Genomic DNA, 55,559 nt, shown 5'->3' on the forward strand with positions numbered 1-55,559 from the left:
TCCGCCCCTTCCATGTCCGCTCCCGCTTCCGCCGCACCGCGTCGCTGGTTCGTCGCCGGCGACTTCAACGGCTTCTTCGGCCTGGTCGTCGACAACCTCTCCATCCTCGGCTTCATCGCCATGGCCCTGGTCGGGATCTTCCAGTTCCCCGCCGACGTGGTGTTCGGCCGCATGTTCCCCGGCACGGCCTTCGGCGTGCTGATCGGCAACCTGCTGTACACCCTGATGGCACGCCGGCTCGCCGCGCGTACCGGCCGTGACGACGTCACCGCCATGCCGCTCGGCCTGGATGCCCCGACCAGCATCGGCATGGCCCTGCTGGTGCTTGGCCCGGCCTTCATCGCTTTCAAGCAGCAGGGCATGGACCCGCACGCGGCGGGCATCGCCACCTGGCAGCTGGGCATGGCCGCGCTGGTCATCATGGGCGTGCTCAAGTTCGTGCTGTCGTTCTTCGGTGAAGCGGTCACCCGCGCCCTGCCGCGTGCCGCGCTGCTGGGTTCCATCGCCGGCATCGCGCTGGTGCTGATGGGCCTGCTGCCGCTGCTGGAAACGCTGCGCTCGCCGCTGGTCGGCTTCACCACGCTGGGCCTGCTGCTGTACGTGCTGATCGCCAAGGGCAAACTGCCGGTGCGTGGCCCGGGCGTGCTGCTGGCCTTCGTGTTCGGCACCGTGCTGTATTACGGCCTCGGCCTGGCCGGGCTGGGCGCGCCGGGCTTCCATGTGCCGGCGTGGGTGCCGCCGCAGGTGGTGCTGCCGCTGCCGACGCTGGGCTTTCTCGACGGCCTGCCCACCGCGATGACCTACCTGCCGCTGCTGCTGCCGTTCGGCCTGCTGATGGTGGTCGGTGGCATCAACGTATCCGAAAGCGCGCGTGCGGCCGGCGATGACTACCGCACCCGCGACATCCTGCTGGTGGAAGCGGTGGCCACGCTGGTGGCCGGTGTCTGCGGCGGCGTGGCGCAGACCACGCCTTACATCGGCCAGCCGGCGTACAAGCACATGGGCGCGCGCAGCGGTTACACGCTGCTGACGGGCCTGTTCGTCGGCATCGGCGGCATGCTCGGCATCATCTCCGGGCTGGTGCAGTGGTTGCCGCTGGCGGTGCTGGCACCGATCATCGTGTACGTGGCCATCGACATCACCACGCAGGCGTTCCAGGCCACGCCGCGCCACCATGCCGGCGCGATGGTGCTCGGTTTCCTGCCGTCGGTGGCCTACCTGCTGGCGATCAAGGCACCCGGCTGGATCGCACCGGATCAGCTGGCGCAGCTGCTGACCAAGCTCGACGGCCACGGCCTGCCGGAGCTGGCGGTGATCTTCACTCTCGGCAACGGCTTCATCATCACCTCGATGCTGTGGATTTCGGCGGTGGCGGCGATGGTCGATGGCCGCCTGCGCCGTGCCTGCGGGTTCCTGCTGGTGGCTGCGCTGCTGACACTGTTCGGGCTGATCCACTCGGTGGATCCGAGCGGCGGCATCTACCTGCCGTGGGACCTGGAAGGATTGGCGCGCATCATCAGTTTGCAGTTTGCCGGCGCCTACGTGGCCCTGGCGGTGCTGCTGGGCCTGCTGTCGCTGCAGAAGCAGCCGGTGCAACCGCTGGCTGATCGCACCGATCATTGACCGGTGACGCCGGGCATGGCCCGGCGCTACCGCTCCTTCCACTTCTGGTGCTCTGTAGAGCCCAGCCTGCGCTCGGCTGCTCTGAGCCGAGCATGGCTCGGCCCTACAGGGGCGTGTTGCAGGCGGCGAATGATCACAGCGCGCTCTGCCGGCCAGGGCCGGCACTACCGTTCGGCGTCCAGCTCCGGGTAGTGGCGGAAGATGCCATTCGTGTTGAACGCCAGACGTCGTTCCGAGGCCAGATAGGCGGCGATGTTCGGCCGCTTCGCCACCCGCGCCTGCAGCGCGCGCAGCAGGGGCAGGGTCGGCGCCAGTGCCTGCATGCGGCGTGGAAACATGTAGTCCAGCCCACTCAGTAGCTGGAACAGCGACAGATCCACGTAGGAATGCTCGCGCAGTGCATGGCGGCCACCGTTGGCGGCCAGCACCCGTTCGAAGTAGCCCAGGAACTTCGGCAGGCGCTCGCTGCGCAGCGACGCGGCACGTGCCTTGGCCTCGGTCTTCTGCGCTTCGTAGTACTTCGATGCGGCAATCGGATGGTGGGTGTCGTGCACCTCGGCCACCAGGTCGGCGATGGTCAGCTGCAGTTGCAGCGCCTGCATCCGCCGCGAGGCCGCCTGTGGCACCAGGTCCAGCGTCGGGCCGAGGAAATCCAGGATCGCCGCGACCTGCGCGATGACCTGGCGGCCGGCCTTCAGGAACGGCGGTGCAAAGGGCTGTGGCCCGTCACTGCTGCCATCCAGGAATGGCTGCATCACCGCATCGCCGTGCACCCGCGCCATGTCGATGTAGTCGGCGCCGGCATCTTCCAGCGCCAGTCGCACGAACTCGCCCCGGCCCTGGATGCCGGTCCAGTAGTACAGCGCGTACTGCATGGCAGTGTCTCCGCAGGACAAGGCCCCCAGCCTCGCGCGCGGCATGCAAAGCAGGCGTGAGCGCGGTTCTGGTGCAGGGCGAACCCGAACGGCAGCGGAACCGGTGGGGAACCGGCTGGAACCGGTGGGGTCACACCTTCTCCATGCGTGTGAAACGAGGTGCTGCATCATGCAGAGTGCAAAGGCGGTATGGCCCTGGGTGCTGGGTGTGGTGGTGATCGGCGGCGCGGGCGGTTGGTTGTTCCGGGATCAGCTGAAGCACTTGGCAGATGGTGTTTCGGTGCCGGTGCAGTCAACTGCCGTCAGTACCAGCGCAGCGCCACAACCGCAGGCGGCCGCGGAACCCGCGCCAGCACCACCGTCGATCAGGCATCCGCTGGATACCGAGGCCGCCGCTGATCCGGCACTGCCGAAGCTGGCTGACAGCGATACGGCTGCCTGGGGTGCATTGAGCCAGCTGTTCCAGGGCGAAGGGCCGCTGACCCTGCTGCTGCGCGATCACCTGATCCAGCGCCTGGTCACCCAGGTCGACAACCTGGACAGGCCCAGCGTGCCGCCCACTGCGCTGGCCGCACGGCCGCTGCCGGGCAACCTCCAGGTCGAGCCCGGCGAAGGCGGTGATCGCACCGCCGCCAGCAACGCGGCGCGCTATGCGCCCTATGTGCAGGCCTTCACCGCGCTGGATCCGGCAGCAACGGCAACGGCCTACAAGCGCTTCTATCCGTTGATCCAGCAGGCCTACGTCGACCTGGGCCGGCCCGACGGATATTTCAATGATCGCCTGGTCGCGGTGATCGACCATCTGCTTGATACCCCGGAACTGGCCCAGGCGCCTCTGGTGCAGCGCGATGAGCGCGGCCGTTACCGCTTCGTCGATCCCACCCTGCAGTCACGCTCGATCGGGCAGAAGGCCCTGCTACGCATGGATCCTGCACAGGCGCGGGCGATCAAGCAGCAGCTGCGGGCGATCCGCAGCGCGATCACCCGCTGAGCCCGTCCACCGTGCCGAACTGATCGGGATCAACGCGCCGACCACACCCGTTCCGGCATGCTGGCCGCAGGCTGACTGGCCCCGGGGTGCAGTCGCAGCCACCCTTGAAACGGGGTGGGGCAACCGCATCTTCCCAGCATCGCCGGCGCGGGCCGGCCCTGATGACCGATGAGGATTCGCAATGCGGATGGACAAGCTCACCTCGCGTTTCCAGCAGGCGCTGGCAGACGCACAGTCGCTGGCCGTGGGCCGCGACAACAGCATCATCGAACCGGTTCACCTGTTCAGCGCGCTGCTGGACCAGCAGGGCGGCAGCACGCGCCCGCTGCTGGCCCAGGCCGGGGTGAACGTGCCGGTGCTGCGCGAGCGCCTGACCGAGGCGCTGGATGCACTGCCGAAGGTGTCCGGCCAGGCCGGCAACGTCTCGATGGGCAATGACCTGGGGCGCCTGCTGAACCAGACCGACAAGCTGGCCCAGCAGCACGGCGATGCCTTCATTGCCAGCGAGTGGTTCGTGCTCGCGGCGCTGGAAGACGGCGGCACGCTGGGCATGGCGCTGCGCGCCGCCGGTGCCGACAAGACCCGCCTGCAGGCTGCGATCGACAAGCTGCGTGGCGGCGAGAACGTGCAGTCGGAGAATGCCGAGGAACAGCGGCAAGCGCTGGAGAAGTACACCATCGACCTGACCGCGCGTGCCGAGAGCGGCAAGCTCGATCCGGTGATCGGCCGTGACGAGGAAATCCGCCGCACGATCCAGGTGCTGCAGCGCCGGACCAAGAACAACCCGGTGCTGATCGGCGAACCCGGCGTGGGCAAGACCGCAATCGTGGAAGGGCTCGCCCAGCGCATCATCAATGACGAAGTGCCCGAAGGCCTGCGCGGCAAGCGCGTGCTGTCGCTGGACATGGGCGCGCTGATCGCCGGCGCCAAGTTCCGCGGTGAATTCGAGGAGCGCCTGAAGGGCGTGCTCAACGACCTGGCCAAGAACGAAGGACAGATCATCCTGTTCATCGACGAGCTGCACACCATGGTCGGCGCCGGCAAGGCTGATGGCGCGATGGATGCCGGCAACATGCTGAAGCCAGCGCTGGCGCGCGGCGAGCTGCACTGCATCGGCGCCACCACGCTGGACGAATACCGCAAGTACATCGAGAAGGACGCTGCGCTGGAGCGCCGCTTCCAGAAGGTGTTCGTCGGCGAACCCACGGTGGAGGACACCATCGCGATCCTGCGCGGGCTGAAGGAAAAGTACGCCGTGCACCACGGTGTGGAAATCACCGACCCGGCCATCGTGGCTGCAGCCACGCTGTCCAACCGCTACATCACCGACCGCCAGCTGCCGGACAAGGCCATCGACCTGATGGACGAAGCCGCTTCGCGCCTGCGCATGGAGATCGACTCCAAGCCGGAGGAGCTGGATCGCCTGGAACGCCGGGTGATCCAGCTGAAGATCCAGCGCGAGATGCTGAAAAAGGAGAAGGACGAAGCCTCGCGGCAGCGCCTGGCCGATCTGGAGAAGGACATCGATGCGCTGGAGCGCGAGTTCTCCGATCTCAATGAAATCTGGAAGTCGGAGAAGGCCGCGCTGCAGGGCGCAACCAAGATCAAGGAACAGGTCGAGCAGGCCAAGCTGGAGCTGGAAGGCGCGCAGCGCCGCCAGGATTTCGCCAAGATGAGCGAGATCCAGTACGGCCTGTTGCCACAACTGGAAAAGCAGCTGGCTGCGGCCCAGGAAGCCGAGCACAAGGACTTCAAGCTGGTGCAGGACCGCGTGACCGACGAGGAGATTGCCGAAGTCGTATCGCGCTGGACCGGCATCCCGGTCAACAAGATGCTCGAAGGCGAGCGCGACAAGCTGTTGCGCATGGAAGAGGTGCTGCACAACCGCGTGGTCGGCCAGGAAGAAGCGATCAAGGTCGTCTCCGATGCGGTACGCCGCTCGCGTGCCGGCCTGTCCGATCCGAATCGTCCGGCCGGCTCGTTCCTGTTCCTCGGCCCGACCGGCGTCGGCAAGACCGAGCTGTGCAAGTCGCTGGCCGAGTTCCTGTTCGACAGTGCCGACGCGATGATCCGCATCGACATGAGCGAGTTCATGGAAAAGCACAGCGTCGCCCGCCTGATCGGTGCGCCCCCGGGCTACGTCGGCTACGAGGAAGGCGGTTACCTGACCGAGGCCGTGCGTCGTCGCCCGTATTCGCTGATCCTGCTCGATGAGGTGGAGAAGGCGCATCCGGATGTGTTCAACATCCTGCTGCAGGTGCTGGACGATGGCCGCCTGACCGATGGACAGGGCCGTACCGTGGACTTCCGCAACACCGTCATCGTGATGACCTCGAACCTGGGCTCGCACCAGATCCAGGACATGAGCGCCGACGACAGTCCGGAGGCCTACACGCAGATGAAGGCGGCGGTGATGGGCGTGGTACAGGCGCACTTCCGGCCGGAGTTCATCAACCGCCTGGACGACATCGTGGTGTTCCACCCGCTGGACAAGCAGCAGATCAAGCAGATCGCGCGCATCCAGATGCGAGGGCTGGAGAAGCGGCTGGCCGAGCGTGGGTTGAAGCTGGCGGTCTCCGATGCGGCGTTCGACCTGCTCGGCAACGTCGGCTTCGATCCGGTGTATGGCGCGCGCCCGTTGAAGCGTGCAATCCAGTCGCAGCTGGAGAATCCGCTGGCACAGCAGATCCTGTCGGGTGCTTTCGTCAACGGCGACACCATCGAAGTCGGAAACGACGGCGGCCGCCTGGTGTTCGCCAAGGCCTGAACCGGTGGCGCGCCTGCCATGGCTGGCGCGCCACCAAAGCCTCAGCAAGGCACAATAATCCCGTTTTACTTTCGCAAGGACGAGGAGAACCGCATGGACGTTACCCGCAGGGTTTCACTCTGCGTGGCGCTGGCGCTCGCTGCAGTTGCTGGACACGCCGCAGCCGTCGAACAGGTCCAGCTGCCGCCGATGAAGGGTTACCAGCAGGCCCACCAGAGCACCGACGCACAAGGCAACCGCATCACCGAGTACGTGCCGCAGGGCCAGACCGTGCAGGACTGGACCGACCTGGTCACCGTCAACGATGCGCCGAACAGTGGCCATGTGAGTCCGCGCGAGTTCCTCGGCATCATCGAGGCGGGGTGGCGCATGGCCTGTCCGGCTGCGCAGAGCCACTGGATCCGCGAAGGCGAGGAGGGCGGACGGCCATTCGCGCTGCTGATGCTCAGTTGCCCGCTGAACCCCGGCACCGGCAAACCGGAGTTCACCTGGATCAAGGGCATGCAGGGCAGGCAGGGCTTCCACACCGTGCAGAAGTCGTTCCGCGCCGAACCGGAGAAGGACGACGTCGTGCAGTGGATCGGCTGGCTGCGCGAGGTTGGCTTGTGCGGCAGCGGCGACGCCCCGGCCTGCCGCTGATCGCAGCAGAAGAGGGCGCCCAGCGGCGCCCTTCATGCATCAGAAGCGGTGCGTATAGCCGCTCATCAAGCCGAACTGGTTCGCCTTCTGCACGATCGGGCTGTCGGCGGCATCACCGAGCAGGCGCGTGCCTTCGGCCGAGATGTACCAGTTGCCGTTGCGGCCCACGCGGTGGCTCCACTTCAGGCCGACACCGGCACTGACCAGGCCGGCCTTTGGCTTGTGCTCGGCAAAGCCGGTACGCGCAGCCTGTTCCGGGCTGACGCCGTACCAGGTCTGCATGTAACCGCGGTTGCCGTAGTCGGTGGACACGCTGCCGCTGACCACGCCGCCGGCCAGGTCGAACAGCGGCATGCTCAGGTTCAAGTGCACCTGCTGGGTGGCCAGGCCGTTCTCGGCCTTGTCCTCGTCTTTGCGGGTGAACTGCCAGGAGCCGCTCAGCACGGCTTCGCCCAGCGTATAACCAGCCGAGACGCCGACCAGGGGACGGGTATCGATATCACCCATGCCGCGCAGGAAGTCGGAACCGCCGAGCAGCGAGTCCTTTTCCTTGCGGATGCCGCTGGCGCCGACATACGCGCGCACGCGGGTGTGCTCGCCGATGGAGGTGCCCCAGCCAATGCCACTGGTGCCCAGAAACCATCCACCCGGCGAGGTGACATCAAAGGACAACGACGGCGTCGCACGATACTCCTCGCTGCCGCTGTAGCGCGGCGCCACGCCACCGCCGGCAGCGAGCTCGAAGGTCCAGTGGTCATCCCTGGCGTGGGCGATCGGTGCGGCGAACAGCGGCAACAGGGCCAGGTGGAGCAGGGCGGGGGAACGGCGAAGCTGGGACATGGAAACTCTCGACAATGGGAGGAAAGCAGCGCGCGCATCCGGCGAGTGCTGCAGGGTCGCTAGCGTGGCGATACGCCGGCGACCGATCCGTCCGCAGTTGTGCGGGAGTTGTAATCAACTGTAATTGCGCCCGTGGGCGTTCAGCTGGCAGCCAGCGGCCAGTGCATTTCCAGGCGTGCGCCGCCCAGCGTGGCGCGGCTGATGCGCAGCTCGCCGCCGTGGCGGGCGGCGATGCGGCTGACAATGGCCAGGCCCAGGCCGAAGCCCCCGGTGTCGCGGCTGCGGCTGTCGTCCAGGCGGGTGAATGGACGCATCACCTTCTCCCGATCGGCTTCGGCGATGCCGGGGCCATCGTCATCCACGCGCAGGCAGGCGCGGCCGCCGACACCGACCAGCGAGACTTCCACCTGCGAGCGCGCATGGCGCAGCGCATTGCCGACCAGATTGCTGAGTGCCAGCTGCAGCAGGCGTGGTTCGGCATCCACCCGTGGCAACGCACTGGGCTGCACGCGCAGTACCACCCCGGCACGTTCGGCATCACGGCGCGCATCGGCCAGGCAGGCCTGCAGCCAGTCATTGGCTTCGATACGCTGCATCGGTTCGCCTTCGCTGGGGTGCTCCAGGCGCTCATACGCCAGCAGTTCGCTGACCAGCCGGTTGAGTTCGGCCAGATCGCCGTGCAGCCCCTGTGCCAGCCGTGCACGGCGTTCGTGATCGTCGCTGTCCTGCATCAGGTCCAGGCCGAAGGCCACGCGCGCGATCGGCGTGCGCAGCTCATGCGAGATCGCATGGGTCAGGTCGCGCTGGCGCTGCACCAGTTCGGCCACGCGTGCCGCCATGCGGTTGGAGTGGTCGACGATGACCCGGATCTGCGAGCGTGGCGAGACCTGCGCACGTGCCTGCAGATCGCCAGCGCCGATGCGGTCGGCGTGCAGGCGCAGCGCTTCCAGGTCGCGCCAGAGCAGGCGCACCCACGCGTACAGGCTGGCGCCCACCAGCAGCAGGATGCTGAGGTAGGCGGCGATGGTCATGTACGTCGTCATCTGCACCGCGCCAGGCAGGCGCAGGTGCAGCCAGCGGCCATCGCTGCCCTCGATGGGCAGCAGGACCTGCTGGTATTGATCGCGCACGATGAAACCATCGGCCTTCACGGCCACCTGTTCCTGCGCGTCGAGTGCTGGAGGTTTGTCGAGCAGGGTCAGGGCGATGCCGTAGTGTGGCTGCCACTGCTGCAGGCGCTCACGCTGCTGGTCGGCATCCAGGCCGGCCAGGCCACTGCGCAGGGCGTACACCTGCCCGCGCACCTGCTGGACGAAGACGCGATCCTGCACGGGCGTGTAGATGCCGTCCAGGATGTGGTTGAGGAAGAACACCGACACCAGGAAGCAGGCACCCGTGATAAACCACAACCACAGGAACAGCCGCTTCATGCCGTCCAGGCCGACGGATTGAACTGGTAGCCGCGGCCCCACACGGTCTTGATCCGCCGCGGCTCGCGCGCATCATCGCCGAGCTTGCGGCGCAGCTTGCCGATGCTGACATCGACACTGCGGTCCAGGCCGTCAAAGCCGATGCCGCGCACCGCCTGCAGGATATGGTCGCGCGACAGGATCTGCCCCGGCTGGCTGGCCAGCAGCCACAGGATCTCGAATTCCGTGGTGCCCAGCTCGACCGGCTGACCGTGCAGGTGCACTTCGCGCTGCATGCGGTCGATCAGCAGTTCGCCATGCATCAGACGGCTGGGTGTGCCGGTGTTGCTGCTGCCATGGCGGCGGCGCAGCAGGGCGCGCAGGCGGGCCAGCAGCAGGCGCGGCTCGATCGGTTTGTGCACATAGTCATCGGCGCCCGATTCCAGGCCCAGCACCTGCTCGATGTCGTCTTCGCAGGCGGTCAGCATCAGGATCGGCACGTCGGAGAAACTGCGGATCTGCCGGCACACGTCGATGCCGCAGAGGCCGGGCAGCATCAGGTCCAGTACCACCAGCTCGGGCGCATGCTGGCGGCAGGCGGCGCCGGCCAGGTCGCCGCGGGCCACATGCTGCACGGCGAAACCATGTTCGTGGAGATAGTCGCTGACCAGTTCGGCCAGGCGACGGTCGTCCTCCACCAGCAGGACCTGCGTCGGAGTACCGTTGGCGGTTGGTGTCCAGGGGGATGGCTGCATGCGCGTGGGGCCTCCGTGCCCGGGCAGGAGCGCCCGGCGGCGAAGCCTATCAACGCCCCGTGACCGCTGCCTGAATCGCGGCCAACCTGATAACCCCCGGTATGGGCGTCATCGCCAGCAGCTTTCAGCGGCGGGCGACGGCTGGCCTATGGTGGCGGTTTCCCCGGATGGAGCCTGGCCCGATGAGCGACCCGCAGTGGCAACTGGAAACCCTGGCCGTGCACGGCGGCTACCGTCCCGACCCGACCACCCGCGCGGTGGCGGTGCCGATCTACCAGACGGTGGCGTATGCCTTCGATGACACCCAGCATGGCGCCGACCTGTTCGACCTGAAGGTGCCCGGCAACATCTATACCCGCATCATGAACCCCACCACCGACGTACTGGAGCAGCGCCTGGCTGCGCTGGAAGGCGGCATCGGTGCGCTGGCGCTGGCCTCGGGGCAGGCCGCGATCACCTATGCCATCCAGACCATTGCAGAGGCCGGGGACAACATCGTCGCCTCCAGCGCGCTGTATGGCGGCAGCCTCAACCTGCTGGCGCACACGCTGCCGCAGTACGGCATCCAGGCGCGCTTTGCTGATCCGGCTGATCCTTCTGCGTTCGCCGCGCTGATCGACGAGCGCACCAAGGCGGTGTTCGTCGAATCCATCGGCAACCCGCGTGGCAACGTCACCGACATCGCCGCCATCGCCGAGGTCGCGCATGCCCCTGGCGTGCCCCTGATCGTCGACAACACCGTGGCCACGCCGTTCCTGCTGCGCCCATTCGAGCACGGCGCCGACATCGTGGTGCATTCGCTGACCAAGTACCTGGGCGGCCACGGCACCAGCCTCGGCGGTGCCATCATCGACTCCGGCCGCTTCGACTGGGCGGCGCAGCCGAAGCGTTTCGCCCGCCTCAACCAACCCGACCCCAGTTACCACGGCGTGGTCTATACCGAAGCACTGGGGCCGGCGGCCTACATCGGGCGCGCGCGGGTGGTCCCGCTGCGCAATACCGGTGCCGCGTTGTCGCCGTTCAATGCGTTCCTGATCCTGCAGGGCATCGAGACCCTGGCCCTGCGCATGGAACGCATCAACGCCAATGCACTGGCCGTCGCGCAGTTCCTGAAGGCGCACGACAAGGTCGCCTGGGTGCGTTACGCCGGACTGGCCGACGACCCCGAGCACGCCGCCGCGCAGCGCTATCTGGGTGGGCACGGCTCGGGCGTGCTGACCTTCGGCCTGCCGGGCGGGCGCGAGGCAGGCGCACGTTTCCTTGACGCGCTGAAATTGTTCACCCGCCTGGTCAACCTGGGCGATGCGAAGTCACTGGCCACCCATCCGGCCTCGACCACCCACCGCCAGTTGGATGCGGCGGAACTGGCCAAGGCCGGCGTCAGCGAAGACACCGTGCGGCTGTCGATCGGCATCGAGCACATCGGCGACCTGCGCGCCGACCTGGAGCAGGCCCTGGCCGCCGCCTGATAGCCGCGCGCTTGGTGCATATCGCCACAGGCGATCACCACCGGTGGCGCGATGCGCTACGGTGGAACTGCCTCTCCAAGGCGTGGCAACGTGGCGATCCAGATCCCCGGTCGATGCGGGTCGACCGGGGATCTTTTTTGTTTCCGGGGTCAGATCCGTTTTCCTGTGGAAAACGGATCTGACCCATGCGCCGACGTGTCGACCCAGGGCGGCACCTACCAGAGCAGAACGCCGTTCCGACAGATCGCAGGAATCTGTCGAAGGCGGGGTGGGTCCGGTTGCAGGGGCGTGAGCGCCATGGATGGCGCGACCGAGCCTCCATGGACGGATTCACGGCGTCCCCTGCAACCGGACCCACCCCGCCATCCCACGGATAGTCAGCTTTTGCCTTTGCCTTTGCTGTTGCCTTGGCAGGTGCAGGGCTGCAAGCCCTGCCGCACCCACACCCCTCACACCACCGGGATACTGTGCTGCCCCAGATTCCGGTACGGCGGTGTGGACATGATCATCTCCGCCAGCGAGTAAGCCAGCTCACGTTCGGCCATCACCGTGCCATCGGCACCGTGTTCCAGCAGATGCTTCACTTCCGCATCGCTGTGCGCGCGCGCCAGCAGGGTCAGGTCCGGGTTGATCGCACGCAGCTTGGCCAGTGCCTCGCCGGCTTCCAGCGGCTGTGGGATCGCCAGCACTGCGATCTTGGCCAGCTCCGGATGGGCCTCGGCCAGCACCCGGTCGGCGGCGGCGCTTCCACGGATCGCTGCCAGGCCCTTGGCGTGCGCCTGCTCGACGTGCTCTTTGTTGTCATCGATCACCAGCACCGGCACGCCACGGTCGCTCAGCACCTGCGCCAGTTCGCTGCCGACCCGGCCATAGCCGATCACGATGGCGTGGTCATGCAGGTCCCGTGACGGGCCGATGGCTTCAGGCGGCTCGGGTGCCTGCGGGGACTGCTCCTGCTTGGCCTGCCAACGGTCGAGCAGGCCGAACACCAGTGGGTTGAGCATGATCGACACCAGCGCACCGGCCAGCACCAGCGACTGGCCTTCCTTCGGCAGGATCTGCAGCGCCACGCCGAGGCCGGCGATGATGAAGGCGAACTCGCCGATCTGCGCCAGGCTGGCCGAGATGGTCAGCGCGGTGCTGGTCGGGTGGCCGAACGCACGCACGATGAAGAACGCGGCGGCCGACTTGCCGAACATGATGATCAGCACCGTGGCCAGCACCTGCCACGGGTGCTGCACGATGATGTTGGGGTCGAACAGCATGCCGACCGACACAAAGAACAACACCGCGAACGCATCGCGCAGCGGCAGCGAATCATGCGCGGCCTTGTGGCTCAGTTCTGATTCGTTGAGCAGCATGCCAGCGAAGAACGCGCCCAGCGCGAACGAGACGCCGAACAGCATCGCCGAGCCGAACGCCACGCCCAGCGCGATCGCCAGCACGGACAGAGTGAACAGCTCGCGCGAGCCGGTACCGGCGATACGTTCGAGGATCCACGGGATGACCCGGCGCCCGACCACCAGCATCACCGCCACGAACAGGCCCAGCTGCACGAAGGTCCAGCCGATGTCGGCCAGCACGCTGCCGAGCGAGTGCGACTCCTTGGCCGCGTCGGGGCCGAACACACCGGCCATCACCGGCATCATCACCAGTGCCAGCACACAGGCCAGGTCTTCCACGATCAGCCAGCCGACCGCGATCTTGCCGCGCATGGTCTCCAGCAGACGGCGTTCCTCCATCGCCCGCAGCAGCACCACGGTACTGGCGGTGGCTAGCGAGAAACCGAAGATGACGCCATGGATGGCGGGCCAGCCCATCAGCGAGGCCACGCCCCAGCCGAGCAGGGTGGCCACCGCGATCTGGCCGATGGCACCGGGGATGGCGATGGCCTTGACCGCCATCAGGTCCTTCAGCGAGAAGTGCAGGCCGACGCCGAACATCAGCAGCATCACGCCCAGTTCGGCCAGCTGGTTGGCCAGCGCCTGGTCGGCGACGAAGCCGGGGGTGAACGGGCCTACGCAGATGCCAGCAACCAGGTAACCGACCAGGGGAGACAAGCGGAGCTTGTTGGCCAGCGCGCCGAAGATGAAGGCGAGCCCCAGGCCAACGGCCACGATGTTGATCAGGTCGGTGTCATGGTGCATCGGCACTCGCAGGAAATCGGGGGAATGCCCCGATTTTCACCGATGCGGCCACATACGGCAAACCGGGCCAGCGTATCGGATCGTTGCGTGGGCGGAGCCATCAGTGGTCGGCGTCCGGCCTGGCGTGTGCGGCGCGATCGAGGGTGGCGCTGTCGGGATCGGACCTATTTGGGGTGGCCAGTGGCTCTGGACCGTGAACCGCAGGCAGGCCGACGCCACCCGAGAAAGGCACGGGAAGGGGATGGGTTCGATACGCGGCGGTGCCATCGCAGGACCCTTTGCCCCTGTGCGCCAAGATTTTCAGTCGATGCGACAGCATCCAAGGGCCGGTGGCCGGCCGGGAGGCGCAGGCGACGGGGCTGAAGTTTGCAATCTGGCGGAGGGTTCCTCGAGTCCGGAACACGTCACCATGTGTCTGCTACTCCGTTCTGCTGACCAATCAGAGGGGCCTGCTCTCTCCAGACCGCATGGGCGAACGACCACATGAAGCTTCCCGCCATTGGCGTAGTGATTCAGGCGATAGGTCAAGACACAAGCTCGGCGCCCCTGTCCCGCTTGCTCCTTGATCTGGAAATTGGTGAGCGCGACTTTCGTCACTATCCGTTGAAGTTGGCGGGAATGCGGTTCTGGACTGACGAGGAAAATACGCTGGAGTTGGAATTCAAGGACGTCGGGCTGCTGGTGGACATTCCTTGCCACGACCTGGACGAAGGGCCCTGGGTACTGACGAGCGTAGCGCTCTGGGGAGCGAGAGTGAGTAAGAAGAACAAAGTCAGGAAGCAGAAGCCTGCCTACTCAGGCCCGTTGCCCTGTGGACTGAGCTTTTCCATGCTGCGCCAGCATGTAAGGGAGCGACTCGCCGCGTTGAGTGCAGGGAATGCTGTTGAAATGGGATTTGATGGTGAGGTGGATGTCTGGTGCGTCAGTGGCTTGGAGCTTGCGGTTGATTTCTCTGGTCCAGATGACTCGATTCGCTGCATCTCGTTGAGCATCCCCATCAAGCGTAGCGATCATCATCCGTAAGCGCTACGTAGGCGCATCTCGCCCATACAGATAGGCGGAATTTCATGAATCATCCCACCGTTGAAGAGTTCATCGCCGCGATCGGTAGAGATTCGGAATCGAAGGAGCTCGAAACCATCTTTTCCAGGATCGGAATCCAGCTTCAGAATCTGGATGATTACCGCCTGGGTGTCAGTGGTCACCGGATCTGGGCAGATGACGCTGCTGGACTGCAGCTTGAATTCAAGGATGCCGGTCTGGTCTCAGAGACCGCCTATCACGACATCGATGATGGCCCCTGGATGCTCACCGACGTGATCTTCTGGGGCTGGCGAAATGACACCGGCACCCAGTATGAAGGGCCGATGCCTTTCGGCCTGAACTTCCTGATGTCCAGGGACCAGATCAGGTCGGACGCATCTGCCGATCTGGGGGCGCCAATGGTGTTTGGTCTGTCTGGCAATGTCGACGCATGGATGCTCGGAAAGCTGGAGCTGGCTGTCGACTACGACGGTGAAAGGGGAGTCCGCTGCGTCAGCCTGGGGCTGCCACAAGAGGAATGAATGGACCTACAGGCGATAACGGCGCTGTTTGGCAGAAGCGCCACTGACCCAGCCGTCTCAACGATGCTGCAGTCGCTTGGCGTCAGGCGAAGGCCAGAGCTGGCCCGTCCTGCCAAAAGCCCTTACGAGGCGATTGTGCGTGTGAGCGCGCGGGGCATGCTGTTCTCCTTCAGCGAGCGCAACTACTGGAACGGGCGATCCATTGCTTCGCACGGCAAGAGCGGTGAGCTGATCTTCACCAACGTTGCGGTGACGGCCGGCATTCCGGATGTCATGCGCAGGTACGAAGGCGACCTGCTGTTTGGCCTGCAATGGGAGGACGATAGGACGACAGCGCGCGAAAGGCTCGCCACGGCGGGCTTTGGGGGCAGCTTGCACGCCGGCAGGCGTGACGCGTGGTGGTTGCCTGACTACCGCATCCGTCTGACGTATCAGGCTGGATGCATCAAACAGGCAGGAGCGTGTGGGATCTTTGATATCAGCTTGGGAATTCCCATGCATCCATTGGCTTGCGCACCGGCAACGCGCGAGTACCCTTCGGCGGAGCAGGTGCTCGCTGTCCTCGGCAGATCGACCAATGACCCCGATTTCCAAGTCGCGTTCCGGGACCTTGGTCTTGCGAGTCTGATGGCGGAGGCGAGCAGCGAGGTCGTTGATAGAGCCGACGAGCATGGCTTCATCCTTTACTTTGACAGTAGGCAGGGCGTGCCCGGTAGCCATCCGGTATGCACCGGCATCAGTTTCGTCCGCGATCGACTGGGAAACTCAAGAGCCTGGGCTGGGCCGCTGCCATTCGGCCTTCAATTCGATGATCCGCCGTCCATTCTCGAAGAGCGCATGGATCAACGAGCCAGTCGTTGGCTTGATGAAGGAACGTTTGGCAGCGCGAGGTGGTCGCTGCCTGGTCTTCAAGTGAGCGTGAATTTTGACAGTCTGGACAACTGTCTCGAGTCTGTCCGTGTAATCGTAGAAGGTCATCGCACGTCCAATTGCCAGCCGCGCGGCTGATCTTGCCCGCAGCACATAATAAAACACCCGCCGGATCACTCCGGCGGGTGTGAGAGATGTGGCTAGGAGTTGCCGGCCAGCGGCCGGCACTACCCCTTACCAGGTGTACTTGATCCGCCCGTACACATACGCGCCGTTGAAGCCGAACGGCGAGTAGTTGCTGTAGGGCAGCATGCCGAAGGTGGAGTTCTGCAGGTCTTCGGTGCGGTCCGGGTACTTGTCCAGCAGGTTGTCGGCGCCCACGGTCAGGGTCCAGTTGCTGCTCGGCTTGTAGCTGGCCGAGGCATCCACCACCCAGGCATCGCCGTAGGTCTGGTCGCGCAGCGCGGTGGCCGAGTTGCGCACGGTGAACTTGCCGTAGCGGGTGGCGGCCAGGCCCAGTTCCCAGTGATCCGAACGCCAGGTGCCACTCAGGATCGCCTTGTCGCGCGGGTAGCTGTCCTCGATGCGACCGATCTCATCACGGCCGATCAGCGACTGGGTCAGGCCCAACGTGCCGAACACCGCTGGGGTGCCGCCGACACGGCGCACTTCGGTGTCGTTGTAGCTGTAGGCGGCGGTCAGCTCCAGGCTGCTGGCGTTGAACGGCACCGTATAGCTGGACACGAAGTCGACGCCGCGGGTGCGCGTATCCAGGCCGTTGGTGAAGTACGAGAACGCGGTCACCTGCGGCAGGCCGAGGGTGCCCAGCAGCGCGCTGGTGGCGGCGTTGGTGGTGATGCTGGACGACAGCGCGATGCGGTCATCAATGTCGATCTGGTACGCATCGACGGTGATGTACAGGCGGTCCACCGGCTGCAGCACCAGGCCCAGGCTGTAGGAGGTGGAGGTTTCGGCCTTCAACGGCGAGGCGCCCAGCGCCTGCGCGGCCGGGCTGGTGGTCGGGAAGGTGCCACGCTCGACGAACACGCCATTGAGGAACTGGCTGGTCACCGCCTGGTAGCCCTGCTGCGCCAGCGAGGGCGCGCGGAAACCGCTGGAGGCGGTGGCACGCAGCGCGACCTTGTCGGTGAATGCATAGCGCGCCGACAGCTTGCCGGAGAAGCGGTCGCCGAAGTCCGAGTAGTCCTCGTAGCGGCCGGTGATGCCGGCCGAGAACTTCTCGGTCAGGTCCGCTTCCAGGCCGGCATAGACCGCGTAGTTGTGGCGGTCGGCATGCACTTCATTGGTCGGGGTGAAGCCCGCGAAGCCCTGCGCGCCGCTGCCGGTGTACGAGTTCAGTTCGCCCGGGTTCTGGTCCCACTTCTCCTTGCGGTACTCACCGCCGAAGGACAGCGTGACCGGGTAGGCCAGGCCCCAGTCCAGTGACTTGGTCAGGTCGGCATTGAAGATGTCCTGCTGGTACTTCAGCGTGCCGTCGTAGAACGAGCGCGGGCTGGTGGCGCCGAGGCTGTAGTTGATGCTGTTGCGGGTGTGGAAGTCGAGGGTGTTCTCGCCGTGGTTCAGGCTCAGGTCCCAGGTCCAGCCGTTGTCGGTGTTGCCCTTGACCCCGGCCACCAGCGAGCGGTCCTTGGAGTACTGGTTGATCTCCGGCACGTAGCCGTCCGGGTAGGTCTGCGCCAGCAGCGCGCTCTGCCCGCTGTGGTTGCGCGAACGGTAGAACGCGAACGAGGTGATGTCGCGGTTGCTGAGCAGCGCGCTGGCGTAGCCGGTCACGTGGTCGCTGAAGTCGAAGCTGGCGTTGGCCGAGGCGGCGGTGGCATCCACGCGCGGGTCGCCGACGATGAAGGTCTTCTGGCCGATGCTGGGGAAGTTGCCGGTGTTCGGCGTGGTGCCGCGGTACGGGCCGGCGCGGTTGCTCTCGTCCTGCTGGCTGATCTGGCCGGCCACGTGCACCCGGCCGTGGCCGTTGCCGAACTCGATGCCGGTGTCGCCGGAGAGCTGGTACTTGTTGCCGTCACCGGCCGAGTACTGGCCGTAGTCCACGGCCAGGCTGCCGCCACGGCCGCTGCCCTTGAGCACGATGTTGATGACGCCGGCGATGGCGTCCGAGCCGTACTGCGCCGACGCGCCGTCGCGCAGCACTTCCACGCGCTCGATCGCGGCGATCGGGATCGCGTTGATGTCCACCGCCGACGAGCCACGGCCGATGCTGCCGTTGACGTTGATCATCGCCGAGGTGTGGCGGCGCTTGCCGTTGACCAGCACCAGCACCTGGTCCGGTGACAGGCCGCGCAGCTGCGCCGGGCGCACGCCACTGGTGCCGTCGGTCAAGGCCGGGCGCGGGAAGTTCAGCGAGGGCAGGGCGCGCGACAGTGCGGTGGCCAGCTCACTGGTGCCGGTGGACTGCAGCACTTCAGGGGTGATGATGTCGATCGGCGACTGCGATTCGGCGACGGTGCGGTCGGCCACGCGGGTGCCGGTGACGATCACGGTGTCCAGGGTATTGGCGGCGGTGCCGGCCTGCTGGGCGGCGGCGACGAACGGAGAGCCACCGAGTGCGACAGCGACGGCGGCGGCGATCAGGCTGGTCTTGCGGGTCATCGGGATGGGCTCCGGTTGGCGGGGGCGGCACCGGAATCGACATCACGGGGGTGAGGCGGACGGCGGTTGTTGCGGTGCGCAATACAGCAATTAACGGGATATTCAGTGCCTGTCAAATGCCGGTCATCGGAAAAAACGTTGCAGCAGCAACCATTTAGCCCGGGCAGGCATCGGCGGGGAGGAGACCCGGGACGCGCGCGGCGAGGACGTGGGAGAGAGGAACGTCGGCCACTGCGCATCCCGGGACGCGTCAAGTATTCGTTAACGCTAGAATTGCGTCGCAGGAACAGTGCTCACCAGCACATTCCATCCGGTTATATGGACCCCTTCCCCGATGATCTCCCTTCGTAATTTCGCCTTGCGCCGCGGCGAGCGGCTGCTGTTGTCCAATGTCGACCTGACCCTGCACGCCGGTTACCGGGTGGGCGTGGTCGGCCGCAACGGTGCTGGCAAATCCAGCCTGTTCGCGGCGGTGAAGGGCGAACTGGAGGCCGACAAGGGTGACGTCGACCTGCCCGGCAAGGTCCGTATCGCCAGCGTGGCCCAGGAAACCCCGTCGCTGCCGGACCCGGCGCTGAGCTTCGTGCTGGGCGGCGATACCGAGGTGGCCGCGGTGCTGGCCGAAGAGGCCGAGGCGACCGCCCGCGAAGACTGGGAGGCGGTGGCCAACGCACACACGAAGATGGCCGAGATGGGCGCCTACGACGCCGAAGCGCGCGCCGGCAAGCTGTTGCACGGCCTTGGTTTCCCGGCCGAGACCCACCACCGCGCGGTGTCCTCGTTCTCCGGTGGCTGGCGCGTGCGCCTGAACCTGGCCCGCGCGCTGATGATGCCCAGCGACCTGCTGCTGCTCGACGAACCGACCAACCACCTCGATCTGGACGCGGTGTACTGGCTGGAACAGTGGCTGCTGAAGTACCCGGGCACCCTGCTGCTGATCTCGCATGACCGCGAGTTCCTCGACAACGTGGCCACCCACACCCTGCACCTGCACGGCGGCGGCGCCAAGCTCTACCCGGGCGGCTACACCGATTTCGAGCGCCAGCGCGCCGAACAGCTGCGCCAGCAGCAGATCGCGCACGAGAAGGAGCAGGCCGAGCGTGCCCACCTGCAGAGTTTCATCGACCGCTTCAAGGCGCAGGCCAGCAAGGCCGCGCAGGCGCAGAGCCGCATGAAGCGCCTGGCCAAGCTGGCCGGCACCGAAGCGGTGCGCGCCGAGCGTGAGTTCCGTATCGAGTTCGCGCCGCCGGCCAAGCTGCCGTTCTCGCTGATCCGCCTGAACCACGTCGAGGCCGGCTACGGCAAGGACGCGGTGATCCTGCACAACGTCGGCTTCGGCCTGGAAGCGGGCCAGCGCATCGGACTGCTCGGCCCGAACGGTGCGGGCAAGACCACCCTGGTGAAGACCCTGGTGGGTGAACTGGCGCCGATCGTCGGCGAGCGCATGGCGCACCCGGACCTGAAGATCGGCTACTTCGCCCAGCACACGGTGGAGTCGCTGCACGAAGGCCAGTCGCCGATGGAGCACTTCCGCGAGATCGCCCCGGACGCACCGAACCAGTCGTTCCGCGACTTCCTCGGCAAGTGGAACTTCCCGGGTGACCGCGCGTTCGAGCCGGTCGATGGCTTCTCCGGTGGCGAGCGCGCACGCCTGGCGCTGGCGCTGATCGCCTGGCAGCAGCCGAACGTGCTGCTGCTGGACGAACCGACCAACCACCTTGATCTGGAAATGCGCGAAGCGCTGGCCGAAGCATTGGCCACCTTCGAAGGCGCGATCGTGATGGTCTCGCACGACCGCCATCTGATCGGCCTGGTCTGCGATACCTACTGGCGCGTGGCCGATGGCGTGGTCGAGCCGTTCGATGGCGACCTGGATGCCTACGCCGCGTGGCTGCGGACCCGCCCGCAGGCGCAGGGCACCAAGGCGCGCATGGAACAGGTGGAAGAGCCGGTGGTGGTCAAGACCGCCCCGGTGGCGCAGGTGGTGCAGAAGAAGCCGGTGAACCCGCACAAGCTGGCCGCGGCCGAGGCCAAGGTGGCCGAGCTGGAGGGTGCACTGGCCGAGCTGGACCGGCAGCTGGCCGACCCGGCCAACTACGCCGATGCCACGCGCATGGCGGTACTTGGCCGTGACCGCGAAACCGCCGCCGCGCAGCTGGAAAAGGCCGAAGCCGCCTGGATGGAACTGCTCGAGTCCTGATGCCATCGGTAGCGCCGGGCCATGCCCGGCGAGCGCAACGGATCGCAAAAGCCGCCGGGCATGGCCCGGCGCTACCCACGTCCCCTGCGTTTCATCCCTGCGCCTGCAGCCACTCGCGGAACCGCTTTGCCGGCTCGCGCTCTGCACGCGAGCGCAGCCGCGTCAGCCAGTAGCGTCCCAGCTCCAGTGTGGTGCCGAACGGCTGCAGCAGGCGGCCTTCGGCCAGCTCCTGCTCGAACATGCGCAGCGGCAGCAGCGCCACGCCGGCGCCGCCGACCGCGGCCATCGCCACTGTCAATGACGAATCAAACACCGGCCCGCGGGCTTCCACGCCACTCACTCCTGCCGCCTGCAACCAGCGCGGCCATTCGTCGCTGCGGTAGGAGCGCAGCAGCGGCAGCGTGCCCAGGTCGCGCGGCTGTTTCAGCCGCCGCGCCAGTGCCGGCGCGCACAGCGGCGCGAACGGCGCGTCGAGGATCGCCGTGCAGGCCTGGCCCTGCCAGTCGCCATCACCAAACCGGATGGCCAGGTCCAGGCCTTCGCCGGCCAGGTCGATGCGGTTGTTGTGGGTCTGCAGGCGCAGCTCGATGTCCGGGTGCGCTGCCTCGAACGCGGCCAGCCGTGGCAGCAGCCAGCCGGTGGCGAAGGTGCCGACCACGCCCAGGGTCAGCACTTCACGCGCAGGTCCGCCGGTGTAACGCGCGATGCTGGCCGAGATGCGTTCAAACGATTCGTTGAGCACCGGATACAGCGCCGCGCCTTCTTCGGTGAGCGCCACGCCGCGCGGCAGGCGATGGAACAGGCGGATGCCGAGCCGGTCCTCAAGCCCGCGAATCTGGTGGCTCAGCGCGGCTTGGCTGACACACAGCTCCAGCGCGGCACGGGTGAAGTTCTGGTGGCGGGCGGCGGCCTCGAAGGCGCGCAGCGCGTTCAGGGGCAGGGTAGGGTGCAACATCGCGCAGTCGTGAGCTGGAGTGATGTCTGATCCTAACGCTTCAACCATGGATTTCGGAAAATTAAGGGGTTGAATGCGTCAGGCATTAATTCACTTCATGCCTCCTGTTGATTTTTTGCGCTGGTCGCCCCCGATAGCGGCTTCAATAATCGAGCGGTCCCCAGGAGAACCCGTATGCTCGCCCGTCGCCGATTCCTGCAGTTCAGTGGTGCCGCCGTGGCTTCCCCGCTTGCCCTGCCGCTGCTGGCACGTGCTGCGGGCAAGACCACCGCCAACGCACCCACCGATGCCGCCATTACCGCCGCCACTGACTTCGCCGCGCTGGAAAAGGCCTGCGCCGGACGCCTCGGCGTGACCCTGCTGGACACTGCCAGCGGTCGCCGCATCGGTCATCGCCAGGACGAGCGCTTCCCGATGTGCAGCACCTTCAAGAGCATGCTGGCGGCTACCGTGCTCAGCCAGGCCGAGCGCACGCCGGCATTGCTGGACACCCGCGTGCCGGTGCGCGAGGCCGATCTGCTCTCGCACGCACCGGTTACCCGCCGCCATGCAGGCAAGGACATGACGGTGCGCGATCTGTGCCGTGCCACGATCATCACCAGCGACAACACCGCCGCCAACCTGCTGTTCGGCGTGGTCGGTGGCCCGCCCGCAGTGACCGCGTTCCTGCGCGCCAGTGGCGATACGGTGAGCCGCAGTGACCGCCTGGAGCCGGAGCTAAACAGCTTTGCCAAGGGCGACCCGCGCGACACCACCACGCCGGCGGCGATGGCCGCGACCCTGCAGCGCGTGGTGTTGGGCGAGGTACTGCAACCGGCTTCGCGGCAGCAGCTGGCCGACTGGCTGATCGACAACGAAACCGGCGACGCCTGCCTGCGCGCGGGCCTGGGCAAGCGTTGGCGCGTGGGTGACAAGACCGGCAGCAATGGTGAAGACGCGCGCAACGACATCGCCGTGCTGTGGCCTGTAGCCGGAGGCGCCCCGTGGGTGTTGACGGCTTATCTGCAGGCGGGCGGGATCAGCTACGAGCAACGCGCTAGCGTGCTGGCACAGGTGGGGCGGATTGCCGACCGGTTGATCGGATGAGGTAACCGGGGTCATTCAAACGTGGGTTGCCGGATCGGTTCGGCGCGCGCATCCTGCGCGCGTTCGAACCCCACGGAAGACCCCGATGAGCCATGAGTTGATCTACCTGCTGCTGATCTTCGCGCTGCTGGTGATCCCGCGCGCGCTGCAGCGCTTCAGCCTGCCCGCACCACTGACCTGCCTGCTGTTCGGCATCATCGGCATGCTCTGGCTGGGGGATCAGGCACATGATGCGGTGATCGGACTGCTGGCCACCCTGGGCATTTCCTCGCTGTTCCTGTTCGCCGGCCTGGAAGTGGACCTGCAGGCGCTGCGCCGTGGCATGTGGCCGCTGCTGGCGCACCTGGTGATCCGTACCGGCACGCTGTTCGGCGTGGGCTGGCTGGCTTGGCGCTATGCGGGGCTGCCGTGGCAGGCCGCTGGCCTGTTGGCGCTGGCGCTGCTGACGCCGTCCACGGGCTTCATCATGGATTCGCTGTCGCGGCTGGGCCTGAGCGAGGACGAGCGGTTCTGGGTGACCAGCAAGGCCATCGCCGGCGAACTGCTGGCGCTGGCGGCGTTGTTCATCGTGCTGCAGGCCGGCGATCCGGGGCATATGGCGCTGTCCAGCCTGGCGCTGCTGGCGATGATGGTCGGCCTGCCGTTGCTGTTCATCGCGCTGGGTCGCTGGGTGGCACCGCATGCGCCCGGCTCGGAGTTCTCGCTGCTGGTGATGGTCGGCATGGTCGCGGCCTACATCACCTACCTGCTGGGCGTGTACTACCTGGTTGGCGCGTTCATCGCCGGCCTGGTCGCGCGCCTGCTGCACCAGCGCATGCCGCTGCTGGCCTCGCACGAGAACCTGCACGCGCTGCGCTTGTTCGCCTCGTTCTTCGTGCCGTTCTACTTCTTCAACGCCGGCACCAAAGTTCCCAGCGAAGCGCTCAGCTTCGAGGCGCTGGGGCTGGGCATCGTGATCACCCTGGTGGTGCTGCCGCTGCGCATCGGCGTGGTCTGGCTGCAGCGCCGGGTGATGTTCGGCGAGAGCTTCCGCAGCAGCCTGCGGGTCTCGCTGGCGCTGGCACCGACGCTGATCTTCACCCTGGTGCTGGCGGCGATCATGCGCGAGCGCTTCCAGATCCCGGCGGTGCTGTTCGGTGCGCTGTTGCTGTACGCGGCGCTGACTACGCTGCTGCCTTCGCTGGTGTTCCGTACCCCGTTTGACGTTGATCCGGTGGAGCAGGAGCCGGCCGGTCAGGGCGAGGCCGCACCGGTGGCGGCGACCGAAGCACTGCCGACAGCACCGTCTGCCGAGCGCTGAGCAGGACTGGCGCGCGGTTTGCGCCCATCGTCCATGGCCGTTAGGGTTGGGGCATGAGATCGATTGCCGTTGCCACTACCGCCGCCCTCCTGCTCAGCCTCGCTGCGTGCACGCAGCGCTCCGATACGGTCGCCCATGATCTGGCGACCGCACCGGCCGACGCCTTCATGGCCGCCATCGCTGCACATTGCGGCCAGGCCTACGCCGGCAAGGTGGTGGAGGACACGCCGGGACCGACCGGCAAGGATCCGTTCGCCGGGCAGCGCCTGGTCATGCATGTGCGTGGCTGCGCCGACCCGGCGCATGAGCTGCGCATCCCGTTCCACGTGGGTGATGACCACTCGCGGACCTGGGTGCTGACCCGCACGCCGAACGGGCTGCGGCTGAAGCACGACCACCGCCACGAAGATGGCAGCCCCGACGCGATCACCCTCTACGGTGGCGACAGCACGCCGCCCGGTACCGCCGAGCGCCAGCAGTTCCCGGCCGATGCCGATTCGGTGGCGATGTTCCGCCGCGCCGACATGCTGGCGTCGACCCACAACACCTGGGCGATGGAGATCGATCCGGACCAGACGTTCGTCTACGAACTGACGCGCCCGGACGGCCGCCGCTTCCGCGTGCAGTTCGACCTGAGCAAGCCGGTCGACCTGCCACCGCCACCTTGGGGTGATGAGGCCGCGCAGCCAGCCCGGTAGCGCCGGGCCGTGCCCGGCGGGTTTTCTGCAGTTGACCGCGCCACTGCGCTCGCCGGGCATGGCCCGGCGCTACCCCTCACCGCGTGCCGAAGCGCGCCCGGCAGCCGTTGCTCACCCACACCTGGCCACGCGAGTAACCCCAGCTGCGGCCTTCCTGGCAGGCGCTGCCCGACAACTGCTGCTGCAGCACCGGCCGGCCCTGGCGCTCATCCCAGTCGCAGGTCTGCGAGCGGTTGTTGTTGCTGCTGCAGGTGACGGAATAGTTGCTGTTGCCGCCGCCCCAGCCGCCGCCGCCCCAGCCGCGGGCCTCGGCGAATTCGGCACGGCAGCCGTTGCTGACCCACACCGCGCCATTGCGCACGCCCCAGGTACGGCCCTCGTCGCAAGGGCTGCCGGACAGCTGGCGGACCAGGCGGGCATTGCGCCAGCCGACCGGGCAGCTGCGCTCGCGGTTGTTCTGACTCTCGCAGCGGATGGTCTCGCCGGGCCGGCCGTTGTTGCCGCCCCAGCCGCCCCCGTTGCCGCCGCCCCAGCCGCCACGGGCCTCGACGAACTCCGCGCGGCAGCCGTTGCTGACCCAGATGCTGCCGTTACGGCTGCCCCAGGTGCGGCCTTCGTCGCAGGCGCTGCCGGACAGCTGGCGGACCAGCTGCGCATTGCGCCAACCGGTGTTGCAGACCCGTTCGCGGTTGTTCTGGCTTTCGCAGCGGACCACGCCGCTCTGCGCATGCGCGGAAGGGGTGGGCAGGGCCAGGGTGCCCAGCGCACCCAGGCTGAGGGTTACGGCCAGGCTGGCCAGGGACAGCGGTTTCATGGCGGCATCCCATACGGTGGTAGGTGCCCGACTATAGGGAGGGAGGCGATCAAGCCGGTGTGACTGGCCGGATTTGCCCCGGCCGGGGCCTCGGCCGCAGAATACGAGGCTTTCCGGCCCCCATCCGGTGCCGGCGTTCTCCAGCGGAGCTTCCCCCCATGCGTACCCACTTCTGCGGCCTGGTCGATGAGACCCTGATTGGCCAGACTGTCACCCTCGCCGGCTGGACCGACGTGGCCCGTAACCAGGGCGGCGTCTGCTTCATCGATCTCCGCGATCATGAAGGCATCGTGCAGGTGACCGTGGAAGTCGACAACGCCGACGTGTTCGCCGTGGCCGCGTCGCTGGGCTATGAGGATGTGCTGCAGGTGGAAGGCGTGGTGCGTGCACGCCACGCGGTGAACGACAAGATGCGCACCGGCAAGGTGGAAGTGATCGCCACCGCCATCACCGTGCTGAACAAGGCCGCGCCGCTGCCGTTCCACGCGCACGAGAACCCGGGCGAGGAAACCCGCCTGAAGTACCGCTACCTGGACCTGCGCCGTCCGGAAATGCAGCGCATGCAGCGCACCCGCATCAAGCTGGTGCAGGCCCTGCGCCGCCACCTGGACGAGAAGGGCTTCCAGGACATCGAGACCCCGATCCTGACCAAGGCCACCCCGGAAGGCGCGCGCGACTTCCTGGTGCCGGCGCGCATGCACCCGGGCGAGTTCTATGCCCTGCCGCAGAGCCCGCAGCTGTTCAAGCAGATCCTGATGGTGGCCGGCTTCGACCGTTACTACCAGATCGCGCGCTGCTTCCGCGATGAAGCACTGCGTGCCGACCGCCAGCTGGAGTTCACCCAGCTGGACATGGAATTCGCCTTCGTGCGCGAGCGCGACGTGCAGGACTTCGTCGAAGACATGATCCGCGCCATCTTCAAGGAAGTGGTCGACGTCCAGCTGGACGCCAGCTTCCCGCGCATGACCTGGGCCGAGGCGATGCGTCGCTACGGTTCGGACAAGCCGGACCTGCGCATCGCGCTGGAGCTGGTCGACGTGGCTGAACTGGTCAAGGACAGCGAGTTCGCAGTGTTCACCGGCCCGGCCAACGATGCCGAAGGCCGCGTCGCCGCGCTGCGGATCCCGGGCGGCGCAGCGCTGAGCCGCAAGCAGATCGACGAGTACGCCGCGCACGCCGCCAAGTACGGCGCCAAGGGCCTGGCCTACATCAAGATCGCCGACAACGGCGAAATCAGCTCGCCGATCCAGAAGTTCTTCAGCGAGGCCTCCTTCGCTGCGCTGGTGGCCCATGTTGGCGCCGGCAACGGCGACATCGTGTTCTTCGGTGCCGGTGGCTACAACAAGGTCTCCGACTTCATGGGCGCGCTGCGCCTGAAGGCCGGCAAGGACTTCGGCCTGGTCGCCGACGGCTGGGCGCCGCTGTGGGTCACCGACTTCCCGATGTTCGAATGGGACGAGGAAGAACAGCGTTACGTCGCCCTGCATCACCCCTTCACCGCACCGGCCGTGGACGACATCGCCGACCTGCGCGCCAACGCCCGTACCGCCGTTTCGCGCGGCTACGACATGGTGCTCAACGGCAATGAGATCGGCGGTGGTTCGATCCGTATCCACCGTCCGGACATGCAGAGCGCGGTGTTCGAGCTGCTCGGCATCGGTGCCGAAGAGGCCCGCGCCAAGTTCGGCTTCCTGCTCGACGCGCTGAACTACGGCGCGCCGCCGCACGGTGGCATCGCCTTCGGCATCGACCGCATCGCCGCGCTGATGGCCGGCACCGAATCGATCCGCGACGTCATCCCGTTCCCGAAGACTACCGGTGCACAGGATCTGATGACCGACGCGCCGTCGCCGATCGTCGACGCGCAGCTGGCCGAAGTGCACATCCAGGTTCGCCCCAAGACCAACTGATCAGGAGATCCAGGCAATGACCGAGTTTGCGTTTTCGCTGGAGTGGGAAAAGCTGGGCAATGAAGGCTCCGAGGCCAACCTGGTCACCGAGCGTGCACGGGTGTTCGGTGGTTGGCTGGTCCGCGTCGGAACCAACCCGGCGGCGATGGCCCTGACCTTCGTCGCCGACGGCGAAGGCCGTTGGGACGGTGAAGACTTCGGCGTCGAGGATTACGAGGACGACGAAGAGGAAGAGTACGACGAGGACGAGGAAGGCGAGGAAGAAGAGGACGAAGAGGAGTACGAGGAAGAGGACGGGGAAGAAGAAGCGGAGTCGCCTGAAAAGGCTTGACCCCTGCTTCGCCCTGGCGTCAACTTCCTTCATGTATTCGATCCGCCGCGCCACTGTGGACGACGCGCCGACCCTGTCGGCGCTGGCCGCCCGCACGTTCACTGAAACCTTCGGCCATCTGTACCCGCCGCAGGACCTGCAGGCCTTCCTGGAGGAGGCCTACGCGGTCGAGCGCCAGCGCGTGATCCTGGCCCACCCCGATTACGCGGTGTGGCTGCTGGAACTGGATGGGGAGGCGGTCGGCCATGCCGCCGCCGGCCCCTGCGGCCTGCCGCACCCGGACGTGAAGGCCGGTGACGGCGAACTCAAGCGCCTGTACCTGATCAAGACGCAGCAGAGCTGCGGCTGGGGCAGCCGCCTGCTGGAAACCGCGCTGGCCTGGCTGGAACACGAGGGCCCGCGCACCCTGTGGTTGGGCGTGTGGTCGGAGAACTTCGGCGCACAGCGCTTCTACGCCCGCTACGGTTTCGAGAAGGCCGGCGAATACCTGTTCCCGGTGGGCGACACGAACGATCTCGAATTCATCCTGCGCCGCGCACCGCGCGCGGCCTGATGTTCACTGCCGCTTGCTGCGCGCGCGTGTTCAATCACCGTACGTTCCTGCCCCGCTGACCGCCAGGCTGTTTGCATGACTCCCCCCGTATTGCTGCTGCATGGCATCTGGAATGCCCGCGCCTGGGTCGGGCCGCTGGCCTGGCGCCTGCGCGCGCGCGGCTTCCAGGTGCACGCGTTTGGTTATTCCTCGGTGTTCGGTGGCCCGGACGTGGCCGTACCGCAGCTGCTGGAGCGGCTCGCCGACGCCGGCCCGCTGAGTTTGGTCGGCCACAGCCTGGGCGGGCTGCTGGCGCTGGAAGCGCTGCGGCGCAATCCGCAGCTGCCGGTGCAGCGCGTGGTCTGCCTGGGTTCGCCGCTGCGCGGCAGTGGTACCGCACGCTCGTTGTCCGAGCACGGCTGGGGCCTGGCGCTGGGCCGCAGCAGCGAGCTGCTGCTCGATGGCCTGCCGGACTGGCAGGGCCGGGCGGAGGTTGGCCTGATCGCCGGCTCGGTACCGCATGGGCTGGGCAGCCTGCTGGGTGCCATCGACGATGCCTCCGACGGCACCGTGGCACTGGCCGAGACCCGCCTGCCGGGGCTGGCCGACCATTGCGTGGTGCGCACCAGCCACAGCGGCCTGGTGGTATCGCCCGACGCCGCGCGGCAGACCGCGCATTTCCTGCGCCATGGCCGTTTCGACCACAGCCGCGACGCCGCCGCCGCGTAAGTTGGTGGGAGCGAACGGCCTGCCAGGGTGGGTGCGAACCGTTGGTTCGCACGCTCTTCGCCGGGCATGGCCCGGCGCTACCGGGAAAAGCACCACCAGATCGCCAGCGGTAGCGCCGGGCCATGCCCGGCGAGCGCAGCGGCATCCATCGGGCCTAGACACGGTTGCAGCGCCCGATCAGGTAGAATCCGCGCCTTGATCCTGAAGCAGCCAGACGGTAGCACCCATGGGTAGAGGCCCCTCCATCGAAGCCCGCAAGAACGCGTCCGACGCGAAGCGCGGCAAGATTTTCACCAAGATCATCCGCGAGATCGGCGTCGCCGCGCGCGGCGGTGGAGGCGACCCCAACAACAACCCGCGCCTGCGCGTGGCGGTGGACAAGGGCCTGGCCGTGAACATGTCCAAGGACGTGATCGAGCGCGCCATCAAGAAGGCCACCGGTGAACTGGAAGGCGTCGATTACGAGGAAGTCCGCTACGAGGGCTACGCCCCCGGTGGCGTGGCCGTGATCGTCGACTGCCTGACCGACAACCGCGTGCGCACCGTGGCCGATGTCCGCCATGCGTTCAGCAAGTGCGGCGGCAACATGGGCACCGAAGGCTCGGTGGCCTTCATGTTCAAGCGCCTGGGCGTGCTCAGCTTCGCCCCGGGCGCCGACGAGGAGGCCATCACCGAAGCCGCCATCGAGGCCGGCGCCGATGACATCGTGGTCTATCCGGACGACGGCTCGATCGACGTGGTCACCAGCTCTGACGCCTTCAACGCGGTCAAGGACGCGATGACCGCCGCCGGCCATGTCGCCGATCACGCGGAAATCACGTTCCGCGCGGACAACGACATCAAGGTCGAGGGCGAGGTCGCCCTGCAGGTCAAGAAGCTGCTGGACATGCTGGAAGATCTGGACGACGTGCAGGACGTGTACTCCAACGCCGAACTGGGCGCCGACGCCTACGCCTGAGCCGTCCTCGACGGCCTGGGCGCGGGCCGTTGAACGGTCACCGCGGACAGTCATGAGCCCATACGCCTGCCAGCGCACCCCGTTCCACCCTGCCAGGAGCGCAGCATGACCCGCATCCTCGGCATCGACCCCGGTTCACAGCGGACCGGGGTCGGCATCATCGATGTCGACGCCGCCGGGCGCGTCACCTACGTGCACCACCAGCCGCTGGTGCTGCTGGGCGCGGACGATTTCCCGCAGCGCATGAAGCTGCTGGTGCTCGGCCTGGCCGACCTGTGCCGCGAGTTCCAGCCGCAGGAAGTGGCCATCGAACGCGTGTTCATGGCCCGCAACCCCGATTCGGCGCTGAAGCTGGGCCAGGCCCGGGGCGCGGCGATTTCCGCCGTTGTGCTGCGTGACCTGCCGGTGCATGAATATGCCGCCAGCGAGATCAAGCTGGCGGTGGTCGGTCGTGGTGGTGCCGAAAAGCAACAGGTTCAACACATGGTCGGGCTCATGCTCAACCTGAAAACCAAGCTGCAGGCCGACGCGGCCGACGCGTTGGCGGTGGCGATCACCCATGCCCACGTAAGGGCAACGGCCAACCGCCTGGGGCTCAGTGCCCGCCAGGCGTGGGGCCGCAAATGAGGAGCTGCACGCAATGATCGGTCGACTGCGCGGCATCGTCGCCTACAAGGCGCCGCCGTGGCTGGTGGTGGACGTGAACGGAGTGGGCTACGAGCTGGAGGCGCCGATGAGCACCTTCTATGACCTGCCCGAACTCGGCCGCGAGGTCACCCTGTACACCCATTACGCGCAGAAGGAAGACAGCGTCTCGCTGTACGGCTTCCTGCGCGAGGGCGAACGGCGGCTGTTCCGCGACGTGCAGAAGGTCAGTGGCATCGGCGCGAAGATCGCGCTGGCCGTGCTGTCCGGGGTCACCGTCGAGGAATTCGCGCGCATGGTCCAGGCCGGTGACATCACCGCGCTGACCCGCATTCCGGGCATCGGCAAGAAGACAGCCGAGCGAATGGTGCTGGAACTGCGCGACCGCGCCGCCCAGTTCGGTGCCGGCGGCGCGCTGCCCACCGGCAGCGGCCCGGCCGCGGCCGACCCGCTTTCCGATGCCACCGTGGCGCTGCAGCAGCTGGGCTACAAGCCTGCTGAAGCGGCCCGCATGGCCCGCGACGCCTTCACTGAAGGCGATGAAGTGGCCACCGTGATCCGCAAGGCGCTGCAGTCCGCGCTGCGCTGAGTCGGCTTCCTTTCTCTCAACGAACCGCCTGAGCCTCGCCAGGAGTCCCATGTCCAGCAGTCAAACCCCGCACGCAGCTGCCCCCGGCGGCCACGGTCACGCTCCTCCCGCCGGAGGCCTGGCGCTGATCATCGGTGCGATCGGCGTGGTCTTCGGTGATATCGGTACCAGCCCGCTGTACACCCTGAAGGAGGCGTTCTCGCCGCACTACGGGCTCAACAGCGACCACGACACGGTACTGGGCGTGCTCTCGCTGGCGTTCTGGGCACTGAACATCGTGGTCACGCTGAAGTACGTGACCATCATCATGCGCGCCGACAATGACGGCGAGGGCGGCATCATGGCGCTGATGGCGCTGACCCAGCGCACGCTGCGCAACGGGTCGCGCTCGGCCTACGTGGTGGGCATCCTTGGCATCTTCGGCGCCTCGCTGTTCTTCGGCGACGGCGTGATCACCCCGGCGATCTCGGTGCTTGGCGCGGTCGAAGGCCTGGAGGTGGCCGCGCCCGGCCTGCATGCCTTCATCGTGCCGATCACGGTGGTGGTGCTGCTGATGGTGTTCGCGGCGCAGCGCTTCGGCACCGAGAAGATCGGCAAGGCGTTCGGCCCGATCACGTCGGTCTGGTTCATTTCGCTGGCGGCGATCGGCATCTACAACATCGTGGATGCGCCGGAAGTGCTGAAAGCCTTCAACCCGTGGTGGGCGATCCGCTTCTTCATGGAGCACAGCTGGCACGGCATCTTCATCCTCGGTGCGGTGGTACTGGCGGTGACCGGCGGCGAAGCGCTGTACGCCGACATGGGCCACTTCGGTGCCAAGCCGATCCGCCATGCCTGGTACTTCTTCGTGCTGCCGTGCCTGGTGCTGAACTACCTGGGGCAGGGCGCACTGGTGCTCAACCATCCCGAGGCGCTGAAGAACCCGTTCTTTGAGGCAGTGCCGTCGTGGGCGCTGTACCCGATGATCATCCTGGCCACCATGGCGGCGGTGATTGCCTCGCAGTCGGTCATCACCGGTGCGTTCTCGGTCTCGCGTCAGGCGATGCAGCTGGGCTACATCCCGCGCATGCGCATCAAGCACACCTCGCACGACACCATCGGCCAGATCTACATCCCGGGCATCAACTGGGGCATCGCGGTGATGGTGATCGGCCTGGTGCTGGCCTTCCGCAGCTCGTCCAACCTGGCGGTGGCCTACGGCATCTCGGTGTCGGCCACCATGCTGATCGATACCCTGCTGCTGGCCCTGGTGGCCCGCTCGTTGTGGCCGAAGGCACGCGCCTGGCTGCTGCCCCTGTGCGTGGTGTTCTTCATCATCGACCTCGGCTTTGTCATCGCCAACGGCGCCAAGCTGCTGCAGGGCGCCTGGTTCCCGGTAGTGCTGGGCATCTTCCTGTTCACCATGATGCGTACCTGGCGCCGGGGCCGCGAGCTGCTGCGCGATGAGATCCGCAAGGACGGCATCCGCCTGGATACCTTCCTGCCGGGCCTGATGCTGGCGCCGCCGGTACGCGTGCCGGGCACCGCCGTGTTCCTCACTGCGGATCCGACCGTGGCCCCGCACGCACTGATGCACAACCTCAAGCACAACAAAGTGCTGCACGAACGCAACGTGTTCCTGCATGTGGAAACCCTGCCGATCCCGTATGCGATGGAAGGGCAGCGGCTGAAGATCGAATCGGTGGGCGACGAGTTCTACCGGGTCTATGTGCGCTTCGGCTTCATGGAGACCCCGGACGTCCCACTGGCGCTGATGCGCTCGTGCGACCACGGCGGCATCTACTTCGACCCGATGGACACCACCTTCTTCGCCAGCCGCGAGACCATCGTGGCCACCGCCAACCGCGGCATGCCGATCTGGCGCGACAAGCTGTTCGCGCTGATGCACCGGAATGCCGCGCCGGCGACCGGCTTCTTCCGGATTCCGGGTAACCGGCTGGTGGAACTCGGCGCGCAGGTGGAGATTTAATCTCCACCGTCGATTCCTCCAGAGATCCGTCCACGCATGGCGTGGATCTACCGTGCCGACCAACGGTCGGCCCCCACCAAAGCAGAACGCCGTTCCGACAGACCGCAGGAAACTGTCGAAGGCGGGGTGGGTCCGGTTGCGGGGGCGTGAGCGCCATGGATGGCGCGACCGAGCCTACATGGACGTATTTACGGCGTCCCCCGCAACCGGACCCACCCCGCCATCCCCCAGGAAGCCCGCTTCGGCTGTTGCTCTGGATGTTGCCGTTGCCTCTGCGGGTGCCGGGCGCAGCCCGGCCGAATCACCCCGCTTTTGCCGCATAATCAGCACATGACCGACGACCGCATCATCGGCGCCGGCGCCACCCGCGAGGATGACGCCGCCGACGCCAGCATCCGCCCCAAGCGCCTGGCCGACTATCTCGGCCAGGCCCCGGTGCGCGAGCAGATGGAGATCTACATCGAAGCGGCCAAGGGGCGCGGCGACGCGCTCGACCACGTGCTGATCTTCGGGCCGCCCGGCCTGGGCAAGACCACGCTCAGCCACGTCATTGCCAACGAACTGGGCGTGGCCCTGCGCGTGACCTCCGGCCCGGTGATCGAGAAGGCTGGCGACCTGGCTGCGCTGCTGACCAACCTGCAGCCGCACGACGTGCTTTTCATCGACGAGATCCATCGCCTGTCGCCGGTGGTGGAGGAAGTGCTGTACCCGGCGATGGAAGATTTCCAGATCGACATCATGATCGGCGAGGGCCCCGCTGCCCGCTCGATCAAGATCGACCTGCCGCCGTTCACCCTGATCGGTGCCACCACCCGTGCCGGCCTGTTGACCGCACCGCTGCGTGACCGCTTCGGCATCGTCCAGCGGCTGGAGTTCTACAGCGTCGAAGAGCTGACCCGCATCGTGCGCCGTTCGGCGGCGATCCTGGCCATCGACTGCACCGCCGATGGGGCAGGGGAGATCGCGCGCCGCGCGCGTGGCACCCCGCGTATCGCCAACCGCCTGCTGCGCCGCGTGCGCGACTACGCGCAGGTAAAGGCGGGCGGCCACATCGACGAGGCCGTGGCACAGGCTGCGATGCAGATGCTGAAGGTCGACCCGGAGGGCTTTGATGAGCTCGACCGGCGCCTGCTCAGGACCATGGTCGACTACTTCGATGGCGGCCCGGTCGGCATCGAATCGCTGGCCGCGGCCCTGTCCGAGGAGCGTGGCACGCTGGAAGACGTGGTCGAGCCCTATCTGATCCAGCAGGGCTTCCTGGTGCGTACCGCGCGTGGTCGCATGGCCACCCACAAGGCTTACCGGCACATGGGCCTGAAGCCGAAGAACCCGCCGCAGGACCTGTTCGCGGAGGTTCCCGATGTTGGTTGAGCCACTATTCAGTTGGCCGACACGCATTTACTGGGAAGATACCGATGCAGGCGGCGTGGTCTACCACGCCCGCTACGTGGCCTTCATGGAACGGGCCCGGACCGAATGGATGCGTGCGCTCGGCTACGGCCAGGAGCGCATGCGCGCCGAGCATGGGATGGTCTTCGCGGTGCGCTCGATGCAGATGGATTTCATCAGGCCGGCACGGCTGGATGACACCCTGCAGGTGAGCGCCCGTCTGGTCCAGCTGAAGAAGGCCAGCATGGTCTTCGACCAGCAGATCCTGCGCGACGGCGAATTGCTGCTGTCGGCCCAGGTCCGCATCGCCGCACTGGACGCGGCCAGTTTCCGCCCGCGTGGCATGGACGAGGCCGTCCTTGCCGTGCTGCAACCCCACCTCCACCCCGAATCCGAACACTGAGGAACAACGGATGATCGCAACGCTCCTGGCCCTGCAGGCCACGGTCACCGAGGCACTGCCGGCCGACGTCAGCAACGCCGCGACACAGACCCTTGCCCAGGCCACCACCGGCGGCGGCATCAACTACCTCGAACTGATGGCCAAGGCCAGCCTGCCGGTGAAGATCATCGTGCTGCTCCTGCTGGTCGGCTCGTTCGTCAGCTGGGTGATCATTTTCCGCAAGGCACGCGTGTTCAAGCAGGCCACCCGCGAAGCCGACGAGTTCGAGAACCGCTTCTGGTCCGGCGCCGACCTGGGCAAGCTGTACAGCGCCGCCACCGACCGCAGCCGCAGCGTGACCGGCCTGGAAGCCATCTTCGAAGCCGGTTTCCGCGAGTACACCCGCCTGCGCGACAAGCGCCGCCTGGACGGCCGTGCGCAGCTGGAAGGCGCGCAGCGTGCCATGCGTACCACCTACACCCGCGAAGTGGACCAGCTTGAGCGCAACCTGGAACTGCTGGCCAATATCGGCTCGACCGCCCCGTACGTGGGCCTGGTCGGTACCGTGTTCGGCATCATGGTGACCATGCACGACATGATCAGCAGCGGTGCGCAGGCCGGTATCGCCGCCGTCGCGCCGGGCATCTCCGAAGCGCTGTTCGCCACCGCCATCGGCCTGTTCGTGGCGATCCCGGCAGTGTGGGCCTACAACCGCTTCACCACCCGCGTAGAGCGCATGTCGGTGCGGTTCGAGACCTTTGCCGAAGAGTTCAGCTCCATCCTGCAGCGCCAGAGCGCTGGCGACGAGTAAGCGCCTGACCCGGGAGTCCAAGCCATGTCCGCTGCCATCGGCCGCCGAAAGCGCCGCAAGCTGAAATCGGAAATCAACGTCGTCCCCTACATCGACGTCATGCTGGTGCTGCTGATCATCTTCATGGTCACCGCGCCGCTGCTCACCCTGAGCTTCGACGTCGACCTGCCGCAATCCAACGCCAAGGCGCTGGAAAGCAAGCAGGACCCGGTGATCGTCTCGGTGCGCCAGGACGGCCAGCTCAGCCTGAAGCTGCCCGACGCCAAGGAACCGGCCGCCGTGTCGGCCGAGGAACTGGAAGGCCGCTTGGCTGGCATTGCCGCCCAGGACAAGGGCGTGCGCGTGATCGTCGCCGCCGACCGTGCCGTGGCCTATGAGAAGGTCATCGCCGCGATGGATGTGATCAAGCGCGCCAAGGTAGACAAGGTAGGCCTGGCCACCGATGCACGCTGACGCCCTGCCACCTTCGCATCAGCGCGAACCCGGCTGGGGCCTGCCCCTGGCACTGGCACTGCTGGTGCACCTGCTGGTCGCGCTGGTCTTCATCGTGGCCTGGTTCTGGTCACCCGAGCGCAACACCGATGCCGCCGCCGGTGACCCTTCGGTGGAGGCCAGCCTGGCGCTGTCCGCGTCTGAGGCGTCCGCCGCGCGCCAGGCCCTGCGCCAGTCGGAAAAGCTGGAAGACCTGCCGCCGCCGGTGGCCGAGCCGGTTCCGGTGCCGGAAGACACCATTCCGCCGCCGCAGCCGATTCCCGAGCCGCGCCCGCAGGACGCGCCCACGCCCCAGCAGCAACAGGCGCAGGAGCGCGTCGCGCAGCCGGACACCAAGGACCAGGAAGCGGTGAGCGCACTGGCCATCTCGCAGGAGAAGGCCAAGCAGGAACAGGAAGCCAAGCGCCGCCAGGAGCAGATCGACCTGACCGAACGCAAGCGCCAGGAAGAAGCGGAGCAGAAGCTGCGCCTGGCCAAGCAGCAGGAAGCGGACGAGAAGAAGAAGCAGGCCGAGCAGGAGCGCGTCGCGGCTGACAAGGCCGAGGCCGAGAAGCAGAAGAAGATCGCCGAGATCCGTGCCCGCCGCGAGCAGGCCGAGAAGGAAGCCAAGCTGGCCGAGCGGAAGCTGCGCGAGGTCGCCGCCGCGCGCAATGCTGCCGGCAGTGCCGCCGCCGGTTCCAGCGGTGCATCCCAGCCAGCCGCCGGTGGTGGCGGTAACAGCGACGATCTATCGGCCAAGTACGCTGCCGCGATCCAGGCCAAGGTGCTGTCGCAGTGGGTGCGTCCGGATACGGTGCCGTTGGGCCAGCGCTGCCAGATCACCATCACCCAGATTCCGGGTGGCACGGTGATGCAGGCCAAGGTCAGCCCGAACTGCCCGTACGACGAGGCCGGCAAGCGTTCGATCGAGGCCGCCGTGCTCAATGCGCAGCCGTTGCCGTACCGCGGCTTCGAGTCGGTGTTCGCGCGCACGCTCAACTTCACTTTTACCGCCCAGGATCGCTGAGGCGGGCAGGGCAGGGGGGGGGGCTCGGGCCACTCCTGCCCATGGATGTCGCGCTTGCCTCTGGTGTGCTCGGTTTCGGCCGGGCAGGCTTTAGGCTTCTGTCGAACACCGCCCCGCTGGGCGGAGTGACCGGGGCAGGCAGGTGCGATGTTAGCCACGACGTTAACGGTGCGTGAGAGGACGGGCTGGAACTGACCCGGAATTCACGTACCCTTGGTTCATGATTGCGAAGCGGTTCACTCCTGCTTTGCTATCCCTCGTTCCGGTTTCCCCTATTGAGCGCTCCATGAAAAAGATGCCTCGCTGGCTTGCCGTGTTTGCGGCCCTGTTGCTGCCCTTTGCTGCCGTCGCGCAGCAGAAGGGGCTGGATATCGACATCATCGGCGGCAATGCCTCCGCGCTGCCGATCACCATCGTGCCGATGCCCTACCAGGGTTCGTCGGCCGCTCCGCAGACCGACGTCGCCGGCGTGGTCCGTGCCGACCTGGAGCGTTCGGGCCAGTTCCGCACGCTGCCGGAAGCGCAGATCGTCGAAAAGCCGGTGCGTGGCGGCGACATCCAGTTCGCCACCTGGCGCGCGCTGAAGCAGAACTACATCGTGGTCGGCCGCGTACTCGACGCCGGTGCCGGTGCCTACCGCGTCGAATACGAACTGTTCGACGTGCCCAAGGGCGAGCGCCTGCTGGGCCTGGCGATGACTGCCCGCGGCAACGCCATGCGCGACGTCGCCCACCAGATGGCCGACGCCATCTACGAGAAGATCACCGGCATCCGCGGCGCCTTCTGGACCCGCATCGCCTACGTGACTGCCAGCGGCAAGGGCGACGCCATGCGCTATGCGCTGATGGTGGCCGACTCCGACGGCTTCAACCCGCAGACCATCGTGCGTTCGGCCGAGCCGCTGCTGTCGCCGTCGTGGAGCCCGGATGGCAGCAAGCTGGCCTACGTCAGCTTCGAGCGTGGCAATTCGGCCATCTACATCCAGAACATCGGCACTGGCGCGCGCGAGCTGGTCACCAGCTTCCGTGGCATCAACAGCGCCCCGGCGTTCTCGCCGGACGGCCGCAAGCTGGCCCTGACCCTGTCGCGTTCGGGCAACCCGGAAATCTACGTCATGGACCTGGGCAGCAAGCAGCTGACCCAGCTGACCAACCACTTCGCCATCGATACCGAGCCGACCTGGGCACCGGACGGCAGCGCGGTGTACTTCACCTCCGACCGCGGCGGCCGTCCGCAGGTCTACAAGGTCGGTGCCGGTGGCGGCAGCGCCGAGCGCGTGACCTTCCAGGGCAACTACAATGCCAAGCCGTCGGTGTCCTACGACGGCAAGAAGATCGTCGTCGCCCAGGGTTCTGGCAACAGCTACAAGATCGCGATGATGGACAGCTCGCTGGGGTCGCCCCGCTGGAGCACGCTGTCCCCGGGTTCGCTCGATGAATCGCCGAGCTTTGCGCCCAACGCAAGCATGGTGCTGTACGCCGCCCGCGAAGGTGGCCGTGGTGTGTTGTATGCCGTTTCGGCCGATGCGCGGGTTCGCCAGCGCCTGGTCCTGGCTGACGGTGATGTGCGCGAACCGGCATGGTCCCCATACCGTACCCAGCGCTAAAAGAGTGTTAATATTTTCGTTGTCTTGAACCCCTCATCGGCTTAGGAGCCACAAAGGTATCGCCATGAACAAGTCCACCCGCGTTCTGCTTGTTTCCCTGCTGTCTGTGGCCGTCCTGGCCGGTTGCTCGAAGAAGGTGAAGGAAGAGCCGGCAGCCCCGGTCGACACCGGCACCTCGACCACCACCCCGACCGGTCCGTCGACCTCCGGCCTGTACGGCCCGGGCGACCTGGACACCGACGCCTGCCTGCGCCAGCGCGTGGTCTACTTCGACCTGGACAAGGAAGACGTGAAGCCGGAATTCCAGGCCATCATGGCGTGCCACGCCAAGTACCTGCGTGACCGTCCGTCCTCGCGCATCACCCTGCAGGGCCACACCGACGAGCGCGGTTCGCGCGCGTACAACCAGGCCCTGGGTGAGCGTCGTGGCAACGGCGTCAGCTCGGCCCTGCAGGCCAACGGTGGTTCGGCTTCGCAGCTGACCGTCGTGTCCTACGGTGAAGAGCGTCCGGTCTGCACCGAGTCGAACGAGTCCTGCTGGTCGCAGAACCGTCGCGTCGAAATCGTCTACACCGCGCAGTAATCCATGCGCATTGGCATCAAACTGATGCTGGTCGTTGCGGCAGCCCTCGTGGCTGCCGCACCGGCGCACGCACAGCGACAGAGCCTGGCTGACCGTGTCGGCGCGCTCGAGCAGCAGATGTACAACAACAGTGCCAACCAGGACCTGTTGAACCAGATCAATCAGCTGCGGCAGCAGGTCACCAGCCTGCAGGCCTCGATCGAGCAGTTGCAGCACGACAACGCCCAGCTCAAGCAGTCCGCCCAGGACCAGTACCTGGATCTGGACAGCCGCCTGAACCGGTTGGAAGGGGGCAACGCCGCCCCGGCCCTGCCGCCCGTTCCGGCGAGCGCGCCCAAGGCCGCACCGGCCCCGGCAAAACCCGCAGCGGCGGCCACTTCCGAGCGGCCGCCTTCCGTCCATGGTGATGCCGGCAGCCTCGCCGCCACCGGTGACGAGCGCACCTCCTACAACGTTGCCTTCGATGCCTTGAAGGCCGGCAGGTACGACGATTCGGCGCAGCTGTTCCTGAGCTTCCTGGAGTTGTACCCGAATGGCGTCTACGCGCCGAACGCGCTGTACTGGCTGGGCGAGAGCTACTACGCCACCCGCAATTTCCCGATGGCCGAGGCCCAGTTCCGTGAACTGCTCTCGCGCTATCCGACCCACGACAAAGCCGCGGGCGGCCTGCTCAAGATCGGCCTCTCGCAGTACGGCGAGGGCAAGGTAGACCAGGCCCAGCAGACGCTGGAGACCGTCGTGGCGCAGTACCCCGGCTCGGACGCCGCGCGCACCGCGCAGGACCGTCTGCAGTCCATCCGCCTGGGCAAGCAGATCCGCTGATCCGCTGACCGGGCGTACAATGTGTGCCCTGTAGAGCCGAGCCCATGCTCGGCTGCTTTCGTTTCCGGACCGGCAAACCCGCCCGGATCCGGTAGCGCCGGGCCATGCCCGACGGCTCGCGTCACCGGCAGGGATATGCCCGTTTGGTTGCTGTTGTAGAGCCGAGCCCACGCTCGGCTGCTTTCGTTACCGGCTGGGCCATGCCCGCCCGGTTGTTGTTGTAGAGCCGAGCCCACGCTCGGCTGCTTTCGTTACCGGCCACGGTAGCCCACCCGCCACGTGTCCCACCAAGAAGTGCCCGCCATGACCGCCGTTACCCCGTCCAGCGCCGCCGCCACGCCCAGTGAGATTGTGCAGTCGCCCCTGCCACGCCTGAAGATCACCGAGATCTTCACCTCGCTGCAGGGCGAAGCCGATACCGCCGGCTGGCCGACCGTGTTCGTGCGCCTGACCGGCTGCCCGCTGCGCTGCCAGTACTGCGATACGGCCTATGCCTTCCATGGCGGCACCTGGTGGGACATCGACGACATCGTGGCCGAGGTGCTGGCCCAGGGCGTGCGCCACGTCTGCGTGACCGGCGGCGAGCCGCTGGCGCAGAAACGCTGCCTGGTGCTGCTGCAGAAGCTGTGCGACGCCGGCATGGACGTCTCGCTGGAAACCTCCGGCGCGCTGGACGTCAGCGCGGTGGACCCGCGTGTATCGCGCGTGGTCGACATCAAGACCCCGGGGTCGGCCGAAGTGGCGCGCAACCGCTGGGAGAACCTGCCGCTGCTGACCGCACGCGACCAGATCAAGTTCGTCATCTGCAGCCGCGAGGACTACGACTGGGCCAAGGCCCTGGTCGCCGAGCACGAGCTGGTGAAGCGCTGCACCGTGTTCTTCTCGCCCAGCAAGGGCGAGATCACCGCGCGCCAGCTGGCCGACTGGATCGTCGAAGACCGCCTGCCGGTGCGCTTCCAGATGCAGTTGCATAAAATCCTGTGGAACGACGAGCCGGGCCGATGAGCCCAGGCAACGTTCCCTGATGTAACTCCGGCGCGGGACAGCGTGCTGGCTTTCCCCTCCCAACCGGATGTTTTACCCATGAAGAAGGCAGTCGTGCTTCTCTCCGGCGGCATGGATTCAGCCGCCGTCATCGCCATGGCCCAGGAACAGGGCTTCGCCGTGCATGCCCTGAGCGTGCGCTACGGCCAGCGCCACACCTCCGAACTGGACGCCGCCGCCCGCGTGGCCAAGGCCCAGGGCGTGGTCGCGCACAAGACCGTGGACGTGGACCTGCGCAGCATTGGCGGCTCGGCGCTGACCGACGACATCGACGTGCCCGAGGCCGGCGGTGCCGGCATCCCGGTCACCTACGTGCCGGCGCGCAACACCATCATGCTGTCGCTCGCCCTGGGCTGGGCCGAAGTGCTCGGCGCCAACGACATCTTCTGCGGCGTCAACGCGGTGGATTATTCCGGCTATCCGGACTGCCGCCCCGAGTTCGTGGCCGCGTTCCAGGCGTTGGCCAACCTGGCCACCAAGTCAGGGGTGGAGGGCGCGGGCATCAAGGTGCACGCACCGCTGCAGTTCCTCAGCAAGGGCCAGATCGTCAGCGAAGGCGTGCGCCTGGGCGTGGACTTCGGCCTGACCGTGTCCTGCTACAACGCCGACGCCAACGGCGCCGCCTGCGGCCACTGCGATGCCTGCCGCCTGCGCGCGCAGGGTTTCGCCGAAGCCGGCGTGCCGGACCCCACGCTGTACGTCTGAGGTGATGGGGCTGATGCCCCAATGGTGGGTGCGAACCGTTGGTTCGCACTCTCTGTCCCGGCGCTACCGGCGGCTGGAGTCTGGTAGTGCCGGCCGCTGGCCGGCAGCCTCATCAGGCAACCACCCCGATGCCTCGATGAACGCCCGCACCGCCTTCGGATCGGCATAGTCCAACTCGATCATCCGCGCGATACCGGCCTTCTCGTCGGCCTGCTGGCGCATGTACTCCTGCGCGATGCGATACCCAGCGTAGTACCCCAAATCACTCACCCCGAATGGATTGCGGGCGCTGTTGTAGAGCCAGTTGTCGAGGTTACCCCCGTCCATCTCGGCAATGAAGCGCGTGCGGATTTCCGGCTCGTGCGCGGGCCCGTAGGCATACAGCGGCAACGCCGGCCGACGCCCGCTCAGCCGCTCGCCCACGTACTCGGCCACACCCTCGCGCACCACGTACTGCGCCAGGCTGCCGGTGGTCTCGCGCTGCTGGGTATGCACGTACTCGTGCAGGTTGTTCTGCGCGTTGTTCGCCCCCGGACGGCTGTCGTAGAAGATCCGTAGCCGGTCGCGCATCTTTTCGGGCAGTTCGCTCACGTCCACGCGCTCATCGCCCAGCGCCATCTCGGCACCGATCAGCACCTTGTCACCCAGCGTGGTGCCGCCGGTGCGCAGCACACCGACTGCGTAGGTGATGGTGGCCGGACGCAGGGCGGGGTAGAGCGTGCGGAAGGCGGCCAGGTCCCGCTCCAGAGTGGCGCTGGCCTGCTGCGCGTTGGCGGTCAATGGGCGTACCGACGTCCAGAAGCGCGGCCACGCGCGCATGGCCTCGGCGTATTCGCGGGCGGTATAGTTGCGGACCTGCGTCAGCGCATGCAGGCCGGGGCTGCCTGGATCGATGTAGCGCTCCTGCACGAGTGCGACCTGGCGTTCAACGTCGGGCTCGGCGCGCACCGCGTCATAGGTGGCCCAGAAGCGGCCGATGTCGTCGGTGACGACCTGGGATGGGGTGGCCAGTGCCGTACAGGGCAGCAGCAGGGCGGCAACGAGGCAGAGGGGCAGGCGCATCCGTGGCTCCGGGCAGGAATCACAGCTGGGATGCGCGTGAGGCCCGGAAGGTTTAAGCGGGTTCGCCAGATCGGGTAGTGCCGGCCGCTGGCCGGCATCCTCGACACGCTGGGGTTTCACCCGGCCCGCCAAAGTAGGGTAGAATGCCCACCCCGCCGAAAGGCTGGGGCAGTGCAATGGGCCGTTAGCTCAGTCGGTAGAGCAGAAGACTTTTAATCTTTTGGTCGAAGGTTCGAATCCTTCACGGCCCACCAATTGCATCAGCGACTTAGGCGTCCTTTTGGGCGCCTTTTTCTTTTGCTCCTGAAAACCCTACCGAACACTTCGGGAGAGATGCGGGTTTCACGACAGGCAAGCGATGATCGTATCTATCGCGCATGGCGGCGCTCTTGTGCCCCCGACGTCCCTCAGGTTTTGAGTAGCACGGCGATTTGGAGTTCAATCCCCGACAAGCCGGAGATTGGACATGAAGAACGCTTTTCCGAAGAACAGATCATCGGCTTCCCACGCGAGGCAGAGGCCGGCATGGCGGTGAAGGACCTGTGCCGTCGACATGGCTTCAGCGAGGCCTCGTACCAACTGTGGCGCAGCAAGTTCGGTGGCATGAGCGTGCCCGACGCCAAGCGGTTGAAGGACCTGGAAGCCGAGAACGTCCGGCTGAAGAAGTTGCTGGCCGAGCAGCTGTTCGAGAACGATCTGATCAAGGACGCGCTGCGAGAAAGGTAGCGGACCCGCCGGTGCGGGGTGCGCTGGTGCGGCAGTGGGTGCAGCGCGGGGCAAGCGAGCGCCGTGCCCTGGCGATCATTGGGATGAGTGCCAGCGCGCTGCGCTATGTCCGGCGCGAGGATCGCAACGTTAAATCCTGAGGTGCAGTAGCTATTGTTGGATTGGAGGGGGGGGCGCCGCCAACAACATACTCCGCGTTGACTGACTTCGGCATGTTGGGGCGGACTTCAATCTTGAGACCGGTGACTCTTTCAAGCTTCTTGATTGTATCCTTCAACTCTTCTGCTTGGCGGCTGTCGCCGTTTATGTCAATCAGCACCCGTTCTTCGCCTGGGAACCCAGTCGTCCCCGTGATGCCTGGTATGGCGCTGTGAAGAAGAGGTCTGTGCTTAGCAAGGAGCGCGTAAAACTCGTCCTGGGTGTACTTGTGACCAACCTCGAACACCACGCGGGTCGTCGCGCTCTCGGTGTTGATCGTTCGATCCGCGACTGGATCTGGCCCCTTGAGCTGCACCAGGATGTGTTGATCTGGCGCGTCTTTGATCGACAGTTCCGTCAGACGATCTGCGAACTCGATACGCAACGCTTCAATTTCCGACATCACCTCACCTTGAACCGCTAGGCGCGTGATTGCTTCGTCTATCGAGACTGAGGGGTGTTCACTCATATAGCTGTGAACCTGAATCTGCATCTCCTTGCCTTCCTGCGTGTCAGCGTTTGGCACTTGTGCTAAGGCGCAGGTGGATACAAGAAGTGCTGCGGAGCATCCTAGAACCTTCCGTTCCATGCGACATCTCCAGAGTTTGTAACAAATCATGGAGGCTTTCACGCTTCTCGATGCGCGAGCCTAGCACTGTCTCCCCTCGGGCACTGAGACGTAACTCACAAGCTTCAGTGGAATGATTGTGCACCCTGATGTCTGTACTGTGGGGGTGTTCATATACGCGTCTTTAGATGTGCTGAAGCACTTCATAGATTAGGCGATTGGTCCCTTGCCTAAGAATTTCGTACACACCCAGCCGCTCCTGCTGCTCGCGAAACAAGTCAATCATTTGCTCCACTTCATTCCGGCTGTATGAGTTGTACTTCCTCATAGTGTCCAGCTGCATGAAGTCGTCGGCGTACAGGTTGTCGATAGTGGCGACTTCGATGACGGCATCCTTGCCGCCGAAGATTATATCCACGGTCTTTCTTGCCATTGGCTGGCTACCAATGTGGATTTGATAGTTGCGAAGCATCCGCATGAAATGAAGAAGTGGACTTGCGCTGCTCGTAATCCTATAGGCGTGTCCTGCGTTATTCATTGCTTCTTCTATGCCCACGAATTCGGTCAGCGCGGCCCGCACATGCATTGCTACGTGGAGGGCGGCTGGCACCCCGTCGCGAATTGGGATATCTGAGCCGCCCGAAAGAAAGAGCATATAAAGGGCGGACGTCGCCCTCTCGTAAAGCTGAGGCACTTGTTGCAGCGCGCTGAAAGGACTCTTCCGTGCGGTGGGTAGTAGCCGCGCTGGTCAACACCGATGTTAGGTTGCAAATGGCCCTGCATTGCAGGGCCCATTGCGTTCTTGCGCCGCCTTTTCAAGCGCGTGTTAGTAGTAGGGGCGCTGGGGATCGTCCATCGCCATTTGCAGCTCATCCATATGTTCAGGGTCGGGGTTGAGCCAAGTGTCCAACCATTCGCTCTTGAGGTTGATGACGGTGCGATCGTGGCCCGCCTCAGCCACTTCCGGCATTGGGTCATCGGTCACGGCGGGGGGGCGTCGGGACATCGCCAAGATTCTGGAATGGCAGGAGAGGGTCCGGGGCAACCGGCTGGCCAAGGCCGACCAGGATCCGTCATTCGGGGGGATGGGGTAGGCCTTGTTGAGGCAACTGGAGGGGGAGGAAATCCGTTCCGCAAAATTCCTGCGCCCGTTGTGGCTCAAGGCTTACAAGCGCCCGCTTTAAAGATTGAAGTGGAACGAGTGGCGGCGTAACCAATTGAAAGTAATGAAATTACCCAGTTACGCTTAACCTTTTGGTCGAAGGTTCGAATCCTTCGCGGCCCACCATTGCATCCCATGACCCAGGTCATTCAGAAAGGCATCGCAATGCGGTGCCGTCTTTGTTGCCTGGTCAAGGGCCTCTACTTCGTCCGCATTCCCTTGGCTTTCGCGGCCGCCGCGTCGGCAGCTTCTTGTGCAGCCGTCGCTGCCGCATTCGCGGAACGCACGGCTTCCGCTTGAGCCGCGTCAAAGTCAGCCCGGCGCTGCGCGCTGATCCGGCGTTCCAGTTCTGAATATGCGACGTAGCTCTCCGGATGCTTCGCGACGCAGGCCTGCTGCAGCAGCGGGATCGCGTGGTCGGACAATCCCGGTTGGAGGTGGGCGAGCAGGCAGTCCGCATATGCTGCGGATGCTGGCGGAGTGCTGCTGGCCTGAGGTGAGGCGGCGGCAAGGGCGGTGGCGATCAATACACTCAACATGGGAACCTCCTTGTGGATATGAGCGTGGCGGTGACCAGTCCGTGAGCCATGGTGCGCGTTGCATGACCATCACCGACTCCATGGTGCTCCAGTTCCGGTCGATCGGCAAAGTGCCGCGAACGACAGTGCCTCCGGCGGTCTATGCTCAGCGCTTTCCCAATATGGACCGCCCCATGCGTCTGATCGTGCTGTCGCTGTTGTTGTCCGCTGTCTCCGCCGCGCCGCTGATGGCTGCAGAAACCGCGCCGTCCGCTGCCGCCGCGCCGCTGATGGCTGCAGAAACCGCGCCGTCCGCTGCCGCCTCGCCTTTGGTCATCGGTGAGACCTTCACCATCGAGTCGAAGGCGCTGGGCGAAACCCGCCGCATCAATGTTTACCGCCCGCAGCCGTGGGGCCTGGATCCGAAGGCGCCGCTGCCGGTGCTGTACATGGCCGATGGCGGCATCGGTGAGGACTTCCTGCATGTGGCCGGGCTGGTGCAGGTGCTGAGCGGCAACGGCAGCATGCGTCCGTTCCTGCTGGTTGGCATCGAGAACACCGAGCGCCGCCGCGACATGACCGGCCCCAGCAACGACCCGCAGGACCGGAAGATCGCGCCGCGCATTGGTGGTTCGGCGGCCTACCGCGCGTTCCTGCGCGAAGAGCTGATGCCGCAGGTGCGCCAGCGCTACCCGACTACCGACGAACGCGCGCTGATCGGTGAATCGCTCGCCGGCCTGTTCGTGGTCGAGACGCTGCTGCAGGAGCCAACGTTGTTCAACAGCTACATCGCGCTGGACCCCAGCCTGTGGTGGAACCGTGGCGCAATGCTGGCCGGCGCAGCCAAACAGCTGCCGGCGGTGACGCGTGCGCAGCCGCGCGTATTCCTGGCCAGCAGTGGGCAGCCGGAGCTGGCCGCATCCACTGCACGACTGGCCGAGTTGCTGCAGCAGGCTTCGCCGTCGCCGCTGGTGAAGTACCTGCCGTTGCCGGAAGAAACCCACGCTACGATCTATCATCCGGCCGCATTGCAGGCGCTGCGCACACTGTTCCCGGCGCCGCCGGCCTCGCCCTGACCGCACTGGCAGTGGATTGCGCACCATGCAAGGATGCGGCAGCGGCGCCATCCGGTGCGCCGCCCGCAATGGGAGCGTGTGGATGCAGCGTGTGCGTGGATGGAGTGTGGCGGCTTGCCTGGCCGTGAGTGGCTGTGCGATGTCGGTGGCGCCGCCGGCAGCGCAGAGTGAAGCGAAGGAGAGCCCGGCCGCCGCTTTGTCGGGCGTGGTGCTGCCGGATACCGAAGCGCTGCGCGTGCACGATCCGATCGGCCGCGATTATCCGGTGTGGGTGGCGTTGCCGGCCGACTACGCCGCACATCCGGAAAAGCACTATCCGGTGCTGTACGTGACCGACGCGCTGTACAGCTTCCCGCTGGTGCGCAGCGTGCGCAACCTGGTGGGCCAGAAGGGTGTCAACCTGGAGGATTTCATCCTGGTTGGGCTGCCGCCGCAGGAAGGGCTGACCTCCAAGCAGAGCCGCTCGCGCGATTACACGCCCAGCGACCCGGCGCGTATCGATCCGCGTGATTACAGCGATGACGTCAGCTACGGTGGCGCGGCGCACTACCGCGATTTCCTAGCTGGGCAGGTACTGCCGATGATCGATGCGCGCTACCGCACCGATCCGGCGCGGCGCGCCTATGCGGGTCATTCCTATGGTGGCCTGTTCGGCGCCTACGTGCTGACCACGCGCCCGGACATGTTCCGCACCTACATCCTCTCCAGCCCATCACTGTGGTTCGACGACCATCGGGTGCCGCGCATGCAGGCCGAAGCCAAGGCGCCGGCGCAGCCGACCACGGTGGTGCTGTCGGTGGGCAGCTTTGAAACGGTCAAGCCCGAAGCGCGCTACTTCACCCGCAACGACATGTTGCGCCACAACGCAGAATTCGCCGAGCAGCTGCGCAGCAGCGGGCGATCATTGAAGGTGGAGAACATGGTGATCGATGACGAGGATCACTTCACCGTCTACCCGGACACGATCACCCGTGCGCTGCTGAAGGTGTTCCCGGGTACCGGACCGTACAGCAGCGGTTGATGATGGGCGGCATCCACGCATGGCGTGGATCTACAGGGCCATTGCAGTAGGTCCACGCCATGCGTGGATGAACGCCTCAGGCCGCCTGTGAATCCGGCCCGGTCAATACGCCCACATCGGCATGCCGGAAGCACAGCCGGATGGCGTCGAGAAGCTCGCTCATGTTGTACGGCTTGGGCAGGAAATGGATGCCGTCGCGCAGCTGCGGCAGCACCTGGTGCTGGTCCATGCCCGACGTCACCAGGATCGGCAGCTGGGGATACAGGCCGCGGACCCGGTTGGCGGCTTCAATGCCACTGATTGCACCCAGATTCACGTCGGTGAACAGCAGATCGAAACGCTCACCGGCGGCCAGTAGGCCCAATGCCGCTTCGGCAGAGCTCACGCCCGCCACGTGGCAGGCCTGGCTTTCCAGCGCCAGTCGACTCAGTTCGCGGGTTTCCTCGGCGTCCTCGATGAGCAGGACGCGAGGTTCGACGTGGCGCTTGGACAGCAACATGACGCGACAACTCCGGACAGCAACGGTGAAATGGCGCGCAAGTATGCGCAAGCCAGTAGTGATCCCGACGTGCACGGCAGGCTAAGCGGGCGTTACAGGCTTCTCTGGCGCCGGAGCCGCACGTGCCAGGCCAGCACCGCGACCGCGAGCAGGGCGGTGCCGATGCGCAGACCGGTGGCCTGCCAGCCCAAAGCGACGGCGTCGTCGAGGCTGAACACATTCCAGGCCAGGTTCATCGAAACGTGCAGGGCCAGGCCGCACCACAGCGTGTCGCCGTCGAGGTGGTCGAGCCAAGCGAAGATGAAGCCACCGAGGGCGATCACTGCGCCGACGAACAGCGCGATGCCGCCACCGTCGAACCCGCCGAAGCCGAGCCAGTGCACCATGCCGAACAGCAGCGCCTGCGGCAGTGCAAGCCATGGCCAGGGCCCGCGCACGATCTTCACCAGCAGCACGAAGCCCGGGCCGCGGAAGAGTACTTCCTCGGCCAGCGGGAACAGCACCGCCAGCATGGTGGCATCCAGTACGGTCAGTGCCTTGTTCGGTGTACCGAGCAGCGCCAGGCCCAGCCAGCAGGGCAGGCTGGCCAGCAGTACCCACATCGGGCCGCTCCAGCCGTTGCCGCGCAGCCCCAGGCTGGCCATCAGGCCCATCCCGCGTGGCCGCAGCAGCGCGGCCAGCAGAAGTGCCACGAGCACGGCCAGCGCGTTGTCGAGCAGGCTGCCGCCGTAAGCAATGGGCAAGGCGGGAATCGGCGTGCCTGCGGCGGCTGCGATGTCGCGCAGATTCAGGCCAACGCCAACGCCGAACAGCACCAGCAGCAGGCGCGCGGCGCTGGGCAGGCGGGACAGGACGGTCATGCACGCACTCCCTGCGGAACCAGCTTGCAGTGTGGAAGATGGCGAGGGACGCTGGCACGCGCCGGAAGTCCCTGTGCCATCGGTCATGTGTTGCCGCACAGTCATCACAGGGCAGGTACAGTCGTTACCAGACCGACAGGAGCAATGCCGATGCTGTGCCCCGTGTGCAAGACCCAGACCCTGCAGATGGCCGAACGCCATGGCATCGAGATCGACTATTGTCCTGGCTGCCGAGGTGTGTGGCTGGATCGTGGCGAGCTGGACAAGATCATCGAACGTGCGGGCGCCGGTGCTGCGGTACCTCCGCCATCGCCCGTGCAGGCTCAGCCGGCGTCCGCGCCGCCACCGGTGATGCACCGTGATACCCGCCACCTCGGCCAGCGCTACGAGGACAACCGTGGCCACGGCTATAAGAAAAAGAAGAAGGAGAGCTTCCTCTCCGAGTTGTTCGACTTCTAGGCGCTTCGCTCTCTGTAGAGTCGAGCCATGCTCGACTGGCTGTTGCCGCCAATAGTCGAGCATGGCTCGACTCTACAAAGACGTGATCACGGCCGCCGAAGGATGAACTCGCGGTCGTGGGTATCGCCCACGATGAAGTCGTACTCGCCAACCTTGCTGCAGCCATAGCGCGCGTAGAAGCGCTGCGCGCCGAAGTTTTCTTCCCATACGCCCACCCACAGGGTGCGGCGCTGCGGCTGGTCCAGCCACGCCATGAACGCGTCCATCATGCGTGCACCATGGCCGCCGTTCTGGTGCGCGGCCAGGATGTAGAACCGCTTCAGTTCGATGTCGCCTTCGCGTGCATCCGTGTGCGGCAGGGTGTTGGCACCGGCGGCCAGATAGCCGACCACGGCATCACCGTCCATCAGCAGCCAGATCGCGCTGCGTGGGTCGGACAGTTCGATGCGCTGCGGTTCGCTGCTGTAGTGCGCCTGCAGGAAATCGTGCAGCTCCTGCGGCGGATAGGAATCGCCCCAGGTTTCGTTGTAGGTGGCAATTGCGATGGCCGACAGCGCGTCGACATCGGCAAGGGTGGCGCGGCGGATCTGCAACGACATGGCGGTGCCTGCATTGGAACGTGGCGCAGTGTAGCCGGCCCCGGCGGCTGCCGGGGCTGGCCACTGCTCACGAACCGCTGCTCAGAACCACATGCGCACGCCCGCCACCCAACGCGTGTCGCGCGCGTGGTCACCGGCATAGTCGGCGGTGTCGCCAAACGTACGTTCGTGGCTGATGCCGATGTACGGCGCGACGCGACGGCTGAACTCATAGCGCAGGCGCAGCCCGGCTTCGACCTTGTTCAGTCCGCGACCAATGCCGTACTCCTGCTCGTCCTTGGCCGCAACAGTAGCTTCCAGCAGCGGCTGCAGGATCAATCGGTTGGTCAACAGCACGTCGTACTCGACCTCGGCCTTGGCCAGCACCTGGCCGCCGGAGCCCATGTACAGCGTGGCCGAGCTTTCGAACTTGTACGGCGCCAGACCCTGGATGCCGATGGCCGCCCATGTGCGCGAGTCGGACGGGCGGAAGTCCTGGCGCACGCCGACCAGCACGTCCCACCACGGCGACACGCTGCGACCATACAGTGCTTCCAGTGACGACGATTCGGTGCGGCCGCGGCTGCGTTCGCCATCGGTGCGCAGCCACAGGCGGTTGATGTTGCCGCCGATCCAGCCGGTGGCTTCCCAGGCCTGGCCGTTGCTGCTCTTGCCATCCCAATGCTCAAGCCGGTCGATCAGCAGCAGGCTGTTGATCTCCGGCGCGTGTTCCATCGCGCCATGCGCGATCGGCGGGAAGGCGGCGGCGCGGTCGGCATCAGTCGGGACCGGGATCGGTTCGCGCGGTTCGGTGGGTGCAGGCGTGCCGTGGCCCATCGCCCGGTGGTCCATCTGCGAATGGTCCATCGCCGCTGGCTGCATCGCGCCATGGTCCATCTTCGAGTGGTCCATCGTGGAGTGGTCCATGCCGGCGTGATCCGCCGCACCCATGTCCATCTCGGAATGATCCATCTTTGAATGATCGACCGTTTCGGCCGGGGTCTTCGCGCTCTTCGCAGGCACGTTCATCGTGCCCATGTCATGGCCCGCGTGCGACTGCGCGAACACCGGCATTGCAGCAGCCAGGCCCAGCGCCAGCAGGCTGGGGGAAAGCAGTGAGCGGCTCATTCTTCGATCCTCACTTCGCGCATCATGCCCGCTTCCATGTGGTACAGCAGATGGCAGTGATAGGCCCAGCGGCCGAGCGCGTCGGCGCGCACTCGGTAGCTGCGGCGTGTACCGGGTGGCATGTCGATGGTGTGCTTGCGCACCTGGAATTCGCCTTGTGCGTTTTCCAGATCGCTCCACACGCCGTGCAGATGGATCGGGTGCTGCATCATGGTGTCGTTGACCAGCACGATGCGCATGCGCTCGCCGTAGTTCAGCCGCAGCGGCTCGGCGCTGGCGAACGGGATGCCGTCGAACGACCAGGAGAATTTCTCCATGTGGCCGGTCAGGTGCAGCTCGACTTCACGACTGGGCTCGCGGCCATCGGGGTCTTCGAATAGGCTGCGCATCGCGCTGTAGGTCAGGACCTTGCGGCCGTTGTCGCGCAGGCCGATGCCGGGGTCGTCCAGCTTCGGTTCGGTAGCCGAACTCTGCATGTCCACCAGCGGGTTGTTGCGCTCGCTGGGCGGGTGCTTTGGCGCCTTGCTGGCGGGATCACCGCCGCCATGCGCACCGTGGCCCATGCTGGCGCCACAGCCGCCTTCCATGCCCTTCATCGCGGTCATGTCGTGCCCGCCATGACCGCCACCGCCCATGTCATGCCCCATGTCGCTCATGGTCAGCAACGGGCGCGGGTCGCGTGCAGGGATCGGCGCCTGCAGGCCATGGCGTACCGCCAGCGTGCCGGCAGCGAAGCCGGTGCGGCCCATGTCCTGGCAGAAGATGGTAAATGCGTCCTGGCCGGTGGGCTCGACCAGCACATCGTAGGTTTCGGCGGGAGCGATGCGGAACTCATCGATGCTGACCGGATGGATGTACTGGCCATCGGCGGCGACCACGGTCATCTTCAGGCCGGGAATGCGCACATCGAAGTAGGTCATCGAGGCGCCATTGATGAAGCGCAGCAGTACCTTTTCCCCGCTGCGGAACAGCCCGGTCCAGTTGCCGGCTGGCGCCGTACCGTTCATCAGGTAGGTGTAGGTATGCGCGTTGATGTCGGAGATGTCGGTGGGCGTCATCCGCATCCGGCCCCACATGCCGCGGTCGGACAGCGCGGCCGACCAGCCGTCACGCTTCGCATCGCGCAGGAAGTCGGGCAGGGTGCGCTTGTAGTAGTTGTCGTGCTCGGCAAGCTTCTTCATGCGGCGGAACAACGCACCCGGGTCCATGTCGGTCCAGTCGGACAGCAGGATCACGTGCTCGCGGTCGTGGTGGTACGGCGCTGGCTCGGCCGGATCGATGATCAGTGCACCGTACAGGCCAGCCTGCTCCTGGAACATCGAATGGCTGTGGTACCAGTAGGTGCCCGACTGCTTCAGCTGGAAGTGGTAGTGGTAGGTGTCGCCGGGGCCGATGCCGTTGAAGCTCAGGCCGGGCACGCCGTCCATGTTGGCCGGCAGCAGGATGCCGTGCCAGTGGATCGAGGTCGGGTGGCGCTCCAGCGTGTTGCGCACGAACAGGTCCACGGTCTGGCCTTCGCGCCAGCGCAGGATCGGTGCCGGCAGCGATCCGTTGACGGTGATCGCCGGGCGGGTGCGGCCGGTGAAGTTGGCCAGCGATTCGCCGATGGCCAGTTCGATGCGGGTATCGCTGAGCACGGCCGGGGCACCGGCCAGGCGAGGCGTGGCGCGGGCGGCGGCAAGCGCGCGCTGCGGCACGCCGACAGCGGCGATGCCGGCAACCACGCCACCGGCGGCCAGGCCCTGCACGAACAGGCGGCGCGACGGCATGGGCACAGCGCCCGGACCGGGGGGAATGCGGGTATTCATGGTGGTGACTCCAGACACGTAAAGACGCCGGCAGGTGGCCGGCTACGGTGCGCAGGGCGCACGGTGCGTGTGGAATCAGCCGATGGGAGGGCGTGAGATGGGCGGCAGCGGCGGCGCCGGCCGGCCAGTGGCCGGCATCGGCTGCGGCGCCAGCGACAGTGCCGGGCCCGCCAGATAAGGCAACGGCTGCACCACCAGCAGCGGGTGCTGGGCGCAACTGCGCACGCAGTCCTTGATCTGGCAGTGGGCGTCGTGGGCGGGGGCCTTGGCCTGTGGGGCCTCGTCGGCCTGCATGGCGGCGTGGTGGTGGCAGTCGGCATCGCTGCCATCAAGGGCGGCTACCGCGTGGGCCATCCGGCCCATTTCCTCGTGACCACTGGCCATGGCCGCGTTCAGCCCGTTGAGCAGCAGGCTGAGCATGAGCACGACACGGAGCAGGGTCGAGGCGAGGGACATGGCGCTAATCTAGCCGCAAGCGGCCGTGGATGCACCTCCGGCTGAATGGGCGGTTCAAGGTTGGACCTGCACCAGTGTAGAGCCTAGCCCACGCTCGGCTGCCGTTCACGCAGAAGCAGCCGAGCGTGGGCTCGGCTCTACAGGGGGACGAGCGCACGGTTGGCGATGGGGAGGCGCCTGGCCAGGCGCCCGGCGCTACCCCTCTTCGCGCACGATCTCGACCAGGCGCGGGCCGTAGCGGCTCAGCTTGGTGCCGCCGATGCCGCCGACCCGTGCCAGTTCATCCAGGCTGGTCGGGCGCTGCTCGGCGATGTTGCGCAGGGTGCTGTCGTGGAAGATCACGAAGGCCGGCACGTTCTGTTCGCGGGCCAGTTCGGCGCGCAGACCGCGCAGCGCGTTGAACAGCGCCAGATCCTGCGGCAGCACAGACAGGCCGGTGCGCTGCGCGCTTCGCTCGCGCCCGCTGGCGCTGCTGGCCGGGTCGCGGCGCATGCTGATCTGGCGGCGACCGGTCAGCACGTCGCGGCTGGCATCGGTCAGGCGCAGGCCACCGTGGCCCTCGCTGTCCACTTCCAGCAGGCTGGCGGCCACCAGCTGGCGGAACACGCTGCGCCAGGTGCGCGCATCCAGGTCGCGGCCGATCGCATAGGTACTGAGCTTGTCGTGGCCCTGCTGCTTTACCTTCTCGTTCTCGCTGCCGCGCAGAATGTCGATCAGGTGGCCGACGCCGAAGCGCTGGCCACTGCGGTAGACACAGCTCAGCGCCTTCTGCGCCGGAATGGTCGCATCCCACGAGGCCGGCGGCGTCAGGCAGTTGTCGCAGTTGCCGCAGGGCTGGGGATAGGTCTCGCCGAAACCGGCCAGCAGCACCTGGCGGCGGCATTGCATGGATTCGCAGTAGCCCAGCAGGTGGTCGAGCTTGCCCCGTTCCAGCTGCTTGCGTTCTTCGCCCGCCTCGGATTGTTCGATCATCTGCTTGAGCAGTACCACGTCGCCCAGGCCGTAGCACAGCCAGGCTTCGGCAGCTTCGCCATCACGACCAGCGCGGCCGGTTTCCTGGTAGTAGCCTTCCATCGACTTGGGCAGGTCGGTATGCGCCACGAAGCGCACGTCCGGCTTGTCGATGCCCATGCCGAAGGCGATGGTGGCGCACATGACGATGCCGTCCTCGCGCAGGAAGCGGCGCTGGTTGTTAGCGCGCACCTCCGGCGGCAGGCCGGCGTGGTAGGGCAGGGCGTTGAAGCCCTGGCCGCACAGGAATTCAGCGGTCTCCTCGACCTTGCGCCGCGACATGCAATAGACGATGCCGGCC

53 protein-coding genes, 1 tRNA gene and 1 pseudogene (1 of these 55 running past the window's edge) are annotated in these 55,559 nt (G+C 66.3%); 35 read left to right on the plus strand and 20 right to left on the minus strand.

All coding sequences use genetic code 11. The features are described from left to right. The first annotated feature begins 12 nt into the window (after positions 1–12). The gene (locus ACTXG9_RS12840) at positions 13–1,623 is read left to right on the plus strand and encodes a hypothetical protein (RefSeq protein WP_456115851.1); all 1,611 of its coding nucleotides are present in this window, start codon (positions 13–15) and stop codon (positions 1,621–1,623) included. Between the two features lie 164 nt (positions 1,624–1,787). Here the strand turns inward: ACTXG9_RS12840 and ACTXG9_RS12845 are convergent, their stop codons facing one another. Further along, entirely contained in the window at positions 1,788–2,498 is a 711-nt protein-coding gene (locus ACTXG9_RS12845) for a glutathione S-transferase (protein ID WP_024957830.1), read from the minus strand. 169 nt (positions 2,499–2,667) lie between these two features. Here ACTXG9_RS12845 and ACTXG9_RS12850 point away from each other — a divergent pair, with 169 nt between their 5' ends. From ACTXG9_RS12850 to ACTXG9_RS12860, 3 genes are all read left to right on the plus strand, one after another. Further along, positions 2,668–3,489, plus strand: a complete 822-nt coding sequence (locus tag ACTXG9_RS12850; RefSeq protein ID WP_021204730.1) for a DUF3014 domain-containing protein — start codon at positions 2,668–2,670, stop codon at positions 3,487–3,489. 181 nt (positions 3,490–3,670) lie between these two features. Further along, positions 3,671–6,256, plus strand: a complete 2,586-nt coding sequence (gene clpB, locus ACTXG9_RS12855) for an ATP-dependent chaperone ClpB (protein ID WP_456115852.1) — start codon at positions 3,671–3,673, stop codon at positions 6,254–6,256. A gap of 93 nt (positions 6,257–6,349) precedes the next feature. Next, positions 6,350–6,895 carry a hypothetical protein gene (locus ACTXG9_RS12860; RefSeq protein ID WP_456115853.1) on the plus strand — a complete coding sequence of 182 codons (546 nt, stop codon included), beginning with the start codon at positions 6,350–6,352 and terminating at the stop codon, positions 6,893–6,895. Positions 6,896–6,934: 39 nt separating this feature from the next. Here the strand turns inward: ACTXG9_RS12860 and ACTXG9_RS12865 are convergent, their stop codons facing one another. From ACTXG9_RS12865 to ACTXG9_RS12875, 3 genes are all read right to left on the minus strand, one after another. After that, positions 6,935–7,735: a MipA/OmpV family protein gene (locus ACTXG9_RS12865; RefSeq protein WP_021204727.1), complete on the minus strand. Its 801-nt coding sequence runs from the start codon at positions 7,733–7,735 to the stop codon at positions 6,935–6,937. A gap of 140 nt (positions 7,736–7,875) precedes the next feature. Next, entirely contained in the window at positions 7,876–9,165 is a 1,290-nt protein-coding gene (locus tag ACTXG9_RS12870) for an ATP-binding protein (protein WP_456115854.1), read from the minus strand. Continuing rightward, positions 9,162–9,899 carry a winged helix-turn-helix domain-containing protein gene (locus tag ACTXG9_RS12875; RefSeq protein ID WP_456115855.1) on the minus strand — a complete coding sequence of 246 codons (738 nt, stop codon included), beginning with the start codon at positions 9,897–9,899 and terminating at the stop codon, positions 9,162–9,164. Before ACTXG9_RS12875 ends, ACTXG9_RS12870 begins: the two co-directional genes overlap by 4 nt. 182 nt (positions 9,900–10,081) lie before the next feature. Here ACTXG9_RS12875 and ACTXG9_RS12880 point away from each other — a divergent pair, with 182 nt between their 5' ends. Further along, positions 10,082–11,368 carry an O-acetylhomoserine aminocarboxypropyltransferase/cysteine synthase family protein gene (locus ACTXG9_RS12880; RefSeq protein ID WP_288040779.1) on the plus strand — a complete coding sequence of 429 codons (1,287 nt, stop codon included), beginning with the start codon at positions 10,082–10,084 and terminating at the stop codon, positions 11,366–11,368. Positions 11,369–11,817: 449 nt separating this feature from the next. Here the strand turns inward: ACTXG9_RS12880 and ybaL are convergent, their stop codons facing one another. Beyond that, positions 11,818–13,515, minus strand: a complete 1,698-nt coding sequence (ybaL, locus tag ACTXG9_RS12885) for a YbaL family putative K(+) efflux transporter (RefSeq protein ID WP_456115856.1) — start codon at positions 13,513–13,515, stop codon at positions 11,818–11,820. 483 nt (positions 13,516–13,998) lie between these two features. Here ybaL and ACTXG9_RS12890 point away from each other — a divergent pair, with 483 nt between their 5' ends. The 3 genes from ACTXG9_RS12890 to ACTXG9_RS12900 are packed head-to-tail and all read left to right on the plus strand — an operon-like array spanning position 13,999 to position 16,088. Further along, positions 13,999–14,538, plus strand: a complete 540-nt coding sequence (locus ACTXG9_RS12890) for a hypothetical protein (RefSeq protein WP_456115857.1) — start codon at positions 13,999–14,001, stop codon at positions 14,536–14,538. 44 nt (positions 14,539–14,582) lie between these two features. Then, positions 14,583–15,080, plus strand: coding sequence for a hypothetical protein (locus ACTXG9_RS12895; RefSeq protein WP_109814736.1), 498 nt, complete (start codon positions 14,583–14,585; stop codon positions 15,078–15,080). Beyond that, positions 15,081–16,088: a hypothetical protein gene (locus ACTXG9_RS12900; protein WP_456115858.1), complete on the plus strand. Its 1,008-nt coding sequence runs from the start codon at positions 15,081–15,083 to the stop codon at positions 16,086–16,088. Between the two features lie 96 nt (positions 16,089–16,184). On the opposite strand, the gene ACTXG9_RS12905 is transcribed toward ACTXG9_RS12900, so the two are convergent. Further along, positions 16,185–18,572, minus strand: a complete 2,388-nt coding sequence (locus ACTXG9_RS12905; protein WP_456115859.1) for a TonB-dependent receptor plug domain-containing protein — start codon at positions 18,570–18,572, stop codon at positions 16,185–16,187. Positions 18,573–18,906: 334 nt separating this feature from the next. On the opposite strand from ACTXG9_RS12905, the gene ACTXG9_RS12910 reads away from it, so the two are divergent. Beyond that, positions 18,907–20,772, plus strand: a complete 1,866-nt coding sequence (locus ACTXG9_RS12910; RefSeq protein WP_019660143.1) for an ABC-F family ATP-binding cassette domain-containing protein — start codon at positions 18,907–18,909, stop codon at positions 20,770–20,772. Between the two features lie 91 nt (positions 20,773–20,863). Here the strand turns inward: ACTXG9_RS12910 and ampR are convergent, their stop codons facing one another. Then, positions 20,864–21,727: a LysR family transcriptional regulator AmpR gene (gene ampR, locus ACTXG9_RS12915; RefSeq protein ID WP_021204719.1), complete on the minus strand. Its 864-nt coding sequence runs from the start codon at positions 21,725–21,727 to the stop codon at positions 20,864–20,866. Positions 21,728–21,901: 174 nt separating this feature from the next. Between ampR and blaL2 the strand changes: the two genes are divergently transcribed. The 3 genes from blaL2 to ACTXG9_RS12930 all read left to right on the plus strand — a co-directional run bounded on the left by blaL2 (position 21,902) and on the right by ACTXG9_RS12930 (position 24,811). Next, positions 21,902–22,813 carry a L2 family extended-spectrum class A beta-lactamase gene (gene blaL2 / locus ACTXG9_RS12920; RefSeq protein ID WP_456115833.1) on the plus strand — a complete coding sequence of 304 codons (912 nt, stop codon included), beginning with the start codon at positions 21,902–21,904 and terminating at the stop codon, positions 22,811–22,813. An 85-nt stretch (positions 22,814–22,898) separates the two neighbouring features. Next, positions 22,899–24,113 carry a cation:proton antiporter gene (locus ACTXG9_RS12925; protein WP_019660140.1) on the plus strand — a complete coding sequence of 405 codons (1,215 nt, stop codon included), beginning with the start codon at positions 22,899–22,901 and terminating at the stop codon, positions 24,111–24,113. A 53-nt stretch (positions 24,114–24,166) separates the two neighbouring features. After that, the gene (locus ACTXG9_RS12930) at positions 24,167–24,811 is read left to right on the plus strand and encodes a hypothetical protein (protein ID WP_021204717.1); all 645 of its coding nucleotides are present in this window, start codon (positions 24,167–24,169) and stop codon (positions 24,809–24,811) included. A gap of 76 nt (positions 24,812–24,887) precedes the next feature. Here the strand turns inward: ACTXG9_RS12930 and ACTXG9_RS12935 are convergent, their stop codons facing one another. Continuing rightward, a complete protein-coding gene (locus ACTXG9_RS12935) occupies positions 24,888–25,625 on the minus strand; it encodes a DUF3011 domain-containing protein (RefSeq protein WP_111098901.1) in 738 nt (245 codons plus the stop codon). Positions 25,626–25,783: 158 nt separating this feature from the next. Between ACTXG9_RS12935 and aspS the strand changes: the two genes are divergently transcribed. The 18 genes from aspS to queC all read left to right on the plus strand — a co-directional run bounded on the left by aspS (position 25,784) and on the right by queC (position 42,128). After that, positions 25,784–27,535, plus strand: coding sequence for an aspartate--tRNA ligase (aspS, locus tag ACTXG9_RS12940; RefSeq protein WP_111098900.1), 1,752 nt, complete (start codon positions 25,784–25,786; stop codon positions 27,533–27,535). 16 nt (positions 27,536–27,551) lie between these two features. Continuing rightward, on the plus strand, positions 27,552–27,866 hold the full coding sequence (locus ACTXG9_RS12945; protein ID WP_111098899.1) for a DNA primase: 315 nt from the start codon (positions 27,552–27,554) through the stop codon (positions 27,864–27,866). Between the two features lie 31 nt (positions 27,867–27,897). Then, entirely contained in the window at positions 27,898–28,419 is a 522-nt protein-coding gene (locus tag ACTXG9_RS12950; protein WP_155029997.1) for a GNAT family N-acetyltransferase, read from the plus strand. 75 nt (positions 28,420–28,494) lie between these two features. Then, complete coding sequence (locus ACTXG9_RS12955) at positions 28,495–29,127, plus strand: esterase/lipase family protein (RefSeq protein ID WP_019660134.1); 633 nt, start codon at positions 28,495–28,497, stop codon at positions 29,125–29,127. Positions 29,128–29,353: 226 nt separating this feature from the next. Continuing rightward, positions 29,354–30,085 (plus strand): YebC/PmpR family DNA-binding transcriptional regulator, encoded by a 732-nt coding sequence (locus tag ACTXG9_RS12960; RefSeq protein WP_456115834.1) that lies wholly within the window; start codon positions 29,354–29,356, stop codon positions 30,083–30,085. A gap of 105 nt (positions 30,086–30,190) precedes the next feature. Then, positions 30,191–30,712 carry a crossover junction endodeoxyribonuclease RuvC gene (gene ruvC / locus ACTXG9_RS12965; protein ID WP_019660132.1) on the plus strand — a complete coding sequence of 174 codons (522 nt, stop codon included), beginning with the start codon at positions 30,191–30,193 and terminating at the stop codon, positions 30,710–30,712. 13 nt (positions 30,713–30,725) lie between these two features. Then, positions 30,726–31,319, plus strand: coding sequence for a Holliday junction branch migration protein RuvA (gene ruvA / locus ACTXG9_RS12970; protein ID WP_019660131.1), 594 nt, complete (start codon positions 30,726–30,728; stop codon positions 31,317–31,319). 49 nt (positions 31,320–31,368) lie between these two features. After that, complete coding sequence (locus tag ACTXG9_RS12975) at positions 31,369–33,288, plus strand: potassium transporter Kup (protein WP_021203145.1); 1,920 nt, start codon at positions 31,369–31,371, stop codon at positions 33,286–33,288. A 330-nt stretch (positions 33,289–33,618) separates the two neighbouring features. After that, positions 33,619–34,659: a Holliday junction branch migration DNA helicase RuvB gene (ruvB, locus tag ACTXG9_RS12980; protein ID WP_019660129.1), complete on the plus strand. Its 1,041-nt coding sequence runs from the start codon at positions 33,619–33,621 to the stop codon at positions 34,657–34,659. Beyond that, positions 34,649–35,080, plus strand: coding sequence for a tol-pal system-associated acyl-CoA thioesterase (gene ybgC, locus ACTXG9_RS12985; RefSeq protein WP_019660128.1), 432 nt, complete (start codon positions 34,649–34,651; stop codon positions 35,078–35,080). The genes ruvB and ybgC overlap by 11 nt, the downstream gene beginning before the upstream one ends. A gap of 10 nt (positions 35,081–35,090) precedes the next feature. Beyond that, a complete protein-coding gene (gene tolQ / locus ACTXG9_RS12990; RefSeq protein ID WP_005410752.1) occupies positions 35,091–35,870 on the plus strand; it encodes a protein TolQ in 780 nt (259 codons plus the stop codon). A gap of 24 nt (positions 35,871–35,894) precedes the next feature. Further along, the gene (tolR, locus tag ACTXG9_RS12995) at positions 35,895–36,323 is read left to right on the plus strand and encodes a protein TolR (protein ID WP_006438804.1); all 429 of its coding nucleotides are present in this window, start codon (positions 35,895–35,897) and stop codon (positions 36,321–36,323) included. Then, on the plus strand, positions 36,313–37,368 hold the full coding sequence (gene tolA, locus ACTXG9_RS13000; RefSeq protein WP_111102168.1) for a cell envelope integrity protein TolA: 1,056 nt from the start codon (positions 36,313–36,315) through the stop codon (positions 37,366–37,368). Before tolR ends, tolA begins: the two co-directional genes overlap by 11 nt. 286 nt (positions 37,369–37,654) lie before the next feature. Then, the gene (gene tolB, locus ACTXG9_RS13005) at positions 37,655–38,974 is read left to right on the plus strand and encodes a Tol-Pal system beta propeller repeat protein TolB (RefSeq protein ID WP_019660126.1); all 1,320 of its coding nucleotides are present in this window, start codon (positions 37,655–37,657) and stop codon (positions 38,972–38,974) included. 64 nt (positions 38,975–39,038) lie between these two features. Continuing rightward, entirely contained in the window at positions 39,039–39,557 is a 519-nt protein-coding gene (gene pal / locus ACTXG9_RS13010; RefSeq protein ID WP_005418510.1) for a peptidoglycan-associated lipoprotein Pal, read from the plus strand. Between the two features lie 3 nt (positions 39,558–39,560). After that, positions 39,561–40,379, plus strand: a complete 819-nt coding sequence (gene ybgF, locus ACTXG9_RS13015) for a tol-pal system protein YbgF (RefSeq protein ID WP_005418509.1) — start codon at positions 39,561–39,563, stop codon at positions 40,377–40,379. A gap of 303 nt (positions 40,380–40,682) precedes the next feature. Then, positions 40,683–41,384, plus strand: coding sequence for a 7-carboxy-7-deazaguanine synthase QueE (gene queE, locus ACTXG9_RS13020; RefSeq protein ID WP_019660124.1), 702 nt, complete (start codon positions 40,683–40,685; stop codon positions 41,382–41,384). Between the two features lie 78 nt (positions 41,385–41,462). Continuing rightward, complete coding sequence (gene queC, locus ACTXG9_RS13025; RefSeq protein WP_111098894.1) at positions 41,463–42,128, plus strand: 7-cyano-7-deazaguanine synthase QueC; 666 nt, start codon at positions 41,463–41,465, stop codon at positions 42,126–42,128. A 63-nt stretch (positions 42,129–42,191) separates the two neighbouring features. Here queC and ACTXG9_RS13030 read toward each other — a convergent pair whose 3' ends face one another. Further along, positions 42,192–43,190, minus strand: coding sequence for a DUF2268 domain-containing putative Zn-dependent protease (locus ACTXG9_RS13030; RefSeq protein ID WP_111098893.1), 999 nt, complete (start codon positions 43,188–43,190; stop codon positions 42,192–42,194). Positions 43,191–43,368: 178 nt separating this feature from the next. Between ACTXG9_RS13030 and ACTXG9_RS13035 the strand changes: the two genes are divergently transcribed. After that, a tRNA-Lys gene (locus tag ACTXG9_RS13035) sits at positions 43,369–43,444 on the plus strand. A gap of 271 nt (positions 43,445–43,715) precedes the next feature. Then, a pseudogene (locus ACTXG9_RS13040) lies at positions 43,716–44,044 on the plus strand (transposase); the annotation flags it as partial. On the opposite strand, the gene ACTXG9_RS13045 reads toward ACTXG9_RS13040, so the two are convergent. From ACTXG9_RS13045 to ACTXG9_RS13060, 4 genes are all read right to left on the minus strand, one after another. Then, on the minus strand, positions 44,020–44,703 hold the full coding sequence (locus ACTXG9_RS13045; RefSeq protein ID WP_456115835.1) for a hypothetical protein: 684 nt from the start codon (positions 44,701–44,703) through the stop codon (positions 44,020–44,022). The pseudogene ACTXG9_RS13040 and the gene ACTXG9_RS13045 sit on opposite strands and share 25 nt — an antisense overlap. Positions 44,704–44,866: 163 nt before the next feature. Then, positions 44,867–45,376, minus strand: coding sequence for a hypothetical protein (locus ACTXG9_RS13050; protein WP_180877694.1), 510 nt, complete (start codon positions 45,374–45,376; stop codon positions 44,867–44,869). A gap of 132 nt (positions 45,377–45,508) precedes the next feature. After that, positions 45,509–45,688, minus strand: a complete 180-nt coding sequence (locus ACTXG9_RS13055) for a hypothetical protein (RefSeq protein WP_180877711.1) — start codon at positions 45,686–45,688, stop codon at positions 45,509–45,511. A 356-nt stretch (positions 45,689–46,044) separates the two neighbouring features. Beyond that, positions 46,045–46,383: a hypothetical protein gene (locus ACTXG9_RS13060; RefSeq protein WP_005418498.1), complete on the minus strand. Its 339-nt coding sequence runs from the start codon at positions 46,381–46,383 to the stop codon at positions 46,045–46,047. A gap of 173 nt (positions 46,384–46,556) precedes the next feature. Here ACTXG9_RS13060 and ACTXG9_RS13065 point away from each other — a divergent pair, with 173 nt between their 5' ends. Further along, a complete protein-coding gene (locus ACTXG9_RS13065) occupies positions 46,557–47,438 on the plus strand; it encodes an alpha/beta hydrolase (protein WP_456115836.1) in 882 nt (293 codons plus the stop codon). An 82-nt stretch (positions 47,439–47,520) separates the two neighbouring features. Then, positions 47,521–48,459: an alpha/beta hydrolase gene (locus ACTXG9_RS13070; RefSeq protein WP_206621714.1), complete on the plus strand. Its 939-nt coding sequence runs from the start codon at positions 47,521–47,523 to the stop codon at positions 48,457–48,459. Positions 48,460–48,535: 76 nt separating this feature from the next. On the opposite strand, the gene ACTXG9_RS13075 is transcribed toward ACTXG9_RS13070, so the two are convergent. Further along, positions 48,536–48,958 (minus strand): response regulator, encoded by a 423-nt coding sequence (locus ACTXG9_RS13075; protein WP_111098889.1) that lies wholly within the window; start codon positions 48,956–48,958, stop codon positions 48,536–48,538. A gap of 92 nt (positions 48,959–49,050) precedes the next feature. Continuing rightward, complete coding sequence (locus tag ACTXG9_RS13080; protein ID WP_206621713.1) at positions 49,051–49,818, minus strand: CPBP family glutamic-type intramembrane protease; 768 nt, start codon at positions 49,816–49,818, stop codon at positions 49,051–49,053. 150 nt (positions 49,819–49,968) lie between these two features. Between ACTXG9_RS13080 and ACTXG9_RS13085 the strand changes: the two genes are divergently transcribed. Continuing rightward, positions 49,969–50,277, plus strand: coding sequence for a zf-TFIIB domain-containing protein (locus ACTXG9_RS13085; protein ID WP_206621712.1), 309 nt, complete (start codon positions 49,969–49,971; stop codon positions 50,275–50,277). A gap of 86 nt (positions 50,278–50,363) precedes the next feature. Here the strand turns inward: ACTXG9_RS13085 and ACTXG9_RS13090 are convergent, their stop codons facing one another. The 5 genes from ACTXG9_RS13090 to recQ form a co-directional block, all read right to left on the minus strand. Then, the gene (locus ACTXG9_RS13090; RefSeq protein WP_021203715.1) at positions 50,364–50,876 is read right to left on the minus strand and encodes a GNAT family N-acetyltransferase; all 513 of its coding nucleotides are present in this window, start codon (positions 50,874–50,876) and stop codon (positions 50,364–50,366) included. Positions 50,877–50,957: 81 nt separating this feature from the next. Continuing rightward, positions 50,958–51,983 carry a copper resistance protein B gene (locus tag ACTXG9_RS13095; protein WP_206621711.1) on the minus strand — a complete coding sequence of 342 codons (1,026 nt, stop codon included), beginning with the start codon at positions 51,981–51,983 and terminating at the stop codon, positions 50,958–50,960. After that, a complete protein-coding gene (locus ACTXG9_RS13100; protein ID WP_111098885.1) occupies positions 51,980–53,791 on the minus strand; it encodes a copper resistance system multicopper oxidase in 1,812 nt (603 codons plus the stop codon). Before ACTXG9_RS13100 ends, ACTXG9_RS13095 begins: the two co-directional genes overlap by 4 nt. A 75-nt stretch (positions 53,792–53,866) precedes the next feature. Beyond that, positions 53,867–54,247 carry a CopL family metal-binding regulatory protein gene (locus ACTXG9_RS13105; RefSeq protein WP_021203718.1) on the minus strand — a complete coding sequence of 127 codons (381 nt, stop codon included), beginning with the start codon at positions 54,245–54,247 and terminating at the stop codon, positions 53,867–53,869. 195 nt (positions 54,248–54,442) lie between these two features. Further along, positions 54,443–55,559, minus strand: partial view of a DNA helicase RecQ gene (gene recQ, locus ACTXG9_RS13110; RefSeq protein ID WP_111102128.1) — the 3' portion only. The gene runs 689 nt beyond the window's last position; the window shows 1,117 of its 1,806 coding nt (coding positions 690–1,806); its start codon lies beyond the right edge, outside the window; its stop codon occupies positions 54,443–54,445.

This window comes from Stenotrophomonas maltophilia group sp. LNF247 (genome assembly GCF_054083135.1).

Excerpts from the sequence above, each read along its gene's own strand:
- ACTXG9_RS12840 (WP_456115851.1), top strand. The coding sequence starts at position 13 with ATGTCCGCTCCCGCTTCCGCCGCACCGCGTCGCTGGTTCGTCGCCGGC.
- ACTXG9_RS12845 (WP_024957830.1), bottom strand. The coding sequence starts at position 2,498 with ATGCAGTACGCGCTGTACTACTGGACCGGCATCCAGGGCCGGGGCGAG.
- ACTXG9_RS12850 (WP_021204730.1), top strand. The coding sequence starts at position 2,668 with ATGCAGAGTGCAAAGGCGGTATGGCCCTGGGTGCTGGGTGTGGTGGTG.
- clpB (WP_456115852.1), top strand. The coding sequence starts at position 3,671 with ATGCGGATGGACAAGCTCACCTCGCGTTTCCAGCAGGCGCTGGCAGAC.
- ACTXG9_RS12860 (WP_456115853.1), top strand. The coding sequence starts at position 6,350 with ATGGACGTTACCCGCAGGGTTTCACTCTGCGTGGCGCTGGCGCTCGCT.
- ACTXG9_RS12865 (WP_021204727.1), bottom strand. The coding sequence starts at position 7,735 with ATGTCCCAGCTTCGCCGTTCCCCCGCCCTGCTCCACCTGGCCCTGTTG.
- ACTXG9_RS12870 (WP_456115854.1), bottom strand. The coding sequence starts at position 9,165 with ATGAAGCGGCTGTTCCTGTGGTTGTGGTTTATCACGGGTGCCTGCTTC.
- ACTXG9_RS12875 (WP_456115855.1), bottom strand. The coding sequence starts at position 9,899 with ATGCAGCCATCCCCCTGGACACCAACCGCCAACGGTACTCCGACGCAG.
- ACTXG9_RS12880 (WP_288040779.1), top strand. The coding sequence starts at position 10,082 with ATGAGCGACCCGCAGTGGCAACTGGAAACCCTGGCCGTGCACGGCGGC.
- ybaL (WP_456115856.1), bottom strand. The coding sequence starts at position 13,515 with ATGCACCATGACACCGACCTGATCAACATCGTGGCCGTTGGCCTGGGG.
- ACTXG9_RS12890 (WP_456115857.1), top strand. The coding sequence starts at position 13,999 with ATGAAGCTTCCCGCCATTGGCGTAGTGATTCAGGCGATAGGTCAAGAC.
- ACTXG9_RS12895 (WP_109814736.1), top strand. The coding sequence starts at position 14,583 with ATGAATCATCCCACCGTTGAAGAGTTCATCGCCGCGATCGGTAGAGAT.
- ACTXG9_RS12900 (WP_456115858.1), top strand. The coding sequence starts at position 15,081 with ATGGACCTACAGGCGATAACGGCGCTGTTTGGCAGAAGCGCCACTGAC.
- ACTXG9_RS12905 (WP_456115859.1), bottom strand. The coding sequence starts at position 18,572 with ATGACCCGCAAGACCAGCCTGATCGCCGCCGCCGTCGCTGTCGCACTC.
- ACTXG9_RS12910 (WP_019660143.1), top strand. The coding sequence starts at position 18,907 with ATGATCTCCCTTCGTAATTTCGCCTTGCGCCGCGGCGAGCGGCTGCTG.
- ampR (WP_021204719.1), bottom strand. The coding sequence starts at position 21,727 with ATGTTGCACCCTACCCTGCCCCTGAACGCGCTGCGCGCCTTCGAGGCC.
- blaL2 (WP_456115833.1), top strand. The coding sequence starts at position 21,902 with ATGCTCGCCCGTCGCCGATTCCTGCAGTTCAGTGGTGCCGCCGTGGCT.
- ACTXG9_RS12925 (WP_019660140.1), top strand. The coding sequence starts at position 22,899 with ATGAGCCATGAGTTGATCTACCTGCTGCTGATCTTCGCGCTGCTGGTG.
- ACTXG9_RS12930 (WP_021204717.1), top strand. The coding sequence starts at position 24,167 with ATGAGATCGATTGCCGTTGCCACTACCGCCGCCCTCCTGCTCAGCCTC.
- ACTXG9_RS12935 (WP_111098901.1), bottom strand. The coding sequence starts at position 25,625 with ATGAAACCGCTGTCCCTGGCCAGCCTGGCCGTAACCCTCAGCCTGGGT.
- aspS (WP_111098900.1), top strand. The coding sequence starts at position 25,784 with ATGCGTACCCACTTCTGCGGCCTGGTCGATGAGACCCTGATTGGCCAG.
- ACTXG9_RS12945 (WP_111098899.1), top strand. The coding sequence starts at position 27,552 with ATGACCGAGTTTGCGTTTTCGCTGGAGTGGGAAAAGCTGGGCAATGAA.
- ACTXG9_RS12950 (WP_155029997.1), top strand. The coding sequence starts at position 27,898 with ATGTATTCGATCCGCCGCGCCACTGTGGACGACGCGCCGACCCTGTCG.
- ACTXG9_RS12955 (WP_019660134.1), top strand. The coding sequence starts at position 28,495 with ATGACTCCCCCCGTATTGCTGCTGCATGGCATCTGGAATGCCCGCGCC.
- ACTXG9_RS12960 (WP_456115834.1), top strand. The coding sequence starts at position 29,354 with ATGGGTAGAGGCCCCTCCATCGAAGCCCGCAAGAACGCGTCCGACGCG.
- ruvC (WP_019660132.1), top strand. The coding sequence starts at position 30,191 with ATGACCCGCATCCTCGGCATCGACCCCGGTTCACAGCGGACCGGGGTC.
- ruvA (WP_019660131.1), top strand. The coding sequence starts at position 30,726 with ATGATCGGTCGACTGCGCGGCATCGTCGCCTACAAGGCGCCGCCGTGG.
- ACTXG9_RS12975 (WP_021203145.1), top strand. The coding sequence starts at position 31,369 with ATGTCCAGCAGTCAAACCCCGCACGCAGCTGCCCCCGGCGGCCACGGT.
- ruvB (WP_019660129.1), top strand. The coding sequence starts at position 33,619 with ATGACCGACGACCGCATCATCGGCGCCGGCGCCACCCGCGAGGATGAC.
- ybgC (WP_019660128.1), top strand. The coding sequence starts at position 34,649 with ATGTTGGTTGAGCCACTATTCAGTTGGCCGACACGCATTTACTGGGAA.
- tolQ (WP_005410752.1), top strand. The coding sequence starts at position 35,091 with ATGATCGCAACGCTCCTGGCCCTGCAGGCCACGGTCACCGAGGCACTG.
- tolR (WP_006438804.1), top strand. The coding sequence starts at position 35,895 with ATGTCCGCTGCCATCGGCCGCCGAAAGCGCCGCAAGCTGAAATCGGAA.
- tolA (WP_111102168.1), top strand. The coding sequence starts at position 36,313 with ATGCACGCTGACGCCCTGCCACCTTCGCATCAGCGCGAACCCGGCTGG.
- tolB (WP_019660126.1), top strand. The coding sequence starts at position 37,655 with ATGAAAAAGATGCCTCGCTGGCTTGCCGTGTTTGCGGCCCTGTTGCTG.
- pal (WP_005418510.1), top strand. The coding sequence starts at position 39,039 with ATGAACAAGTCCACCCGCGTTCTGCTTGTTTCCCTGCTGTCTGTGGCC.
- ybgF (WP_005418509.1), top strand. The coding sequence starts at position 39,561 with ATGCGCATTGGCATCAAACTGATGCTGGTCGTTGCGGCAGCCCTCGTG.
- queE (WP_019660124.1), top strand. The coding sequence starts at position 40,683 with ATGACCGCCGTTACCCCGTCCAGCGCCGCCGCCACGCCCAGTGAGATT.
- queC (WP_111098894.1), top strand. The coding sequence starts at position 41,463 with ATGAAGAAGGCAGTCGTGCTTCTCTCCGGCGGCATGGATTCAGCCGCC.
- ACTXG9_RS13030 (WP_111098893.1), bottom strand. The coding sequence starts at position 43,190 with ATGCGCCTGCCCCTCTGCCTCGTTGCCGCCCTGCTGCTGCCCTGTACG.
- ACTXG9_RS13045 (WP_456115835.1), bottom strand. The coding sequence starts at position 44,703 with ATGGAACGGAAGGTTCTAGGATGCTCCGCAGCACTTCTTGTATCCACC.
- ACTXG9_RS13055 (WP_180877711.1), bottom strand. The coding sequence starts at position 45,688 with ATGTCCCGACGCCCCCCCGCCGTGACCGATGACCCAATGCCGGAAGTG.
- ACTXG9_RS13060 (WP_005418498.1), bottom strand. The coding sequence starts at position 46,383 with ATGTTGAGTGTATTGATCGCCACCGCCCTTGCCGCCGCCTCACCTCAG.
- ACTXG9_RS13065 (WP_456115836.1), top strand. The coding sequence starts at position 46,557 with ATGCGTCTGATCGTGCTGTCGCTGTTGTTGTCCGCTGTCTCCGCCGCG.
- ACTXG9_RS13070 (WP_206621714.1), top strand. The coding sequence starts at position 47,521 with ATGCAGCGTGTGCGTGGATGGAGTGTGGCGGCTTGCCTGGCCGTGAGT.
- ACTXG9_RS13075 (WP_111098889.1), bottom strand. The coding sequence starts at position 48,958 with ATGTTGCTGTCCAAGCGCCACGTCGAACCTCGCGTCCTGCTCATCGAG.
- ACTXG9_RS13080 (WP_206621713.1), bottom strand. The coding sequence starts at position 49,818 with ATGACCGTCCTGTCCCGCCTGCCCAGCGCCGCGCGCCTGCTGCTGGTG.
- ACTXG9_RS13085 (WP_206621712.1), top strand. The coding sequence starts at position 49,969 with ATGCTGTGCCCCGTGTGCAAGACCCAGACCCTGCAGATGGCCGAACGC.
- ACTXG9_RS13090 (WP_021203715.1), bottom strand. The coding sequence starts at position 50,876 with ATGTCGTTGCAGATCCGCCGCGCCACCCTTGCCGATGTCGACGCGCTG.
- ACTXG9_RS13095 (WP_206621711.1), bottom strand. The coding sequence starts at position 51,983 with ATGAGCCGCTCACTGCTTTCCCCCAGCCTGCTGGCGCTGGGCCTGGCT.
- ACTXG9_RS13100 (WP_111098885.1), bottom strand. The coding sequence starts at position 53,791 with ATGAATACCCGCATTCCCCCCGGTCCGGGCGCTGTGCCCATGCCGTCG.
- ACTXG9_RS13105 (WP_021203718.1), bottom strand. The coding sequence starts at position 54,247 with ATGTCCCTCGCCTCGACCCTGCTCCGTGTCGTGCTCATGCTCAGCCTG.